At 67.2% G+C, this 54931-nt stretch carries 62 protein-coding genes, 2 tRNA genes and 1 other RNA gene (2 of these 65 only partly in view); 32 read left to right on the forward strand and 33 right to left on the reverse strand.

The window, feature by feature from the left end; translation table 11 throughout:
• The 8 genes from ACFVJ5_RS16405 to ACFVJ5_RS16440 all read right to left on the reverse strand — a co-directional run.
• Nucleotides 1–482: the 5' portion of a hypothetical protein gene (locus ACFVJ5_RS16405; protein ID WP_379220909.1), read on the reverse strand. It extends 79 nt beyond the left edge of the window; only the first 482 of its 561 coding nucleotides appear in the window; the start codon lies at nt 480–482; the stop codon falls past the left edge of the window.
• Between the two features lie 66 nt (nt 483–548).
• Nucleotides 549–2207 carry an acyl-CoA synthetase gene (locus ACFVJ5_RS16410; RefSeq protein ID WP_379220911.1) on the reverse strand — a complete coding sequence of 553 codons (1659 nt, stop codon included), beginning with the start codon at nt 2205–2207 and terminating at the stop codon, nt 549–551.
• A 126-nt stretch (nt 2208–2333) separates the two neighbouring features.
• On the reverse strand, nt 2334–3962 hold the full coding sequence (locus tag ACFVJ5_RS16415; RefSeq protein WP_379220912.1) for an acyl-CoA synthetase: 1629 nt from the start codon (nt 3960–3962) through the stop codon (nt 2334–2336).
• 101 nt (nt 3963–4063) lie between these two features.
• Nucleotides 4064–4558, reverse strand: coding sequence for an ArsR/SmtB family transcription factor (locus ACFVJ5_RS16420; RefSeq protein ID WP_379220914.1), 495 nt, complete (start codon nt 4556–4558; stop codon nt 4064–4066).
• A gap of 98 nt (nt 4559–4656) precedes the next feature.
• The gene (locus ACFVJ5_RS16425; RefSeq protein ID WP_379220916.1) at nt 4657–5289 is read right to left on the reverse strand and encodes a hypothetical protein; all 633 of its coding nucleotides are present in this window, start codon (nt 5287–5289) and stop codon (nt 4657–4659) included.
• A gap of 165 nt (nt 5290–5454) precedes the next feature.
• Nucleotides 5455–5832, reverse strand: a complete 378-nt coding sequence (locus ACFVJ5_RS16430) for a hypothetical protein (protein WP_378632914.1) — start codon at nt 5830–5832, stop codon at nt 5455–5457.
• Nucleotides 5829–6335 carry a type II toxin-antitoxin system Phd/YefM family antitoxin gene (locus ACFVJ5_RS16435; RefSeq protein ID WP_379220918.1) on the reverse strand — a complete coding sequence of 169 codons (507 nt, stop codon included), beginning with the start codon at nt 6333–6335 and terminating at the stop codon, nt 5829–5831. The genes ACFVJ5_RS16430 and ACFVJ5_RS16435 overlap by 4 nt, the downstream gene beginning before the upstream one ends.
• Before the next feature lie 17 nt (nt 6336–6352).
• Nucleotides 6353–7336: a diiron oxygenase gene (locus ACFVJ5_RS16440; protein WP_378632917.1), complete on the reverse strand. Its 984-nt coding sequence runs from the start codon at nt 7334–7336 to the stop codon at nt 6353–6355.
• Between the two features lie 223 nt (nt 7337–7559).
• On the opposite strand from ACFVJ5_RS16440, the gene ACFVJ5_RS16445 reads away from it, so the two are divergent.
• On the forward strand, nt 7560–8522 hold the full coding sequence (locus tag ACFVJ5_RS16445; RefSeq protein ID WP_379220920.1) for a DUF5996 family protein: 963 nt from the start codon (nt 7560–7562) through the stop codon (nt 8520–8522).
• 22 nt (nt 8523–8544) lie between these two features.
• On the opposite strand, the gene ACFVJ5_RS16450 is transcribed toward ACFVJ5_RS16445, so the two are convergent.
• From ACFVJ5_RS16450 to ACFVJ5_RS16465, 4 genes are all read right to left on the reverse strand, one after another.
• Nucleotides 8545–9558 carry a TIGR03617 family F420-dependent LLM class oxidoreductase gene (locus tag ACFVJ5_RS16450; protein WP_379220922.1) on the reverse strand — a complete coding sequence of 338 codons (1014 nt, stop codon included), beginning with the start codon at nt 9556–9558 and terminating at the stop codon, nt 8545–8547.
• A 158-nt stretch (nt 9559–9716) separates the two neighbouring features.
• Nucleotides 9717–10574, reverse strand: coding sequence for a tyrosine-protein phosphatase (locus ACFVJ5_RS16455; protein ID WP_379220923.1), 858 nt, complete (start codon nt 10572–10574; stop codon nt 9717–9719).
• A 203-nt stretch (nt 10575–10777) separates the two neighbouring features.
• Complete coding sequence (locus ACFVJ5_RS16460) at nt 10778–11992, reverse strand: acyl-CoA dehydrogenase family protein (protein WP_379220925.1); 1215 nt, start codon at nt 11990–11992, stop codon at nt 10778–10780.
• Between the two features lie 30 nt (nt 11993–12022).
• On the reverse strand, nt 12023–13420 hold the full coding sequence (locus tag ACFVJ5_RS16465) for an acyl-CoA dehydrogenase family protein (RefSeq protein WP_379220927.1): 1398 nt from the start codon (nt 13418–13420) through the stop codon (nt 12023–12025).
• A gap of 126 nt (nt 13421–13546) precedes the next feature.
• Here ACFVJ5_RS16465 and ACFVJ5_RS16470 point away from each other — a divergent pair, with 126 nt between their 5' ends.
• Nucleotides 13547–14959, forward strand: a complete 1413-nt coding sequence (locus ACFVJ5_RS16470; RefSeq protein ID WP_379220929.1) for a glycosyltransferase family 39 protein — start codon at nt 13547–13549, stop codon at nt 14957–14959.
• A gap of 26 nt (nt 14960–14985) precedes the next feature.
• Here the strand turns inward: ACFVJ5_RS16470 and ACFVJ5_RS16475 are convergent, their stop codons facing one another.
• On the reverse strand, nt 14986–15747 hold the full coding sequence (locus tag ACFVJ5_RS16475; RefSeq protein WP_379220931.1) for an alpha/beta fold hydrolase: 762 nt from the start codon (nt 15745–15747) through the stop codon (nt 14986–14988).
• A 60-nt stretch (nt 15748–15807) separates the two neighbouring features.
• Between ACFVJ5_RS16475 and ACFVJ5_RS16480 the strand changes: the two genes are divergently transcribed.
• Nucleotides 15808–16188 (forward strand): MerR family transcriptional regulator, encoded by a 381-nt coding sequence (locus ACFVJ5_RS16480; protein ID WP_379220932.1) that lies wholly within the window; start codon nt 15808–15810, stop codon nt 16186–16188.
• 68 nt (nt 16189–16256) lie between these two features.
• Here the strand turns inward: ACFVJ5_RS16480 and ftsX are convergent, their stop codons facing one another.
• The 6 genes from ftsX to ACFVJ5_RS16510 all read right to left on the reverse strand — a co-directional run bounded on the left by ftsX (nt 16257) and on the right by ACFVJ5_RS16510 (nt 21051).
• Nucleotides 16257–17159 (reverse strand): permease-like cell division protein FtsX, encoded by a 903-nt coding sequence (gene ftsX / locus ACFVJ5_RS16485; protein ID WP_379220934.1) that lies wholly within the window; start codon nt 17157–17159, stop codon nt 16257–16259.
• Nucleotides 17159–17848 (reverse strand): cell division ATP-binding protein FtsE, encoded by a 690-nt coding sequence (gene ftsE / locus ACFVJ5_RS16490; protein WP_101466171.1) that lies wholly within the window; start codon nt 17846–17848, stop codon nt 17159–17161. Before ftsE ends, ftsX begins: the two co-directional genes overlap by 1 nt.
• A 54-nt stretch (nt 17849–17902) precedes the next feature.
• Entirely contained in the window at nt 17903–18058 is a 156-nt protein-coding gene (locus tag ACFVJ5_RS16495) for a hypothetical protein (RefSeq protein ID WP_378632946.1), read from the reverse strand.
• Nucleotides 18045–18902: a mechanosensitive ion channel family protein gene (locus tag ACFVJ5_RS16500; RefSeq protein WP_378632949.1), complete on the reverse strand. Its 858-nt coding sequence runs from the start codon at nt 18900–18902 to the stop codon at nt 18045–18047. The genes ACFVJ5_RS16495 and ACFVJ5_RS16500 overlap by 14 nt, the downstream gene beginning before the upstream one ends.
• A gap of 128 nt (nt 18903–19030) precedes the next feature.
• Nucleotides 19031–20149 (reverse strand): peptide chain release factor 2, encoded by a 1119-nt coding sequence (prfB, locus tag ACFVJ5_RS16505; RefSeq protein WP_056812604.1) that lies wholly within the window; start codon nt 20147–20149, stop codon nt 19031–19033.
• A 44-nt stretch (nt 20150–20193) separates the two neighbouring features.
• Complete coding sequence (locus ACFVJ5_RS16510; RefSeq protein WP_379220937.1) at nt 20194–21051, reverse strand: helix-turn-helix transcriptional regulator; 858 nt, start codon at nt 21049–21051, stop codon at nt 20194–20196.
• A 141-nt stretch (nt 21052–21192) separates the two neighbouring features.
• On the opposite strand from ACFVJ5_RS16510, the gene ACFVJ5_RS16515 reads away from it, so the two are divergent.
• The 8 genes from ACFVJ5_RS16515 (at nt 21193) to ACFVJ5_RS16550 (ending at nt 28476) form a co-directional block, all read left to right on the forward strand.
• The gene (locus ACFVJ5_RS16515) at nt 21193–21774 is read left to right on the forward strand and encodes an NADPH-dependent FMN reductase (protein ID WP_379220939.1); all 582 of its coding nucleotides are present in this window, start codon (nt 21193–21195) and stop codon (nt 21772–21774) included.
• Between the two features lie 121 nt (nt 21775–21895).
• Nucleotides 21896–22681, forward strand: coding sequence for a histidinol-phosphatase (hisN, locus tag ACFVJ5_RS16520; RefSeq protein ID WP_379220941.1), 786 nt, complete (start codon nt 21896–21898; stop codon nt 22679–22681).
• Nucleotides 22682–22776: 95 nt separating this feature from the next.
• A complete protein-coding gene (gene recQ, locus ACFVJ5_RS16525; RefSeq protein WP_379220943.1) occupies nt 22777–24768 on the forward strand; it encodes a DNA helicase RecQ in 1992 nt (663 codons plus the stop codon).
• A 99-nt stretch (nt 24769–24867) separates the two neighbouring features.
• Nucleotides 24868–25101: a hypothetical protein gene (locus ACFVJ5_RS16530; protein WP_379220945.1), complete on the forward strand. Its 234-nt coding sequence runs from the start codon at nt 24868–24870 to the stop codon at nt 25099–25101.
• A 348-nt stretch (nt 25102–25449) separates the two neighbouring features.
• Nucleotides 25450–26097, forward strand: a complete 648-nt coding sequence (locus ACFVJ5_RS16535) for a YdcF family protein (RefSeq protein WP_379220947.1) — start codon at nt 25450–25452, stop codon at nt 26095–26097.
• 58 nt (nt 26098–26155) lie between these two features.
• Entirely contained in the window at nt 26156–27094 is a 939-nt protein-coding gene (locus tag ACFVJ5_RS16540) for an acyl-ACP desaturase (protein ID WP_378651804.1), read from the forward strand.
• A 48-nt stretch (nt 27095–27142) separates the two neighbouring features.
• Entirely contained in the window at nt 27143–27616 is a 474-nt protein-coding gene (gene smpB, locus ACFVJ5_RS16545) for an SsrA-binding protein SmpB (RefSeq protein ID WP_379220949.1), read from the forward strand.
• Nucleotides 27613–28476 (forward strand): EamA family transporter, encoded by an 864-nt coding sequence (locus ACFVJ5_RS16550; protein WP_378632976.1) that lies wholly within the window; start codon nt 27613–27615, stop codon nt 28474–28476. The genes smpB and ACFVJ5_RS16550 overlap by 4 nt, the downstream gene beginning before the upstream one ends.
• 4 nt (nt 28477–28480) lie before the next feature.
• Here ACFVJ5_RS16550 and ACFVJ5_RS16555 read toward each other — a convergent pair whose 3' ends face one another.
• A complete protein-coding gene (locus tag ACFVJ5_RS16555) occupies nt 28481–29779 on the reverse strand; it encodes an ABC transporter substrate-binding protein (RefSeq protein ID WP_379220951.1) in 1299 nt (432 codons plus the stop codon).
• 225 nt (nt 29780–30004) lie between these two features.
• Between ACFVJ5_RS16555 and ssrA the strand changes: the two genes are divergently transcribed.
• Nucleotides 30005–30377: a transfer-messenger RNA gene (gene ssrA / locus ACFVJ5_RS16560) on the forward strand.
• Nucleotides 30378–30735: 358 nt separating this feature from the next.
• Here the strand turns inward: ssrA and ACFVJ5_RS16565 are convergent.
• Complete coding sequence (locus tag ACFVJ5_RS16565; RefSeq protein ID WP_379220953.1) at nt 30736–31065, reverse strand: hypothetical protein; 330 nt, start codon at nt 31063–31065, stop codon at nt 30736–30738.
• Nucleotides 31066–31298: 233 nt separating this feature from the next.
• On the opposite strand from ACFVJ5_RS16565, the gene ACFVJ5_RS16570 reads away from it, so the two are divergent.
• The 4 genes from ACFVJ5_RS16570 to ACFVJ5_RS16585 all read left to right on the forward strand — a co-directional run bounded on the left by ACFVJ5_RS16570 (nt 31299) and on the right by ACFVJ5_RS16585 (nt 33121).
• The gene (locus ACFVJ5_RS16570; RefSeq protein WP_378632983.1) at nt 31299–31637 is read left to right on the forward strand and encodes a hypothetical protein; all 339 of its coding nucleotides are present in this window, start codon (nt 31299–31301) and stop codon (nt 31635–31637) included.
• Nucleotides 31609–32124, forward strand: coding sequence for a DUF6879 family protein (locus ACFVJ5_RS16575; protein WP_379220955.1), 516 nt, complete (start codon nt 31609–31611; stop codon nt 32122–32124). Before ACFVJ5_RS16570 ends, ACFVJ5_RS16575 begins: the two co-directional genes overlap by 29 nt.
• Nucleotides 32121–32951: a helix-turn-helix domain-containing protein gene (locus ACFVJ5_RS16580; protein ID WP_378632988.1), complete on the forward strand. Its 831-nt coding sequence runs from the start codon at nt 32121–32123 to the stop codon at nt 32949–32951. The genes ACFVJ5_RS16575 and ACFVJ5_RS16580 overlap by 4 nt, the downstream gene beginning before the upstream one ends.
• Before the next feature lie 93 nt (nt 32952–33044).
• A tRNA-OTHER gene (locus ACFVJ5_RS16585) sits at nt 33045–33121 on the forward strand.
• A 6-nt stretch (nt 33122–33127) separates the two neighbouring features.
• Here the strand turns inward: ACFVJ5_RS16585 and ACFVJ5_RS16590 are convergent.
• Nucleotides 33128–33337, reverse strand: coding sequence for a hypothetical protein (locus ACFVJ5_RS16590; RefSeq protein ID WP_379220957.1), 210 nt, complete (start codon nt 33335–33337; stop codon nt 33128–33130).
• A gap of 4 nt (nt 33338–33341) precedes the next feature.
• Nucleotides 33342–33485 carry a hypothetical protein gene (locus ACFVJ5_RS16595; RefSeq protein WP_379220958.1) on the reverse strand — a complete coding sequence of 48 codons (144 nt, stop codon included), beginning with the start codon at nt 33483–33485 and terminating at the stop codon, nt 33342–33344.
• A gap of 228 nt (nt 33486–33713) precedes the next feature.
• Between ACFVJ5_RS16595 and ACFVJ5_RS16600 the strand changes: the two genes are divergently transcribed.
• Genes ACFVJ5_RS16600 through ACFVJ5_RS16615 form a run of 4 tightly spaced genes read left to right on the forward strand, consistent with a single transcriptional unit; the run spans nt 33714 to nt 36464 of the window.
• Nucleotides 33714–34043 (forward strand): ArsR/SmtB family transcription factor, encoded by a 330-nt coding sequence (locus ACFVJ5_RS16600; protein ID WP_378704461.1) that lies wholly within the window; start codon nt 33714–33716, stop codon nt 34041–34043.
• Nucleotides 34044–34057: 14 nt separating this feature from the next.
• Nucleotides 34058–34738 (forward strand): cation transporter, encoded by a 681-nt coding sequence (locus ACFVJ5_RS16605; RefSeq protein ID WP_379220960.1) that lies wholly within the window; start codon nt 34058–34060, stop codon nt 34736–34738.
• Between the two features lie 2 nt (nt 34739–34740).
• Nucleotides 34741–35349 (forward strand): methyltransferase family protein, encoded by a 609-nt coding sequence (locus tag ACFVJ5_RS16610; protein WP_379221881.1) that lies wholly within the window; start codon nt 34741–34743, stop codon nt 35347–35349.
• A gap of 53 nt (nt 35350–35402) precedes the next feature.
• Nucleotides 35403–36464 carry a hypothetical protein gene (locus ACFVJ5_RS16615; protein WP_379220962.1) on the forward strand — a complete coding sequence of 354 codons (1062 nt, stop codon included), beginning with the start codon at nt 35403–35405 and terminating at the stop codon, nt 36462–36464.
• Between the two features lie 88 nt (nt 36465–36552).
• Here the strand turns inward: ACFVJ5_RS16615 and ACFVJ5_RS16620 are convergent, their stop codons facing one another.
• A complete protein-coding gene (locus ACFVJ5_RS16620; RefSeq protein WP_063816119.1) occupies nt 36553–36762 on the reverse strand; it encodes a DUF5302 domain-containing protein in 210 nt (69 codons plus the stop codon).
• 111 nt (nt 36763–36873) lie between these two features.
• Between ACFVJ5_RS16620 and ACFVJ5_RS16625 the strand changes: the two genes are divergently transcribed.
• Complete coding sequence (locus tag ACFVJ5_RS16625) at nt 36874–37761, forward strand: hypothetical protein (protein WP_379220964.1); 888 nt, start codon at nt 36874–36876, stop codon at nt 37759–37761.
• Here the strand turns inward: ACFVJ5_RS16625 and ACFVJ5_RS16630 are convergent.
• A complete protein-coding gene (locus ACFVJ5_RS16630) occupies nt 37739–38563 on the reverse strand; it encodes a DUF1266 domain-containing protein (RefSeq protein WP_379220965.1) in 825 nt (274 codons plus the stop codon). The two genes, ACFVJ5_RS16625 and ACFVJ5_RS16630, sit on opposite strands and share 23 nt — an antisense overlap.
• Nucleotides 38564–38704: 141 nt before the next feature.
• Between ACFVJ5_RS16630 and ACFVJ5_RS16635 the strand changes: the two genes are divergently transcribed.
• Nucleotides 38705–39400, forward strand: a complete 696-nt coding sequence (locus tag ACFVJ5_RS16635) for a helix-turn-helix domain-containing protein (protein WP_379220967.1) — start codon at nt 38705–38707, stop codon at nt 39398–39400.
• Nucleotides 39401–39524: 124 nt separating this feature from the next.
• Nucleotides 39525–40013 (forward strand): NUDIX domain-containing protein, encoded by a 489-nt coding sequence (locus ACFVJ5_RS16640; protein WP_379220968.1) that lies wholly within the window; start codon nt 39525–39527, stop codon nt 40011–40013.
• Here the strand turns inward: ACFVJ5_RS16640 and ACFVJ5_RS16645 are convergent.
• From ACFVJ5_RS16645 to ACFVJ5_RS16660, 4 genes are all read right to left on the reverse strand, one after another.
• Nucleotides 39989–40387 carry a VOC family protein gene (locus ACFVJ5_RS16645; RefSeq protein WP_379220970.1) on the reverse strand — a complete coding sequence of 133 codons (399 nt, stop codon included), beginning with the start codon at nt 40385–40387 and terminating at the stop codon, nt 39989–39991. The two genes, ACFVJ5_RS16640 and ACFVJ5_RS16645, sit on opposite strands and share 25 nt — an antisense overlap.
• Before the next feature lie 52 nt (nt 40388–40439).
• A complete protein-coding gene (locus ACFVJ5_RS16650; protein WP_379220972.1) occupies nt 40440–40853 on the reverse strand; it encodes a heat-shock protein HtpX in 414 nt (137 codons plus the stop codon).
• A 141-nt stretch (nt 40854–40994) separates the two neighbouring features.
• Nucleotides 40995–42296 (reverse strand): D-arabinono-1,4-lactone oxidase, encoded by a 1302-nt coding sequence (locus tag ACFVJ5_RS16655; protein WP_379220974.1) that lies wholly within the window; start codon nt 42294–42296, stop codon nt 40995–40997.
• A 57-nt stretch (nt 42297–42353) separates the two neighbouring features.
• Nucleotides 42354–43031 carry a TetR/AcrR family transcriptional regulator gene (locus ACFVJ5_RS16660; protein WP_358070330.1) on the reverse strand — a complete coding sequence of 226 codons (678 nt, stop codon included), beginning with the start codon at nt 43029–43031 and terminating at the stop codon, nt 42354–42356.
• Between the two features lie 129 nt (nt 43032–43160).
• Here ACFVJ5_RS16660 and ACFVJ5_RS16665 point away from each other — a divergent pair, with 129 nt between their 5' ends.
• From ACFVJ5_RS16665 to ACFVJ5_RS16695, 7 genes are all read left to right on the forward strand, one after another.
• Complete coding sequence (locus tag ACFVJ5_RS16665; RefSeq protein WP_379220976.1) at nt 43161–44654, forward strand: MFS transporter; 1494 nt, start codon at nt 43161–43163, stop codon at nt 44652–44654.
• Between the two features lie 174 nt (nt 44655–44828).
• Nucleotides 44829–45245: a fluoride efflux transporter CrcB gene (gene crcB / locus ACFVJ5_RS16670; protein ID WP_379220978.1), complete on the forward strand. Its 417-nt coding sequence runs from the start codon at nt 44829–44831 to the stop codon at nt 45243–45245.
• Between the two features lie 64 nt (nt 45246–45309).
• Nucleotides 45310–45672, forward strand: coding sequence for a fluoride efflux transporter CrcB (crcB, locus tag ACFVJ5_RS16675; RefSeq protein WP_379220980.1), 363 nt, complete (start codon nt 45310–45312; stop codon nt 45670–45672).
• Between the two features lie 47 nt (nt 45673–45719).
• The gene (pgm, locus tag ACFVJ5_RS16680) at nt 45720–47357 is read left to right on the forward strand and encodes a phosphoglucomutase (alpha-D-glucose-1,6-bisphosphate-dependent) (protein ID WP_379220982.1); all 1638 of its coding nucleotides are present in this window, start codon (nt 45720–45722) and stop codon (nt 47355–47357) included.
• The gene (locus ACFVJ5_RS16685) at nt 47354–48685 is read left to right on the forward strand and encodes an MFS transporter (RefSeq protein WP_379220984.1); all 1332 of its coding nucleotides are present in this window, start codon (nt 47354–47356) and stop codon (nt 48683–48685) included. Before pgm ends, ACFVJ5_RS16685 begins: the two co-directional genes overlap by 4 nt.
• A gap of 65 nt (nt 48686–48750) precedes the next feature.
• A complete protein-coding gene (locus ACFVJ5_RS16690) occupies nt 48751–49491 on the forward strand; it encodes a DsbA family protein (protein WP_379220986.1) in 741 nt (246 codons plus the stop codon).
• A gap of 181 nt (nt 49492–49672) precedes the next feature.
• Nucleotides 49673–49745, forward strand: a tRNA-Ala gene (locus tag ACFVJ5_RS16695).
• Between the two features lie 234 nt (nt 49746–49979).
• Here ACFVJ5_RS16695 and ACFVJ5_RS16700 read toward each other — a convergent pair.
• The 4 genes from ACFVJ5_RS16700 to ACFVJ5_RS16715 all read right to left on the reverse strand — a co-directional run bounded on the left by ACFVJ5_RS16700 (nt 49980) and on the right by ACFVJ5_RS16715 (nt 51725).
• Nucleotides 49980–50402 carry a type II toxin-antitoxin system VapC family toxin gene (locus ACFVJ5_RS16700; RefSeq protein WP_379220988.1) on the reverse strand — a complete coding sequence of 141 codons (423 nt, stop codon included), beginning with the start codon at nt 50400–50402 and terminating at the stop codon, nt 49980–49982.
• Entirely contained in the window at nt 50399–50698 is a 300-nt protein-coding gene (locus ACFVJ5_RS16705) for a type II toxin-antitoxin system Phd/YefM family antitoxin (protein ID WP_379220990.1), read from the reverse strand. The genes ACFVJ5_RS16700 and ACFVJ5_RS16705 overlap by 4 nt, the downstream gene beginning before the upstream one ends.
• Nucleotides 50695–51180: a nuclear transport factor 2 family protein gene (locus ACFVJ5_RS16710; RefSeq protein ID WP_379220992.1), complete on the reverse strand. Its 486-nt coding sequence runs from the start codon at nt 51178–51180 to the stop codon at nt 50695–50697. Before ACFVJ5_RS16710 ends, ACFVJ5_RS16705 begins: the two co-directional genes overlap by 4 nt.
• A 149-nt stretch (nt 51181–51329) precedes the next feature.
• Nucleotides 51330–51725 carry a Zn-ribbon domain-containing OB-fold protein gene (locus tag ACFVJ5_RS16715; protein WP_379220994.1) on the reverse strand — a complete coding sequence of 132 codons (396 nt, stop codon included), beginning with the start codon at nt 51723–51725 and terminating at the stop codon, nt 51330–51332.
• 274 nt (nt 51726–51999) lie between these two features.
• Here ACFVJ5_RS16715 and ACFVJ5_RS16720 point away from each other — a divergent pair, with 274 nt between their 5' ends.
• The gene (locus ACFVJ5_RS16720) at nt 52000–54315 is read left to right on the forward strand and encodes an ATP-binding protein (protein ID WP_379220995.1); all 2316 of its coding nucleotides are present in this window, start codon (nt 52000–52002) and stop codon (nt 54313–54315) included.
• Nucleotides 54316–54533: 218 nt separating this feature from the next.
• On the forward strand, nt 54534–54931 hold the 5' portion of the coding sequence (locus ACFVJ5_RS16725) for a fatty acid desaturase family protein (protein ID WP_379220997.1). Its footprint extends 619 nt past the window's final position; only the first 398 of its 1017 coding nucleotides appear in the window; its start codon is at nt 54534–54536; its stop codon lies beyond the right edge, outside the window.

Genomic DNA, 54931 nt, shown 5'->3' on the forward strand with positions numbered 1-54931 from the left:
TGGACCAGGCGCAGCGGCGCCGGGTCGGGGATGCGGGGAGTGCGGTAGCGCACCGGCAGGATGCGCGCCAGCACAGCGCCGCCGATCCGGTACGCGGCCTCGGCGCCCACGATGACGACGGCCGCGAGCAGCGCGGCGACGGTGTGGGCGGTGAGCATGCCGAGTCCGAGGGAATCGTCAGCCGAGTGCGAGTGCCCCGACCAGCTCATCGTGGTGTGGCCGATCAACTGACCACCCAGCAGCACTGCCGCCAAACCCAGCGCACCGTGGCGCAGTGGTCCGATCCCGGCGACCAGAGCGCCGACAACCGCCGAGGCCGCCGCCAGCAACACGATCGCCGTGCTGCCCGGCAGCGCCCCACCGGCGGCCATCCCGTGCGCGGCCAACGACAGCGCGCCCGACATCGAGCCCGCGCAGGCACCACGCAGCCGCGCGCCGACAGCACGCGACGGCGCGGACGCCTGCTCGAACCCGATGATCACGCGCTGATGATAGTCGACCGACGAGGCCCGCTCGGCGGCAATAGAGCGGGCTACGTCCAGCTGTTCTCAGTCCGTCTCGACCGGCATCTCGATCAGCGGCTTGCGCAGCAGCTTGCCCGTCGCGTTGCGCGGCAGCTCGTCGACGAAGATCACCTCGCGCGGCACCTTGTAGCGGGCCAGGTTCTCGCGGACGTATTCCTTGATCTCCTTGGCGTCGCGCTTGGACTCCGGGCCGGGCACCACGATCGCGCGCAGCCGTTTGCCGTAGTCGTGGTCGTCGACGCCGACCACCGCGGCCTCGAACACATCGGCGCGGCCCGCGATGAGGTTCTCCACCTCCAGCGGGAAGACGTTCTCACCGCCGGAGACGATCATGTCGTCGTCGCGGCCGTCGATGTAGAGCAGACCGTCGGCATCGAAATGGCCGACGTCGCCGCTGGACATCATGCCGTCGACCATTTCCTTGGTCCGGCCGTCGGTGTACCCGGTGAACGCGAACCCGTTGTCCACGAAGATCGTTCCGGTGACATTCGGCGCGGTGATCGGCTTGCGGTTCTCGTCGAGCAGCACGATCCGGATGCCGACCGGCGCCTTGCCCGCCGTGGTCGGCGCCTTGCGCAGATCCTCCGGGGTGGCCACGGTCATCACCGCGCATTCGGTGGAGCCGTAGAGGTTGTAGAGCGAATCACCGAAGTAGTCGAGGGTGCGGGTCACCACGTCGGGCGCGATCGCCGAGCCCGCCGCGAAGATGACCTTCATCGTCGACGGGTCGTACTTCGCCAGCACCTGCTCGTCCAGATCGAGGATGCGCTGCAGCATCGTCGGCACCACGACCAGCGAATCCGCCTTGTACTTCACCACATTGGCGAGCGTCTGCTCCGGGTCGAACCGGCGCTGCTGGAAGATGACCCGGTTTCCGAGGGCGAGCCCGAGGGTGAACTGCGACAGGCCGGTGCCGTGGAAGATCGGCGCCGCCATGATCATGGTGCCGTTGTTGGGCAGCGGCACCCGATCCACGAACTGCGCCGACGCGAACGGGCTCACCTTGTCGCGCGGGGCGCCCTTGGGGGTGCCGGTGGTGCCGCTGGTCAGGATCACCATGCCGCCGGGCTTGCTCGGCGCGGTGATCGCGGCGGTCGAACGATCCGCCGACAGCGACGCCACGGTCGGGATCGACGGGTCGGCGCCGTGCGCTTCGTCGACCCAGGTGAGTACGCGCGGGATCTCGGTGGGGATGGCGCTCATCAGGTCGAGGAACTCGCTGTCGTGCAGCACCGCCTTGACCTTCTCGCGGGCGGCCACGTCGGCGAACTGCGGTTTGGCGAACCCGGTGTTCATCAGCACCGCGCGCACACCGAGCTTGCCCGCCGCGAGCAGGCTCAACACCATGCCGCGATGGTCGCGGGCCAGCACGGCGATCACGTCGCCCTCGCTGATGCCGCTGGCGCGCAGGCCGCGGGCGAAGGCGTTGGACTGTGCGTCGAGTTCGCCGAAGGTGATCTCGCCCAGTTCGTCGACGATCGCGCCCGCCTGCGGCCTGCTCTGAGCGGCGTGCATGACGACGCCGGCGAACGGGCCGAACTTCGAGACATTGCGGAACGAACGGGCAGCGTGGTCGAGGCGCAGCGGGTTGAACAGCTTGCGATCCACCATGACCTTGACGCCGAGCGCGAAATCACCGGCACGTCGGGCGGTAGTACCTAGCGCGGGCAGAGACAGAGACATCGAACAGCCTTCCGGCAGACCGAGCCCACGCAGAACCGCAGGCCGGACCGCGTCTTCGAGATCCAGTGCTGTTGCTAACACTAGCAAGCGATCCGGCCACGCTGTCTACTCCGTAGTAGCCGAGGCCTATCCCTGTGAGACCTCATAGTCGATGAGGGTCCGGCGCACGATCTTGCCGGTGGCGTTGCGGGGCAGTTCGTCGAGGAAGATCACTTCGCGCGGCACCTTGAACCTGGCCAGATTCGCCTTGACGTGCGCCTGGAGTTCGGCGGCGTCGAGGGTGTGACCTTCTTCGAGGACGACGAAGGCGCGCAGGCGTTTTCCGAACTCCGGATCGTCGACGCCGATCACCGCCACGTCGAAGATCTCCGGCCGCTCGACCAGCAGGTTCTCGACTTCCTGCGGGTACACGTTCTCGCCGCCGGAGACGATCATGTCGTCATCGCGGCCGTCGACCATGAGCAGCCCGGTGTCGGTGAAATGGCCCATGTCGCCGCTGGACATGAAGCCGTCGATGATCTGCTTGTGCCTGCCGTCGGTGTAGCCCTCGAACGGCGCGCCACTGCGCACGAAGATCCGGCCACGCGCGCCCGGCGTCTCGACCCGCTGGTCCTGGTCGTCGTAGAGGCGGACCTCGCAGGTGATCGGCGAACGGCCGACCGTGCCCGGCGCTTCCGCCAGTTCGGCCGGGTTCGCGATGGTCGCGATGGCCACCTCGGTCGACCCGTAGAGGTTGTAGAGCACCGGTCCGAAGGCCTCGGTGGCCTTGACGCACAGCTCCGGGGTGAGCGCGGAGCCGGCGAACAGGATGACCTTCAGCGAGGACAGGTCGTATTTCGCGCGGACATCGGCGGGCAGCTCGGTCATCCGGTGCAGCATCGTCGGCACACACACGAGCATCTCGACTTTGTGCTCGGCGATCGCGGCGAGGGTGGCCTCGGCATCGAATCGACGGCGCATGACGATCTTGTTCGACAGGATCGTGTTGACCAGCCAGGTACCGAGGCCCGTGCTGTGGAAGATCGGCGACACGATCATCGCCGTACCCCGCTTCGGGAACGGCACGCGGTCGACGAACTGCGCGGTCGCCATCGGCGTGACCTTGGTGCGCGGTGCGCCCTTGGGCAGGCCGGTGGTGCCGCTGGTGAGGATGATGAAACCGCCCGGCTTACTCGGCGCGGGCAGATCCTCGGTGGAGTTGTTCGCGACGAGGTCGTCGAATGTCGTCGCGCCGGCGGGGAGTTCGGTGCCTTCGTCGACCCAGGTGAGGTAGCGCGGCAGGTCGGCGGGCAGTGCGTCGAGCAGGCCGAGGAACTCGCTGTCGTGCAGCACCGCGCGCACGTTCTCGCGTGCGCAGACCTCCGCGAACTGCGGTTTGGCGAAGCCGGTGTTCATCAGCGCGATGCGCGCGCCGAGCTTGCCCGCCGCGATCATCGACATGATCAAGCCGCGGTGATCGCGGGCCAGCACGGCGATGACGGTGCCCTCGCTGATGCCCGCTTCGCGTAACCCGCGGGCGATGGCGGTGGATTGTTCGTCGAGCTCGCGATAGGTCAGCTCACCGCGCTCGTCCACGAGGGCCACCTGGTCGGGGGCGACGCGGGCCGAATGGCGCACGAGGGTGGCCTGCGGGCCGTAGATCTTGGACTCCTTCATCGTCCGCAGGGTCTCGAGCGGTGTTTTGGGATCGGAGACTCCGCGTGCGCGCAGTACACCGATCGCCTTCACGCTTTCGAGCAGATGTGACAGGTTCACTGGACTACCTCCGCAGCATTGTTCACTCGACGCTCACCGTAGCAGTCGATGTGCGTTGCATCACAGTAGTCTAACCGGGCAATTGGGACATCTCCACAAGATCAGCGTTGGGCCGCCGCCAGCACCGCGAGGAGTGGGACAAGCCTGCTCTCCGGCACCTCGAAACGGCCCAATCCCGCGGTCTGCAACCAGCCGACGGCGGCCAGCTGGCGCAAGTGCTGGTAGATCTCGGGTGAGGTGCCCAGTTCCGCGATGGCGGCGAGATCGGCGGCGGTTCGTCGCCCGTAGACGATTTCCTGAAGTAGCCGCAGCCGAACCGGATCAGCCAGCGCGGCAAGGCAATTGGCCGCCTCGATGGTCCAGACATCACCGACGATGGCATCGGTGGGGTACTGAGCCTGCCAATCGAAGCGCTCACCGGTGGGCAGTTGCAACGCGCCCGCCAGCAGCACACCGCCGGTGCGTTTCCCGGCATCGGCGAATTCCTGCCGCAGGCGTGCCACCGCCCACGGCAGCTGCGCGTGCTCGGGTTGCGCGCTCTCCAGCGCGGCAACGCGGCGTTCCAGTTCTTCGAGTCGGTCGACCAGATCCTCCACGCCGGTCAACCTACGCCACACCGAAGCTGTTGCGCTGCTTCATCGAAACGACAACGCACCCCGGATCGCTCGGACCCGGGGTGCGCGGTGGACGAACGTCAGCGCGTGACAGCACCGAACGAGGGCTGCTGGACGGTGCCGAGCTGGTAGGCGAACCCGTCCGGGTGCGCCTCGTCGACCGGCACGGGCCAGCGGTGCCACAGGTTGCCGTAGACCGCCGCCACGACCAGTCCGGCGCCGGTGTTCAGCGGCGCCGTGCGGATGGTGGTGTCGACCGGCACGTCCTGGTGTTCGGTCAGGATCGCGGTGCCGCTCTGTCCGCTGGACAGGTTCAGCCACATGACCTCGAGCTTGGCGCCGCCCTGGTTGGGTGAGATGGTGCCGGGCCCGCCGAAGAAACCGAGGCGGAAGCCGTCGATATCGAGGGCGATGCCGGAGCCGTACACCCCTGGCCCGCCGCCGTTCTGGCCGATATCGGAGGTCGCCGGGATCTGGAACGGTTGCGCGGGCAGCGCGACGTCGACCGTGCCCTTGGCGGTGAGCTTGTCGAGGGCGGCGAGGGCGCCCGGATTGTTCGCCACCGACGTGCGCAGCTGCGAGACGGCCGCGGCCACATCGACAGTCTGTGTCGTCGGTTCCGCGACCGCGGGGCCCGCGAAGACGATGGCGGCGGCGGCCGAGGTGACGGCTACCGCGGTGGTGAAGCGACGCATGAAACTCAGATGATGCATAACCAGCTCTCCTCGAGTGTTCCTGGTACTGCTTTCCCTGGTGATTCGTCCGCTGTGTGGGTCGGTCGGGCTATCAGCCGCCGACCACCTGTGCACGGTACCGACAGCCGATGTGGGATCTGTCACTACCCCGGGGAAAGTCGAGTTCAGGACCACGAGGGTCGGTTACGGCATGTTCGCGATCTCTACTTTGTAGCCGCGATAGAGCTCGGGTTTGGCGGTGAGGACCGGCATGTCCAGATTCTGCGCGGTGAACACCACAGGCGCGATCAGCGGCCAGTCGAGATGGTCGTCGACGATCGGCACGGTGGTGCCGATGCGGATCGCGGTGGGGGCGTCGAGTTCGGCCCAGCGCACGGCGACGCGGTTGTCGAGCAGGCGCCCGAGTTCGTCGATGTTGTCGACGGCGCGCATCGCGGCCATCAGACTCACGGTGGGCACCACCAGGATTCGGCGCTGCTGGGTGAACTGGCGCATGATCACCTGCCCGAACAGCGGCGACAAGGCCAGCGAGGTGAGCGCGGTGTGATCGGCGACGCTCACTGGCGACTGTCCAGCGCGCCCATCAGCTTGCTCAATTTGGCTTCCGCCTCCGCGATGTCTTCCGCGGAATGCTGGGTGATCCTGGCATCGAGCTTGCCCAGGATCTGCTCACGCAGATCGTCGTTGAAGTACGCGGGGGGCAACGCCCCGTGCCGCAACACCTCAGCGGGTACTACCGCGACCAACTCTTTCCCCTCCCGCGTCACGATCACGGGCCGTCCGCTCGCGGACACCCCGTCGAAAACACTACCCAGCTGACCACGTAACTCGGTCAGCGGCACACTGTCGTAATCGGCCATAGTCAACTGTACATCGCTGTGTACAGTTCCGAGTGCGTTGATGTTGAGCTCGTCGTCGCTGCGCATGCCGATCACCTCTGCCGGCCGCAGGCCTTCGACCGTGGCCAGGTCGGCATCGCTGAGCGTCAGGGCATGCGGGCCGAGCTCATCGAGTAGCCCGGTAGAACGCCGACGTCCCGCCGGAACGGTACTCCGGCGGGACATCGTGCTCACCTGATCGCTCAGGCGACCTTGCGGGCCGGTTCGCTGCGGTAGCGGGTCACCGGGCCGTCGATGCCGAGTAGGCGCCAGGTCAGCTTGGCGACCGGGTTCATCAGGCCGCTGTTGGTGGCGAGGGCGCGCACGTCACCGAAGATGTTGCGCATCGTGGTCTGCGATTCCTCGCTGCTCCAGTAGGCGTCGCGCATGACCTCCGCCGGAATGTCGAACTTCTCGACGAATTCCTTGGGCGGCGTCATGATCATGTCGAGCATCACCCGCATGGCGATCGGGAAGGCCACGGACAGCACCGATTTCGTGATCGGGTTCATGCCGGGCACGTTCCGGCGCAGGTATTCGTGGGCGAAGGAGATGTGCCGGGCTTCCTCGGCCACGTGGATCTGCATCACCCGCTGCACCATCGGGTGCAGATCGACGCCGGCCCGCAGCAGCGACTTCTGCAGGTGGTCGATCGGCTCCTCGCCGCCGAGGATCATCGTGAAGAACAGCTCGGGGAAGTACTTCACCGCGGGCCAGATGGCCATCGTCAGCTTGCGATCGATGGTGCCCATGCCGATCACATCGCGATAGCCGATGCGGTTGATCATCTCCTGGAACATCATCGTGTGGTTGCACTCTTCGGCAGCCTCGTGCGTGATGTACCGGAATTCCGGGTCGCCGTTGGGGACCGACACCAGGTACTGCATCAGCCCGCGGATCAGCAGCTGCTCGAAATCCAGGCCCACCTTGGCGATACCGGCCTGGCGCCACATGCCGATGGCGATCTGCTTCTCGATCGGCTGAGCCTTGTACCAGGGGTGACGGCCCAGCGGGTCCTCTTCGGGCATGATCCAGCGCGGATCGTCGCTGTGCACGGCGAACTCGGGGGATTCCCAGTCGATGTCGACGTAGGGGTCGAAGTGTCGGTTGACCGAACCTTCGGACAGGTTGCGCAGGATCTCGTGGTACTCGGGATCAGTGGCGGTGTTCTTGATTGTCGACAGCATCAGCGGTGTCTCCTTCGGTATGGCGCGAGACCTACGTTATATGAGACTCGGAGTCCCACACAACCCCTCCGGGGTCGCGATTCGTCCTTGCGGCGCGATCTACCAGCACCGACGTACGATGAAGCGTCGCAGGACACGCCGAACGGTTGACCAGTCAGCCAGCGCACCTGGCTGTGAACGGGCGCGACCCACGGGGTCGCGCACCGAGAAAGCGAGGAATCCGATGGCACGTTCGACTCCCGCCAAGGCCGTCTGGCCCGCTCTGCGCGTCGATGACTGGTCCGAGACCCGCGACACCCTGCACATGTGGTCGCAGATCATCGGCAAGCTGACGATGGCGGGCACACCGCTGGTGAACCACTGGTGGAATGTCACGTTCGCGGTCAGCGCGCGCGGGATGGCGACCGGTGCGATTCCCGTCGACGGCCGCCTGCTCGACATCGAATTCGACTTCGTCGATCACGAACTCGTCCTGCGCAGCAGCGACGGCCGCCACGCCACGATCGCCCTGCGGCCGCGCACGGTCGCCGATTTCTACGCCGAACTCGGCCATGTGCTCGGTCGACTCGACATCGTGGTCGACATCGAGGCCTCACCCAACGAGGTCGACCCGGCCATCCCCTTCGCCGAGGACACCACCCACCACTCCTACGACGCCGACGCCGTCCACCTGTTCTGGCAACAGCTGGTCCAGATCGAGCGAGTATTCCAGCTCTGGCGCGCCGGTTTCGCCGGGAAATCCAGTCCGGTGCAATTCTTCTGGGGTTCGTTCGACCTGGCCTGCACCCGCTTCTCCGGCCGCCCCGCGCCCCTGCACCCCGGCGGCGCCCCCAACTGCGCCGATTGGGTGATGGAGGAGGCCTACTCCCGCGAATGCGCGAGCGCGGGCTTCTGGCCGGGCGGCACCGAAGGCACCTTCTACGCCTACTCCTACCCGGCTCCGGACGGTTACTCCGCTCGCCCCGCAGGTCCCGACGGCGCCCAGTGGGACAGCACCCTCGGCGAATTCGTCCTGCCGTACGACGTGGTCCGCAAATCCCCCGACCCCGACGCCACCCTCCTGCACTTCCTCGACACCACCTACGCCTCCGCGGCCGACCTGGCCCACTGGGACCGCCCGCTCCTCGAAGTCGATCCGCACCGCCTCGATCGTCGACTCCACGTCGACGACACGACTGCGCTCTGACCCATCGGCACCCAGCGCGAGATCACATCTCCCGCAACAGTTCTGTCAGCAGCGCCGGGTCGACCCGATAGGGCGTGTTGAACCCGAGCCGCTCGACGATTCCGTCGTAGCGCTCGTGCAGTTGCGCCGCCGCGCGGGCGGGGTCGGTGGCGGTGATCGCGACGGCGTCGAGGAAATCGTCGTCGACGAGGTCGGCCATGTGATCCCATTCCCCGTTCTTGGACATCGCTTTCAGCCGGGGTCCGAGTTCGGCCCGATCGTGCAGCTGCAGAATCGGCCAGTAGGCCGGTGTCGATCCGTAGAACGCCAGCTGCTTTCGGATGGCCTGCCTGGCGGTGGCGAGCTCACTCGCGGATCTGCCTGTCGCGATCATCGCCGAATGGTGGATCACGATGTCGTCCACGGGTTTCCGTGCGCGCGCCGCGCCTTGCGCCAGGGCGGGCACGGTCACCTCGCGCAGAAATCTCGGAGTGCAGAACGGGTGCGACATGAAGCCGTCGGCGACCTCGCCTGCCACCGCGGTCATCCCCGGCCCCACGCCCGCGAGATAGATCGGCGGCGGACCGAACCCGGCCACCTCGTCGGCCGCGGGGCGGAACAGCGGCGGCATCAGGGTGTGGTGATAGAACTCGCCCTGGTAGTCGAGCCGCCCGCCCTGCTCCCAGCTCGCCCAGATGGCGCGCACCGCCAGCACCATGTCGCGCATCCGATCGGCCGGTCGGCTCCACGGCATGGAGTAGCGCCGGGTGATGTGCGCGCGGATCTGGCTCCCGAGGCCGAGTACGAACCGACCACGGGAGAAGGCCTGCAGATCCCAGGCGATGGTGGCGAGCAACAGCGGATTGCGGGCGAACGCCACCGCGATCGAGGTTCCGAGCTCGACCCGCTCGGTGTGCTCGGCGGCCAGCAGCAGCGGCAGAAACGGGTCGTGCGCTCCTTCGAACGTCCAGATGCCGGCGTACCCCGCGCTCTCGGCGGCCGCGGCGTCCCCGGCCATCGTGGCGAGCCCGCCGGTCAATGTCGTGTCGATCTTCAACGCGCGAATCCCATCACTGTCTGCTGGTCGTCCGGCGGTGTTCGTGACAGCGCGGAACAGTTCGACCTCACCGTATAGCCGCACGAAGCCGATTCGTGCTGATCGGGTGAACCCGACGTCGCGCCGGAGGATCGCTGCGGCGTCGGCGTTCTCCCCGGCTACTCGACGAGCTTGGCCCGCAGTGCGTCGACGACCTCAGCGCGCAGACCGAGACCATCGCGCAGGTACTTGTCGACGGTGCCGTAATCCGAGTTCAGCTGGGTGATACCCGCCTCCAGATAGGTGCGGTCCACCACGAGAAACGGGCGGTAGACGGCCGCCGCCTGAGGTCCGCGGGCCGCCGTGATCTGAGCGATCGTGGCCTCGATCGAGGCCGCCGAGTACTCGTTGGTGAGCAGGTAGTCGTTCATGCTCGTGTCCGCGTCGACGCCGACCAGGCTCTGCAGCAGGTACGCCGTCCAGCCGGTGCGGTCCTTGCCCGCGGTGCAATGGATCACGACCGGACCGGGCTGCTCAGCGATACGAGTCAGGGTCTGCGCCAAGCCTTCTCGGGCCGCGGCGTCGGTGACGAACATCCGGTTGGCGGTGCGAAGCAACTCCGCTGCCTGCTCGGGGCTGGTGATGCCGCCCGGGATCTGGCTGACGTCGCCGGCCAGGATCGGGATGTTGACATACGACGCGCCCGCCGGGACCCGGTCGGGAGCCTTGGCGATCTCCGAGGCATTGCGCATGTCGATCACGTCGGCGATGCCGAGCCCCTGGACCGCCGCCAGGTCGGCGTCGTCGAACGTCAACGCGTTGGACCGGTAGATCGCGCCCTTGCGCACGCGGTGACCGCCCTGCGCCGTATAGCCCGCACCAATGCCCGCTATGTCGCGGAAGTTGTCGGCGCCGGCCAGGCGCGGCGCGTCGGCGGCGACCGGCTGTTGCGGGTCCGCGGCGGTGCAGGAAATCGCGGCGAGCACGCCGCAGCACAGCGCGAGAGCCACGATGGCCCGGCGAATAGTTCTGAACATCTGGGGCTCCTCATCGAGAACCGATCAAGCGATTGGTCATACGAGGGAACCACTCAGTAGACAGAGAGTCCAGCGAAGCGGTGAGTAACGTTCGGTAAACGGAGAAGCCGCCGGAACGACTGGCCGTGCCGATCGGCCTGTCGGAAACAGAAATCCGGTGCGAGTCGGCAATCGACTCGCACCGGATTTCGTTGTCTACCAGGTCACTTCAACTCGGAGCTGGTCTTTCCGAGCACGCGGCGAGCCACGATCAGCTGCTGGATCTGCTGGGTGCCTTCGAAGATGTCGAGGATCTTCGAGTCGCGGGCCCACTTCTCGAGCAGGGTGCGCTGGGAGTAGCCGATGGAGCCGGCCAGCTCCACTGCCTTGAGGGTGACGTCGGTGCCGGTGCGACCCGCCTTGGCCTTGGACATCGAGGCCTCGAGGGAGTTCGGCTTCTTGTTGTCGGCCATCCAGGCGGCGCGCAGGGAGAGCAGGTAGGCCGATTCGTAGTCGGCTTCCATGCGCAGGAACTCGGCGGCCGCCGCGGACTGGTTCATCGCGGGGGTGTCGTAGGAGATCTCGACGCCCGCCTCGGTGAGGACGGTGCGCAGTTCCTCGAGCGCTGCGCGGGTGACGCCGACGGCCATGGCCGCCACGAGGGGACGGGTGTTGTCGAAGGTCTGCATGACCCCGGCAAAGCCCTTCTCCACGTTCACTTCCGGCGAACCGAGGATGTTGTCGGCGGGGATGCGGCAGTCCTGCAGCAGCAGCACCGCGGTGTCGGAGGCCTTGATGCCGAGCTTGTGCTCGAGCCGCGCCACCGACAGACCCGGAGCGTCGCGCGGGACGACGAAGGACTTGATCGCGGCGCGACCGAGGCTCTTGTCGACCGAAGCCCACACCACGATGTGGGTGGCGCGCTCACCGCAGGTGACGAAGATCTTCTCGCCGTTGAGGACCCACTCGTCGCCGTCGAGGGTGGCGGTGGTGGTGACGGCGGCGGAGTCGGAACCGAAGGACGGCTCGGTGATCGCCATCGCGGCCCACACCTTGCCGAAACGCGACAGCTGCTCGTCGGTCGCGACGGCGGCGATCGCGGCGTTGCCCAGTCCCTGGTAGGGGATGGTGAGCATCAGGCCGACATCGCCCCACGAGGTCTCGAGGGCGTTGAGCAGCGCGGACATGTTGCCGCCGTTGGCATTCGCGGTCAGGTCCGCGGCGGCCTCGTCGTTACGGCCGCCTGCGGCGCCACCGATCTTCTGGGTGCCGGAATCGGCGAGCCCTTCGATCATGGCGGCCATCGTGTCGAGCTCGACCGGGTACTCGTGCTCGGCGAGGTCGTACTTGCGGGAAATGGGACGGAAGATCTGCGAGGCGACCTGGTGGGCCTGGTTGGCGCTCGCCTTCAGCTTCTTGGGGAGTTCGAGATTGATCATGAGGGGGCTCCTGGAAGGTGAGAAACGGGCCTAGACCAGCACGATGCCTTCGGCGACACCGACGGAACGAAGGTCGCGGTACCACCGCTCGACCGGGTGTTCCTTGGTGAAGCCGTGGCCGCCGAGCAGCTGCACGCCGTCCAGACCGATCTGCATGCCCTTGTCGGTGGCCAGCTTGCGCGCCAGCGCCGCCTCACGGGCGAACGACAGACCCTGCTCGGCACGCGAAGCGCCACGCAGGGTGACCAGGCGCAGGCCGTCGAGCTCGATCGCCATGTTGGCGACCATGAAGGCCACCGCCTGACGGTGCGAGATCGGCTCGCCGAACGCCTCACGCTCGTTCACGTACGGGATCACGTAGTCGAGCACGGCCTGGCCGGTGCCGATGGCCAGCGAGGCCCAACCCAGCCGGGCGAGCTGCACCGCGTCGCCGTACTCGGCGGCACGGGTCTTGGCGTCACTGTCGCCGAGGACGGCGTCGGCGCCGACGGCCACGTTGTCCAGGATCAGCCGGCCCAGGCCCGCGGCGCGCAGACCCATGCTCGGGTCGGCTTCCACGGACAGCCCGGCGGTGTCGGACTCGACGATGAACAGCGCGGGGCGCCCGTCGAGCTCGGCGGCCACGATGAACAGTTCCGCGTCGGCCGCGGCCGGGACCAGGCTCTTCATGCCGTTGAGCTTGTAGCCGCTGGGGGAGCGAACGGCCTTGGTCTGCAGCGCGAACGGGTCGAACAGGGCGCGTGGCTCGTTGATCACCACGGACGCCTGCGGCACACTCTCGCCGGTGAAGGCGGGCAGGTAGGTCTGCTGCTGGGCGTCGGTGCCCCACTGGGACAGGGCGACGGTGACACCGCTCGGCGCCAGAATCGGCAGCGCCAGACCCATGTCGCCGTGCGCGAGCGCCTCGGCGACCAGGGAGTTGGTGACGGCGCCGCGCTCGGAAGCCGCGCCTTCCAGCTCCTCGGGCACGTTGATCAGGGTGATGCCGAGTTCGGCGGCGCGCTCGAGCAGGTCGCGCGGGGCCTTGGCGGCATTGTCGGCGTCGTAGGCCGCGGGCCGCAGGATCTCGCCCGCGAAATCACGCACCGTCTCGACGATCATCTGCTGCTCGTCGGACGGGGTGAGATCGAAGTAGTCCTTGGTCTTGGACTCGTTGTCGACCAGACGCTTGGGCTCACCGCCGCCCGCTACCTTGGCGAACGTACGAGTGGCCGCGCCCAGGGTGCGGAACCCGGTCTTGGTGCCCTCGTAGGTGACTCGCTCGATCGGCTTGCGCAGGTTGTACTTGCCCGCGAGCTCCGACCCGGTAATGGTCGTCAAAGCGCGCATAGCGGCGCCCATCCAGTCCCGTTTGGGCTGGCTGAGGCCGACCGCGGACGTGTCGTTCGGACGTCGCTTCGTCGCGCTGTCTCGAGTGCTCATCATCACCTGATTTCCTCGGCTGTCGGGGTGCCTTCGACCCCACCATCTTACTCTGCGGTAAGTCTATCTTACTCCAGAGTAAGAAGTGTGCTGACCCGTCGTCGAATCGCCGGTTTCTGTCACGCTGGTCGGGTGCCCGTCATCGCGTCGGTTTTCGCGCTCGTTCTGCTGGTGACCTCGGGGCGCTACGGCTACCACCGCGACGAGCTGTACTTCCTGGCCGCGGGTCGGCGGCTGGACTGGTCTTACCCCGATCAGCCGCCGTTGTCGCCGTTTCTGGCCAGACTCATGGCTGCGGTCGATCCCGATTCGTTATGTGTCATGAGATTGCCCGCCATCGCCGCGGCGACCTTCGTCGTGGTGTGTGCCGGGTTGATGGCGGGGGAGTTGGGCGGTGGGCGTGGTGCGCGAGCGCTGGCGGCCGGTGCGGTCGCGAGTTCCGCGCTGATGATGGGCGTGGGGCATCTGCTGGGGACGACGGTGTTCGATCTGGCGGCCTGGTCGCTGATCTGTCTGCTCGTGCTCAAGCTCGGGCGGGATCCGCGCTGGTGGCTGGTGATCGGACCGGCAGTCGGGATAGGTCTCCAGAACAAGGTACTGCTGATCGTGCCGGTCGGGGTGCTGGCCGCGGCACTGGCATTGTCTGGACAACGAAAGCTGTTCGCGACCAGGTGCTTCGGGTTCGCTGTCGGCTTCGCGCTGGTGTTGTGGTTGCCGTATCTGTGGTGGCAGGCCGACAACGGGTGGCCGCAGTGGGAGCTGAGCAGAGCCATCGCCGGCGGTTCGTCGGGTACCTCGGATACGCCGATCATGTTCGTGCTCTTGCAGTTCGGGCTGTTCGGGCCACTGCTGGTTCCGCTGTGGGGGTACGGATTGTGGCGGTTGTGGCATTCGCGGTGGCGGGCGTTTCCGCTGACCTACGCGGTGCTGTTCGTGATGTTTCTCGTGACCGGCGGCAAGGCCTATTACCTCGGCGGGATGTACCCGGTGTTGCTCGCGGCGGGTGCCGTCGGGCTGTGCCGGTGGCTGGGTACGGACCGAAAGCGCTGGGCGGCAGTCGCTTCGGTAGCCATGGTCAACGCGGTGATGTCGGCGGTGTTGTTTCTGCCGGTGCTGCCCATCGCGTGGCTGCGCGACTCTCCGGTCCTCGCGATCAACTACGACGCGGGCGAGACCATCGCCTGGCCCCGCTACGTCGAACAGATCGCCGCCGCCCGCCCGCCCGGCGCACCCATCCTCACCGCCAACTACGGCGAAGCGGGCGCGATCGAGCGCTTCGGCCCTGAATATGGCCTGCCCACACCACATTCCGGCCACAACGCCTACTGGTGGTGGGGCCCTCCACCCGACACCGCGACGGAGGTCCTCACCGTCGGCATCGACCATGCACGACTCACCGAGCTGTGTTCGACCGTCGAACCCGCGGGTGTGCTCGACAACAGCCTCGGCATCGACAACGACGAACAGGGCGAGCCGATGTTCGTCTGCCGTAACCCGATCCGGCCGTGGTCGCAGCTGTGGTCGCAGTTGCGCACGCTCGGGTGACGGATCGCGAAGCCGCTACCCGGTTTCTAGACCCCGTGGCGGTCGAGGAATTCGGTCAGCAGCTTCTGCCACTCGTCGGGGCGCTCGACCATGACGACATGGCCTGCCTCGATCTCGGCGTACTCGGCGCCGGGAATCGCCGCGGCCAGTGCCCGCGAGTTCGCGGGATCGACCAGCAGGTCGGCAGTGGTCGCCACGACGAGAGTGGGCACCGCGACGGCGGCCAGGTCGGCCGTGGTGTCGACCGACTCGACCAGCGCCGCCTGTTGCCGGGTACCGCCGGGAATCGAGGCGGCGGTCTGGCCGACGATGTCATCGATCGCGGCCACGGGCAGCGCGTTGACGAACCCGGTGGAGAAGCCGGTGAGCACGACGAGACGGGCGAAGGATTCGTGGTCGCCTCGATCCAGGAGGTCCTGCCAGGACCGCACGACGAGCTGGGCGCGATTGTCGGGGGCGGTCAGGCCCGCGGTGAGCAGGAGGCCGGTGACCCGGTCGGGGTGACGGACGGCGGCGCGCACGGCCACCGCGGTGCCGAGGGAGAATCCGATGATGGTGAAGGTCTCGACGCCCGCGTCGACGGCGGCCGACACCAGGGCGTCGGCGAGGTCGTCGAGGTCCAGCGGGGTGTCGTCGCCCGGGTAGTCCGAGGCGACCACGGTGTGTGCGTCGGCGAGCGCCGGAATCACGGTGCCGAAGTTGCTCTCGATCCCGCCGCCCGCGCCGTGCGCGAGGACGATTCCGGGGCCGGAGCCATGGACGGTGGTGTGCAGGGGAATCGTGGTCATGGCGGCGACGTTAGGGATTGACATGGGTGTGAAGGTCAAGCCGAAGGTGCCGGTGCTCACATGCTGATCGGCGAATTGGCACGACGCACCGGGGTCGCCACCCGGCTGCTGCGCTACTACGAGGAACAGGGTCTGTTGCATCCGCACCGGGACAGCAACGGTTATCGAAGCTATCCGGCATCGGCGGTGGCCACGGTCGCCCGGATCAGGGAACTGCTGGCCGCGGGCCTGAACACCGATGACATCGCCCTGCTCATGCCGTGCGCGCAGGACGCGGGACCGGTCCAGGCCTGCGAGATGTCGGTGCGAGTCATGGCCGACAGAACCGCCGAGCTGGAACGGCGCATCGCCGACCTCGACCGCCGGCGATCCCAGCTCGCCGCGCAACTCGGCGCGAGCCTCGCCAACGCCGGGGGACTCCCGGTGACGGGTCTGAAGTAGCACCACGCTCGGTGCTTCCGTCGGCGACGCGGCGGGACCGACCGAGCCGGGCCCGCCGCGCACAATCGCTATTCGCGGACGTAGTAGCGCAGGGTGAGATAGGCGGTAACGGCGGCGAAGACGATGCCGACGGGCGCGATCGTCAGGGCCACCACCGCGATGTCGTCGCCGGTGATGCGCGGGAAGACATTGCTGTCGAACAGGGGGCCGAGCGCCCGGTCGATCACCAGCGGACGCGCGATGACCAGGCCGAGAACCGCGAGCGCCGAACCGACGAAGGCCGCCGCGACCGCCTCGAGCAGGAACGGCAGCTGGGTATACCAGCGGGTCGCGCCCACCAGGCGCATGATGCCGACTTCCGTGCGCCGCGTGAACGCGGCGATCTGCACCATGTTCAACACCAGCAGCATCGCGGCCAATGCCATCACCAGGGCCAAGCCGAACGCGGCGTTGCGTAGCCCGTCGAACAGGCTGGTCAGCCGGTCGACGAACTCCTTGTCATTGGCCACGATCCGCACGCCCGGCCGCGTCGCGAAGCTGTCGTAGATGTGCTGATACTGGTCGGCGTCGGTCATCTTGACCCGCAACGAAGCGGGCAAGGGCGAGTCGGCGATGTACTGCACCATCTCCGGCTGATCCGCGAACAGCTTCTTCGCCTCCTCGAGCGCGTCGGCACGGTTGAGGAACTGCACGCTCTCAACACCCGAGGTCTGCTTGAGGTCGGCGAGCAGCGCCTTGCACGGGTCGACGGCGCAGTCGGGATCGGTGTCGGAGACCGCGTCGTCGAGGTAGAAACGCACCTCGAGGCGGCCGATGAAGAAGTTCTCGGTCTTGTCGGCCATCCGCACCGACAGCATGCCGCCGCCGAGCATCATCAGCGACACGGCCGTGGTCAGGATCATCGCGATGGTCATCGTGAGATTGCGGCGCAGGCCGTCGACGACCTCGGTGAACAGGAAACTCAGTCGCATTATCGACCCACCCCGTAGACGCCGGTCGCTTCGTCGCGCACGAGTCTGCCGTGGTCGAGTTCCACCACCCGCCTTCGCATGGCGTCGACGATGTGATTGTCGTGGGTGGCCATCAGCACCGTGGTGCCGACGCGATTGATCCGTTCCAGCAGCGCCATGATGTCGGCGCTGGTGTCGGGGTCGAGGTTGCCGGTCGGCTCGTCGGCGAGCAGGACCAGCGGCCGGTTGACGAACGCGCGCGCGATCGCGACCCGCTGCTGCTCACCACCGGACAGCTCCGACGGCAACCGCTGTCCTTTACCGCCGAGCCCGACCATGTCGAGCACCTCGGGCACCGTCCGCTCGATGAACTGGCGCCGCTTGCCGATCACCTCCAGCGCGAACGCGACGTTCTGTTCCACGGTCTTCTGCTGCAACAGCCGGAAGTCCTGGAACACGCAGCCGATCCGCTGCCGCAACTTGGGCACCTTCCGGCCCGGCAACCGGTCGACGCGGAAATCCGCGACCCGGATCTCGCCCGATGTCGGCGCCTCTTCCTTGAGCAGGAGTCGCATGAAGGTCGACTTGCCCGAACCGGACGGGCCGATGATGAAGACGAACTCGCCTTTTTCCACATCGACGGAAACGTTGTCCAGCGCCGGTCGCGTCGAGGTCTCGTACGACTTGGTCACGTTGCGCATGGTGATCACGGGGAGCCAGTGTAACCAGCGAACGAGCCGTCTCAGCGGGACGCGGCGCGCCGATCAGGGTTGGGGGTCGGCATTCACCCAGGTCGGTACCGCATTGAGGAACGTCGTCGGGCCTTCGGCGGCGGTATCGGTGGGTTTGACGAACAGGTACACGACAAACGTCGACAGCCACGCCGCCATCAGGATCGCTGTGGACTTACGTGGTTTCACTGATTCCCTCCTTACGCAGGGCCGCGGCGACGCGCACGCGCAGTTCGCGACCCACTTCGAATTGTTTGCCTGGCAATGTGCGGGCAACCATCCGGATGTTCATCACGTCGAGCGAGAGATCCTCGACACCCATCACCGACGGCTCGTCGAGCAGCAGCGGTTTGAGGCGGCGATCCTCGTAGGCCTTGGTGCACACCGCGTGCAGGATCTCGTTGATCTTGGTGATATCGGCCTGCGCCGACACCGGGACGTCGATCGCGGCCCGCGCCCAATCCTTGGACAGATTGGTGACTTTCACGATCTGCCCGTTGGGGACGATGATCACCTCGCCGTCGGAGTTACGCAGCGTGGTGATGCGCAGCGTCACGTCCTCGACGGTGCCCTCGGCCGGGTCGGCGGAGCCGGTGACCGAGATCTGCACCACGTCACCGAAGCCGTATTGGCGCTCGGTGATCAGGAAGAACCCGGCCAGAATGTCCTGGACGATGCGCTGCGCGCCGAAACCGAGCGCGGCACCGAGCACCGCCGCCGGCGCGACCAGACCCGTCACCGCGAAGCCCAGCCTGCGCAACACCTCCATGCCGACCAGCACGTACACGATGGTCAGCACCACCCACGTGACCACCTGTGCCAGCGCGTGACGGTGCTTGGCCGCTTCGGTGCGAACCAGGGCGTCGCTGGTCTGGAAACCCGAGTCGATCTTGGTGGTCACCCGGTCGCGCAGGAACGCGGCGAACCGGCCGAACAACATCGCGCCGACGATCAGCAGGACGATTTCCAGCCCACTGGAACGCATCCAGTCGCTGATCTCGGGTCCGCTGCTGGCCGCGAGGACGTCGGTCATCGCGTCTCCTTCATGGACCTGCACAGGCACAGTTTCGGTTCGGTCGAACGCACACCAGAAAGGTTACAGGTCGGTCACGGCGTGCGGTCAAACGTGCTGAAGCGCACGGTTTGTGAGCGAACAGCTGGCTACGCGTCGTCCTGATCGCGCATGCGCCAACGGATTCCGGACTCGATGAAGCCGTCGATGTCGCCGTCGAGGACCGCGGTCGGATTGTTGACTTCGTGGTTGGTGCGCAGGTCCTTGACCATCTGGTACGGGTGCAGCACGTAGGAACGCATCTGGTTGCCCCACGACGCGCCCTCGTTGGTCTTGAGCGCGTCCATCGTGGCACGCTCCTCCTGGCGCTTGCGCTCGAGCAGCTTGGCCTGCAGCACGCGCATGGCCGAGATCTTGTTCTGCAGCTGCGACTTCTCGTTCTGGCAGGTCACGACGATGCCGGTGGGAATGTGGGTCAGGCGTACCGCGGAGTCGGTGGTGTTGACCGACTGGCCGCCGGGGCCCGACGAGCGGTACACGTCGACCCGGATCTCACCCTCGGGGATCTCGATGTGGTCGGTCGTCTCCACCACGGGCAGGACCTCGACCTCGGCGAAGGAGGTCTGGCGACGGCCCTGGTTGTCGAACGGGCTGATCCGGACCAGGCGGTGCGTGCCCATCTCCACCGACAACGTGCCGTAGGCGTAGGGCGCCTTCACCGCGAAGGTGGCGCTCTTGAGGCCCGCTTCTTCGGCGTAGGAGGTGTCGTAGACCTCGACGGGGAACTTGTGCCGCTCGGCCCAGCGGATGTACATGCGCATCAGCATCATCGCCCAGTCGGCGGCGTCGACGCCGCCGGCGCCGGAACGGATGTTGACCAGCGCGTCACGCTTGTCGTACTCGCCCGAGAGCAGGGTGCGCACTTCCATCGCCTCGACGTCCACGCGCAGTGCGGCGCGCTCGGCGTCGGCGTCGGCGGTGGCTTCGGCGGCGGCCGCGTCCTCTTCGGCCTCGGCCAGTTCGTAGAGCACCGGCAGGTCCTCGAGCCGCTGGCGCAGATCCTCGACACGGCGCAATTCGCTCTGCGCGTGCGAGAGCTCACTGGTCACCTGCTGGGCGTGCTCCTGGTTGTTCCACAGCTCGGGATCGGCGGCCTGGTGCTCGAGTTCATCGATGCGGCGGCGTAGCTCCTCGACATCGAGGACCGACTCGACCGTCTTGAGCGTGGTGTCGAGTTCTGCGAGGTCGGCGATAACGTCAGGATGCACGATGTCCTAGGCTACCGGTCCCGTCCGACACCGTGCCTATTCGGTCAGCTTGCGATGGACCGCAGGCCTCCTGGGCGGCGTCCGACCAGCTGGTCGAGGGCGTTCGCGCTGGCCTCGTCGGCGGGGAGCAGGACATAGAGCGACTGGTCGTCGTCGATGGAGAGATCCAGCGACTCGTAGGCCAGTCGCAGCGTGCCAGCCTCGGGGTGACCGATGCGGTCGATACCGCCCGACGACGGCAGTCCGGGCAGCGTCGCGAGGCGATCGGTGAAGGCGCTGCCCGCCGTGACGGTGAGTTCGTCGACCAGGGCGGCGACCATCGGATCGGCGCGGAACGGGCCCTGTTTGAGCGAAGCGACCAGCTTGTCGGCGGCCGCGTCCCACTCCGGGTACAGCTCGCGGGCGCCGGGGTGGGTGAACACGAATCGGGCGACGTTGGCGGGCTCGCCCTGCTCGAACAACCCCGCGGGCGCCATCAGCTTCCGGTAGCCCTCGGTGCAGGCGAGGATCTCGGTGAAGCGGTTGGTGATCGCGGCGGGCGCCGGTTCCAGCTGGGCGAGGATCGCCAGGATCGTCGGACGCACCGTGCGGTTGGGACCGTTCTCGGCAGCGCCACAACTGAACCCGGACACGCCCTTGCTGAGTTGGTGCAGATGGACGCGCTCACGGGGACTCAGCCGCAGTGTCTCGGCCAACGCGGACAACACCTGAGCGGAGGGATGGCTGTCGCGACCTTGCTCCAGCCGGATCAGATACTCGACACTGACGCCCGCCAGCATCGCGACCTCGGCGCGACGCAGACCCGGCGTGCGCCTGCGTTGTCCGGCGGGCAGCCCGACCTCGGCGGGGGAGACCGCTTCGCGGCGGGTCCGCAGGAACAGCCCGAGTTCGTTGTCGCTCACCTCTTCGACGGTACCCAGCGCGGCGTCACGCAGAGTGGCCGTGCCACTACCACTCTCAGCGTGGTCTCCCTGCGACGCTCGCGGTCCGCGAGATTTGGTCGTACCGGCTGATCGGGCCGGTACGACGTAGAGGAGAACATCGTGTCCACGCTGAAGCTCGCGATCATTATCGGCAGTGTCCGTGACGGCCGATTCGGCCCCGTCGTCGCGAACTGGTTCGCACAGCAGGTCGACGACCGCTTCGAAGTCGACATCATCGACCTCGCCGACACCACCCTGCCCGCCCTGCCCGCCGTGCCGCCCGCCCTCGACCCCGACCCGGTCCGCCCCGCCGACATGCGCGACCTCACCGACCGCCTGGCCGCCGCCGACGCCTACGTCATCGTCACCCCCGACTACAACCGCAGCTACCCCGCCGCCCTCAAAGCCGCCATCGACTGGCACTTCACCCAGTGGGACGCCAAGGCGATCGGCTTCGTCGGCTACAGCGGCGGCTCCGGCGGACTCCTGGCCATCGAACACCTGCGCCAGGTCTTCAACGAACTCAACGCCCACACCGTGCGCCACTACGTCTCGTTCCCGCGCTACTACATGCTCTTCGACGAGACCGGCCAACTGCACGACCCGCAGGAACCCGAAGCTGCCGCCACGGCCCTGCTCGACCAGCTGCACTGGTGGACAAGTGCTCTGGTCGCAGCGAAAACAGCCCAGGTCGTGGCCTGACCAGGCGCTTCGCCACGTTGTCGCGCACCCGGCCGGAGCCGCTGAGCTGGGGCAGGCAACGGCAACGGTGTTCACCGCGCCGCGAACTCGAGCGGGTCGGCTCGGCGAATACACTCCCACCGTGGCTGCCTACTCCGCTGACCTGGACCTTGCCCTGCGACTGGCCGACCAGGCCGACGCCATCTCGCAGGAGCGCTTCGGCGCCGTCGACCTCAGAGTCGACTCGAAACCGGACCTCACCCCGGTCTCGGATGCCGATCTCGCGGTGGAACAGGTGATCCGCCGCGTACTCGCCGACGAACGCCCGGGCGACGCCGTCCTGGGCGAGGAATTCGGCGGCGACGCCGAGTTCAGCGGCAGACAGTGGGTGGTCGACCCGATCGACGGCACCAAGAACTTCGTCCGCGGCGTGCCGGTGTGGGCCAGCCTGATCTCTCTGTTGGAGGACGGTGTTCCGGTGGTCGGCGTGGTGAGCGCGCCCGCACTGGGCAGGCGCTGGTGGGCCGCCGCCGGTTCGGGTGCGTGGGTACAGGTCCACCCCGGAGCGCCCAAGCCGATCTCGGTATCCGCGGTCGCCGACCTCGACGCCGCGAGCCTGGCCTTCTCCAGTCTGTCCGGCTGGCACGAGCGCGGCCTGCGCGAGAAGTTCATCGACCTCACCGACGCCGTCTGGCGAGTGCGCGGCTACGGCGATTTCTTCAACTACTGCCTGGTCGCGGAGGGTGCGGTCGATATCGCCGCCGAGCCGGAGGTCTCGCTGTGGGACCTGGCCGCCCTCGACATCCTGGTTCGCGAGGCGGGTGGCGCGTTCACCTCCCTGGACGGACGCTCCGGCCCGCACGGCGGCGACGCCGTGGCTTCCAACGGCCTGCTCCACGACGAGGTCCTCGGCCGTTTGCGCGGGTGAATCGGAGTTATCCACAGGTGCGCAACTTCGGCATCCGCCGCCGTCGGCTCCGGTCGACGGGCTGCGCGACCGGCGCTCGCTCGTAGGATGGCCCGGTGAGCAATTCCGGCGCCACAGCCCCCGATGTCGACGACTTCCCGCCCGAGGACTTCCCACCCGACGACGCGTACCCGTCCGGCGGCGGGTACGTCTCCGAGCACGACTTCGCCGACACCGGCGACTTCCACTTCGACGACCTCGCCCCGGCCACACCGGGCCGGGTCGCGGCTCCCGACTGCGCCGAGACCGCCGACGAGGTCCTACGCCGCGTCTTCGGCTACGACAGTTTCCGCGGCGACCAAGCGGCCATCGTCGAACAGGTCGTCGGCGGCGGCGACGCGCTGGTGCTGATGCCGACCGGTGGCGGCAAATCCCTCTGCTACCAGGTCCCCTCACTGGTCCGCGATGGCGTCGGCGTCGTCGTCTCACCGCTGATCGCCCTCATGCAGGACCAGGTCGACGCGCTGAGCGCCCTCGGTGTGCGGGCCGGATTCCTCAACTCCACCCAGTCGCCGGATCAGCGGCGGACGGTGGAGGCGCAGTTCGTCTCGGGCGATCTGGACCTGCTCTATCTGGCGCCGGAACGCCTACGACTGGAAGCCACGCTGCGGCTGCTCGACCGCGGCAAGATCGCGCTGTTCGCGATCGACGAGGCGCACTGCGTGTCGCAGTGGGGCCACGACTTCCGGCCCGACTACCTGGCCCTGTCCCTGGTGCACGAGCGCTGGCCCGATGTCCCGCGCATCGCGCTCACCGCGACCGCCACCGAGAAGACCGCCGCCGAGATCGTCGAACGGCTGGATCTCGGCGCCGCGAAACAGTTCATCTCCAGCTTCGACCGGCCCAACATCCAGTACCGGATCGAATCGAAGAACCGCGCCGACCGTCAGCTGCTGGACTTCATCCGCGCCGAGCACCCCGGCGACGCGGGCATCGTCTACTGCCTCTCGCGTAATTCGGTGGAGAAGACCGCGGCCATGCTCAACGAGAACGGCATTCGCGCGGTGCCCTATCACGCGGGCCTGGATTTCCGGACCCGTGCCGAGAACCAGTCCAGATTCCTGCGCGAGGACGGCCTGATCGTGGTCGCCACCATCGCCTTCGGCATGGGCATCGACAAACCCGACGTGCGCTTCGTGGCTCACCTCGACCTGCCGAAATCGGTCGAGGGGTACTACCAGGAGACCGGCCGCGCGGGCCGCGACGGTCTGCCGTCGACAGCCTGGATGGTCTACGGCCTCAATGACGTTGTGCAGCAACGCAAGATGATCGACTCCAGCGAGGGCGACGCGGCCCATCGCAGGCAGCTGCAACTGCACCTCGACGCCATGCTCGCCCTGTGCGAGACCGTCGGCTGCCGTCGCGCGCGGCTGCTCAACTACTTCGGTCAGACCGGCGGCGCCTGCGGCAACTGCGATGTGTGCCTGAACCCGCCCGAGACCTGGGACGGCACGGTGCCCGCGCAGAAGTTGCTGTCCACGGTGCTGCGGCTCAAACGCGAACGCGGACAATCGTTCGGCGCGGGCCATCTCGTCGACATCCTGCTCGGCAAGACCAACCAGAAGATCACCCAGCATCGGCACAACGAGCTCTCGGTGTTCGGTATCGGCACCGATCTGCGCGATACCGAATGGCGCGGAGTGGTGCGGCAGCTGCTCGCGGGCGGTCTGCTCGCGGTGCAGGGCGAATACGGTGTCCTCGCACTGACCGACGAGAGCAACGAGGTGCTGTTCGAGGGCAGGAAGGTGCCGATGCGGCGCGAGCCCGAACGCGCCGCCCGGCCCGCGCGTAGCGCGAGATCGGCCAAGGCGACCGCGGATCTGCCCGCCGCCGACGTCGGAGTGTTCGAGCGCCTGCGGGCCTGGCGTGCCGCAACGGCGAAAGAGCAGGGCGTGCCCGCCTACGTGGTGTTCCACGACGCCACCCTGCGCGAGATCGCCGCGCGCAAACCCGCCGACCTCGCCGCCCTCGGCACCGTCGCCGGCGTCGGCGAGAACAAATTGGCCCGCTACGGCGAGGGGGTGCTGACCACGCTGGCCGAGGAATAGCGGTCCACTTTCGCCTGGGTGCCCGCACCCAGCAGGGCGTACACGCGCGGCGGAGAGCAACCCGCACCGAATCGGACGACGCCGAGTTACTGTCGAGTCATGGCGAACGGTGAAGGCTCGGACGACGATACGTCGGGCGGCAGCCCGAGTGCGGGAGCCGATACCCCGACACCCCCGATGCCGCACCGTCACATCGACCCGGTCGTCGCGCCCACTCTCCTCGGCGTCCACCACGGCGTGATCCACCGCGGTAGGCCACGCTGGTCGACCCTCGCGCTGATCGCCATCTTCACCGCCGCCTTGGTCCTCTACCTCGTACTGAGCCCAGGCTGACGTTCCGCCCCCGCAGTCCCATCGTCGGGGTTCGATAGTCGCAACAGCGTGCGCAAACGGTGCTGCGCGGTCCCATACACCGCTGTCGGATCCAGTGCTGTGTCACTGACGGTCGTGTTCCCGGGTCGCCCTGGGTGCCGCCGTTCGATCGTGCGCTCGCCAAGGCCTCGTAGTCCTCGACGTCCGATTCCGGAAATTTTGCGATGCCACGCACCAGCGGTGGCTCACATGCGCATGTGAGTTGTCGTAACCGCAGGTCGAAGGGATGTCGGTGGTAGTCGACCCGGCGCACCGTTGCCGAGCGGGACCGATCACGGAGATCGGCCCGAGCTCGAGGAGGCGACGGCAATGGTGCGGTGGACTTGGGGCAAGCGTGTGGTGTGCGCGGCGATAGCGGTCACGGGATTGGCCTGCGTGCCGGTACCCGCCGGTGCCGACTTTCCGGCCCCACCCGGTCTCGACTTCGCGCGGGCGCTCGGCACGCCGGCCCTGCCCGGCGTCTACGGCCCCGACACCGCCGTCGTGGTCCTGGGCTACGGCCTGACACCGGAGGGCACGATGCGCGAGGAACTCGTGCGACGACTGCGCGCGGGCCTGGCCCAGGCCGTCTTCGCACCGTGGTCGCCGATCATCGTCACCGGCGGCAACCCGCAAGCCGGTCTGTCCGAAGCCGACGCCATGGCCGGCTGGCTGGTCGGCGCCGGCATCGACGAGAGCCGGATCCTGCGCGAATCCGAGGCCGACTCGACGGTGGCCAATGCTCGCAACACCGCTGCGATACTCGCCGACCGGGGCTTGCGCTCGGTCGTTCTCGTCACCTCCGAGGACCACATCGCCCGAGCCAGAGGCGCATTCGCCGACGCGGGCGTGCTGGTGGTCGGCGACCTCACGCCCGACCGCGCCCAGTGGGATTCGGTGCCACTGCACGTCGGCAGCTTCGGGCCCCCGCACCGCTGTGACCGATCATCGCCGCACGTCGACAGTTGTGATGAGTAGTCGCGGAAATCTCGGCAATAACCCCGAGAACCCACCGTTCGCCTCGTAGCGTCGACCCATGACGCTCCACCTGTCCGACAGCGACATCCTCGCCGAGCTCGAGCCGACGGCCGAAGCCAACCTCAACGACCACCTGTCCAAGGCCAAGATGTGGCACCCCCACGACTACGTGCCGTGGGACGAGGGCCGCAACTTCGCGGCCATGGGCGGCGACGACTGGGACCCCGAGCAGTCGCGACTGAGCGAGGTCGCCAAGGCGGCGATGATCACCAACCTGCTCACCGAGGACAACCTGCCCTCCTACCACCGCGAACTCGCCGACACCTTCGGCTTCGACAACGCCTGGGGCACCTGGGTCGGCCGGTGGACCGCCGAGGAGAACCGCCACGGCATCGTCCTGCGCGACTACCTCGTCGTGACCCGCGCCGTCGACCCGGTCGCGCTCGAAGAGGCCAGGATGTCGCACATGACCGCGGGCATCGCCAAGCCGGAGAAGGGTTCGCAGTTCCTCAAGGGCGTCGCCTACGTCACGTTGCAGGAGCTCGCGACCAGAATCAGCCACCGCAACACCGGCGCCCTGTGCGACGACCCGGTCGCCGATCGCATGCTGGCCCGGATCGCCGCCGACGAGAACCTGCACATGATCTTCTACCGCAAGCTGTGTGCCGCCGCCCTCGACCTCACCCCCGACGAGGCCATGCGCGCCATCACCGACGTGATCCTGCGTTTCCAGATGCCCGGCCTCAACCAGCCCAACTTCCGCCGCAACGCGGTGCTGCTCGCCAAGCACGGCGTCTACGACCTGCGCCAGCACCTCGACGTCGTCCTTCGCCCGACCCTGCGGATCTGGCGAATCTTCGAGCGCACCGATTTCGGCCCCGAAGGCGAAATCGCCCGCGACGAGCTGCACACCTACCTGCTCGACCTCGAGGTCAAGGCGGCCCGTTTCGAGGAGCAGCGCGACCGCGCACTGGCCAGGGCGGCCGCCAGGGTCTGAGTCAGCCATGGAATAAAGCGCTGGCGCCGTCACTTACAGTTGACCGTTATGAAGGAAAAGGGGCGCAAGGTCATCGCGACCAACCGCCGGGCGCGGCACAACTACACGATCCTCGACGTCTATGAGGCGGGGATCGCGCTGGTCGGCACCGAGGTGAAGAGCCTGCGTGAGGGCAAGGCCTCGCTGGTCGACGCCTTCGCGACCGTCGACCACGGTGAGGTCTGGTTGCGCGGGCTGCACATCCCGGAGTTCAGCCACGGCACCTGGACCAACCATTCGCCGCGCCGCACCCGCAAGCTGCTGCTGCACAAGCGTGAGATCGAGCACCTGGTCGGCAAGTCGCGCGAGGGCAACCAGACGCTGGTGCCGCTGTCGATGTACTTCTCCGACGGCAAGGTGAAGGTGGAGCTCGCGCTCGCCAAGGGCAAGCAGGACTACGACAAGCGTCAGGATCTGGCCCGCAAGCAGGCCGAGCGCGAGGTCACCCGTGAAGTAGGTCGGCGGGTCAAAGGCATGCGTTGATCTCCGTAGTGCTCGCCCTCGTCGCGGCGGCGGGCTACGGAGTCAGCGACTTCTTCGGCGGGATCGCCGCGCGCAGGGTCACGGCGCTGCGCGTGGTCGTGGTGTCGTACCCGTTTTCCGTACTGCTGGTCTTGCTGATCGCGCCGCTGGTGGGCGGACATGCCGACACCGCGTCGGTGCTGTGGGGACTGGCCGCCGGTGTGGCCAGCGGCTTGGCGGTGTGGTGGTTCTACGCCGCGCTCGCCGACGGTCCCATGTCGGTGGTGTCGCCGCTGACCGCGGTGCTGGTCGCGGGGATCCCGGTCATCGCGGGGTTCTTTCTCGGCGAACGGCCGGGCTCGATCGCGATCGCGGGCATCGCCGTGGCCCTGGTCGCGGTGGTGCTCGTCAGCCGGGAGGCACCCGACGAAACCACCGAGGAGATCACCGGCGGCAGGCAACTGCGTTTCACCCGCCGGGTCGCGCTCCTCACGATCGGGTCGGGCGCCGCTTTCGGTTTCGCGTTCTACTTCCTGCACGAAACCAGTGCGAGCGCGGGACTGTGGCCCCTGCTCGCCCAGCGTGTGGCGGCAACCGCGGTGGTGTGGACATCGGCGCTGGCGGCAGGTGAATTCCGTGGCCTGCACGGTGAACCGCTGCGCTTGGCCTTGGCGGTCGGCGTGCTCGATGTGATCGCCAACGCCGCGCTGCTCTACGCCTTCCATGGCGCGATGCTGTCGGTGGTGAGCGTGATCGGCTCGCTGTATCCGGCGGCGACCGTGCTGCTGGCGATGGTCCTGCTCGGCGAACGCATCAGCGCCACCCAGAAGGTCGGCATGGTGCTCGCGCTCACGGCGGTCGCCATGATCGCCGCGAGCTGATCTCCTACAAGCGGGTGCAGGGCTCGTGCAGGTTCAGCCGACCCAGTGTCTTGCCCTGGTAGCCGATACTCACCGCTCTGGCGCCCATCGGCGCCTCCCGGTCCGGTTCGAACACCGCTGACCACTCCGTCTCCAGATCCGGTTCGGCCGCACCCGCCGGGTGGATCACGACCATGCCCTCACCGTCGGGTTTCATCGCGCCGACGCTGCGGCGCAGGCCGGCGCGGGTGAGTTCGCCGTTCGCCGCCGCTGCGGTGAGCAGGGCTTTGAGCGGATAGGTGATCGCCCAGCCCAGCGAATAGCCGAAGTTGGCCGGTTCGCCGGTGATCGCGTCGCGGGCGTGCTTGGCGCCCACGCTGTCGCCTGCCCAGCTGTCGACCGGGGTCGTGTAGTTGTAGAGCGCGGTCAGCGCGGGCGCCGCCGCCGATTGCAGCAGTGCCGCGTTCCAGGTGGGCAGCGAGCCGAGGAACCGGCCGGTGAAGCCCGATTTCACGAGCTTGCCCACGATCTCCGCGGTCTCGGCGGGTCCGGTGGCCAGCATCACCAGGTCCGGCGCCGCCGCCATGATCTCCGCCACGGGGCCGTCCTGGTTGCCGACCTCGGCATTGGGTCCGGTGTCGATGCGATCGGCGATGGTGGCGTCGTTGGCCAGCGCCCACTTCAGGGCGCCGCTGGCGTAGTCGCCGCCGTAGTTGCCGCGATAGGCGACGACGGCGATATTGTGCGGCGTGTAGTGGGTTTCGGCGAACCAGTCGAGCCCGGTCACCGCTTCGGTGCAGTAGGAGTAGCCCGCGCTGAGCACCAGATTGCGGTCGGCGCTGCGATAGTTCCAGCCCGACCACTGGGTGGCCGCGGTGCTCACCATGTCGTCGGCGTCCATCTGGTTCAGCATCGCGACGGTCTGCGCGGTCCCGAAACTCATCGACAACGCGAGCACGTTCGGCTCGATCTCCTCATACGCGCTGCGATGGGTGCGCGGATCGTAGGAGGTGTTGCGGGTGTAGGTGCTGATGTCGATGTCGTAGCCACCGATGCCGCCCGCCGCGTTCACCTGCTTCCAGAACGCCACCTGACCGTCGTTCATCGAGGCGCCGAGCGGGGTGAACGGCCCGTTCGCCAGATCCGAGAGCACCCCGAGATAGATGCAGCCGCGATCGGTGTTCGGCGAACCGGGACAGGGCGTGCTGGTGACGCCCGGCGCGGCGGCTGTCTCGCCCGACGAGCAGGCCGCGGCCAGCACGAGACTCGCAACAGCCGGGATCGCCGCGAATCGGCGCAGTCCACGCTGACTGGTGAATGCCATGAGATAACTCCTTGCTCCAGTCGCCCAGGACATTTCACAGTTCCGGGGCGGCCGAACGAGAACAGTACCCGTCACCACCGGCGGTCCGACCCGGATTCGCCGAGGCCATCTGGCGGGGTTCGCTACAAGATCACTTCGGCGACACCGCGAGCTGGCAGAAATAATGGGAAGATCTCACCCCGCGCCGGTGTTAATATGACTAGCCCGCACGGTGCGGGCACGTACGGGGCTGAACGGTTTCGACTGCGTACGTTGATTCAGGGGAAGCGTGTCGGTGCAGGCAAGAGACCACCGTAAGCGTCGCTGCAACCAATTAAGCGCCGATTCCAATCAGCGCGAGTACGCCCTCGCTGCCTAAGTAGCCAGGTCGTCTCTGTCAGTCCGGGTTCGTCCCTCGACCCGGGTACTGGCATCAGCTAGAGGGAATTACCGTTCGGCTCGGTCGCGGAGTCGGAGGGGACATCTAACAGCGACTGGGATCGTCATCCAGGCTTGTTCGCGAGACTTGGAGATCCAAGCAGAGACACAGCGAACTGCACACGGAGAAGCCCTGAAGACACGGCGGAGGACCCGGGTTCGATTCCCGGCAGCTCCACCAAGAGTCTCTGGCCTGTTAACGCAGGTCAGGGACTTTTTTTATGCGCTGAGTACGGGCAGATTCAGCCTGCTGCCCACACTTTGCCCACATCCTGCGGCAGCAAGTCTCCCCAGCACCACGGTGAATCACGCACTCGGCTGTCTGGCTCAGCTCATCGAAGTAGAACGTAAGGATCGATAGGACGACGGCTGTTATCCACGGTGACGATCACTCCCCTGATACTGAGTGCTCAGGGTATCGGCGCACACACGCTTCGGGTGGCCGAACAAGACCCTTGTTCACTGGTCGCGCTTTGGCCACACGGCTGCGACGAACACGATGGCTGGTAGGCCGATCACGATCACCCACCCGATCACGATCACGTGTCCGCCTGGCATCCGGCCGGGAAGTACTGCCGGGGGCGGCGGTCGTAGGTTTCTGCGGCGCTCAACCATGCGGCGATGGCGTCCACGTCACCCACAACAACCACCCTCCAAGCCGAGGCGAGTTGCCAGCCTTCCGGGGTGGATGTGATGGTCATCGACCGGCGTGCGGCGCGTTCGGTCAGGTCGGCAAGCTGGGCCTTCGTCTGGCTGGTCATGAGGGCTGCTTGTTCGTCGGCCACGCCTCGAGCGCTGCGAGCAGTCGCCTGATCACGCTCGGTGGCGCAACGTTGATCGGGTGCGGGCGTTCGGTTCTGGGTGTCCACTGCGGGAGCATCGCGGCCTCCTGGTGCTCTTCGGGTTTCACTCCCGGCGGGGACTCCTAGTTCAAACCCGCCGGGAGCGTTGGAGCTGACGGTATGGGTTTGTACAACCGCCTGGACAGGAACTTTCTTGAACTTGCTCCAACTGGTCTGAACAGGCGACAACCTGTGTGACACGGTGGGACGATGTGGGAGTACGGGAAAGCTCGCGCAAGTTCTCACCAGGGGGTAGCGATATGCGCCTAACGTTCCTCGGCAACGGCGGCAGCGACTCGGGCGGCTGCCCGACACTGTTCGCCACCGACAGCGGCACCTACGCGGTGCAGGGATGGCAGACGGACTCACCGGAAACCGTCGAAATCCCGCACTTGCTCCTAGGTTTCGCCCAACCAGATACCTACGTCGGGGTACCGATGGCCGACAGCGGTAGGGGCACGTTCACCCTGACCGGCCGACCGATTACCGACCCGGAAACGCTCGCACAGATGAACCTCGCCGCCGACGAGTCGGCTATCGAGGTCCCCAAGCTCGAAAGGACCTTTTACGGTGCGCTATCGGCCCAACGCCGAGCCTGACCTGTGGCCCGGGCTGTTCCGGGAAACCAAGCGGTCAGCGTTCCATTTCGAGTGCCGAGACACCTATTTCGTCGCCGACGAGGACGAACGTCTGCGTGCGTTCCTCGCTGGCGAGCCAGCGCCCTACACCGCGACACCGTGGCAGGCGCTCATGCGGGAAACGACCGAACGCGGCGTGAGCGTGAGCCGTGTCCGGGTGGTCACCATACCGCTGTCGGACTATCAGCGATGGTTGCTGTCGGTCACCGGCCACAACGTCGAAGCGGGCGAAAACATCCGGTACGTGCCACGTCACGACGCCGGAGAGATCCCGCCGGATGATGCGTGGCTGTTCGATGACGAGCGGGTCGTCTACAACCTGACCGACGAACGCGGAGCCCCGGCAGGCTTGGCGGTCACCACCGACTCGGCCGTAGTCGATCATTTCGTCGCGACTCGTGACCGGCTGTGGAACGTGGCTGTTCCGTTCGGAGAGTTCGCCGGGTGACCAATCCGGCAGACGCGCGGGAAGCTCTCGGGGCCAGGCTCCGGGAGCTTCGCCGTACAGCAGGCATTACCGGCCGCGCCCTGGCTGACCTCGCCGGTTGGGGCGAGGCGAAGGTCTCGAAGATCGAGAACGGCCGACAGACACCGTCATCCGACGACCTACGCGCCTATTGCGCCCACACCGGCACCCTCGACCAGCTCGCCGATCTGCTGGCGACCCTGCACAACCTCGAAACGGCCTACACCGAGTGGCGCAAGGTCCTGGGCACCGGCACACACCGGCAGCAGAAGGCGAACATCCGCCTAGCCGAGTCAGCCGAGATGATCCGGATCTACCAACCGCAGATCATCCCCGGCATTTTGCAAACAGCGGACTACGCGACTGCCGTTCTTCGCCGTTACGTCGAGTTCTATCGGACGCCCGACGACGTAGACCAGGGCGTCGCCGCGCGCATCGAACGTCAACAGCTCTTGTACTCGGGTCGGCGGAAGTTCCACATTCTCATCGCCGAACAGGCGCTACACACCACGGTCGGCGACGACGCGGTCATGGTCGGCCAACTGGATCGCCTGCTTGCCGTGGCGGGCTTGTCCAGGGTGCTGCTGGGCATCATCCCCGCGAAAGCCGAGATGCCGATACAGGCGACGAACTTCGTCCTGTTCGATCAGCGGCTCGCCACGGTCGAAGCGATCACGGCGGAACTGCGGGTGACCCAACCCCGCGAGATCCTGATCTATCTCCGTGCGTTCGACGCGCTCGCCCGCCAGGCCGCCACTGGGGACCCTGCCCGGCTGCTCATCCGCCGGGCGATGGAAACGCGGCTGTGAAGCCAGCCCAGAGAGCCAGAATCGGCTCGGACTCGGGGCCCACATTTCGCCCACACCGGGAGCGGAAGCAGGGCACTGGAGGCCGGACCGATTGGAATGCAACCGCAGGTCAGCAAGCTGCCGAATCTGCGACGCGGCGGAGGACCCGGGTTCGCTTCCCGGCAGCTCCAGGCGTGTCAGCCGCGGTAGGTCCAGCCCTCCGGGCGCCAGCCGGCGGGCATGTTCTGATGTGCGTATTCGACCATGATCCTGATCAGCTCGGATCGGTTCGGCTCGCCCTGCTTGGTGAGCAGCTCCTCGGCGATGGCCTGGTCGTCCAGGGCGACGATCTGGTCATCGGACATGCGCAGCGCGAGCACGGGTCGACGTGGTCCGGGTCTGGGCACGGGTCTACCTCCGGGCGAACTTGATCAGGATGAATGCGACGGCGAGCCACGCTACCGCGTAGACCCCGGCGCGTACGGGGTTCCAGTTGTCGGCGAGCAGGAGAGTACCGAGGACGGCGAGCCCGGCCAACAGGGCGAGGATTCTCATGGGTGGTGCCTTTCGGTGCGTGGTGCAGGTCGACCTGAACGCTGGCTCACTATTCTTGAATTCAGTTCTGGGCAAGGCAGATTCACGGGTTGTCGGCCACAAGTTCCCGTCAGGGCAGCGAGATCAATGCCTACATGCTGTCCAGCAAACGCATCGCAGGCGCGGGCTGTCAGCGGCACTATCAGTACATCCTGTTCTGAATACAGATTCTGATGTACCGTATGAGGTATGGAATCCACGGTGCAGACCGACGCGCTGTCCCGGTTCGGCTACGCCCTCTCGGACTCGACCAGAACCAAGATCCTGCTGAGTCTGCGGAAGGAACCCGGCTATCCGTCGGAGCTGGCCGAAGCGATCGGTGTCTCGCGGCAGATTCTGTCCAACCATCTGGCCTGTCTGCGTGGATGCGGTTTGGTCGTCGCGGTTCCCGAGGGTCGTCGTAGCCGGTATGAGCTGGCGGATCCGCGGATCGGGCGGGCCTTGGACGACCTGGTCGGGCTGGTGCTCGCCGTCGATCCGGCCTGCTGCCCGGCGGCGGAATCGGACGGCTGCTGCTGATGGAGTCGATCGGGATGCCCGTGCTGATCGCGCCGAGTCCGGTGCGCAAGGCGGTGTTGACGACGCGGATTCGGTGGTTGGTCGCGGCGACGATCAGCTACAACGTGGTCGAGGCGGTCGTCGCGCTGAGCGAAGGCGCGCGGGTGTCCTCGTCCGCGCTGATCGGGTTCGGGCTGGACTCGGTGATCGAGGTGTCCTCGGCGGCCGCGGTGGCGTGGCAGTTCGCCGGGCGCGATCCGCAGGCGCGGGAGAAGGTGGCGCTGCGGGTCATCGCGTTCTCGTTCTTCGCGCTGGCCGGCTATGTCGCTGTCGACGCCGTCCGCTCGCTGCTCGGGGTCGGCGAGACACGGCATTCGACGGTCGGGATCGGGCTGGCGGCCGCGAGTCTGCTGATCATGCCGGTGTTGTCCGCCGCGCAACGGAGAGCAGGGCGCGAGCTCGGGTCCGCCTCCGCTGTGGCCGATTCCAAGCAAACCCTGCTGTGTACCTACCTTTCGGCCGTGTTGCTGGTCGGCCTGCTGCTCAACAGCCTGTTCGGCTGGTCGTGGGCCGATCCGCTCGCGGCGCTGGTGATCGCGGTGATCGCGGTGAAAGAAGGAATCAACGCCTGGAAGGGCGAAACCTGCTGCACGACAACGTCTACCGATGTCGGTCCCCGTGGCTGCTGTGACAACGACGATCGAGGAAACACCTGATGATGGCGATCTGCGCATTCGTTCTGTACCTGGTTTTCGGCCTGCTCGGCTTCGGCTGGCGTAGTTGGCGCCAGTATCAAGCCACAGGGTCGACCGGTTTCCACGGCATCAGCGGACGACCCGGCTCGCTCGAATGGCTCGCCGGCGTCGGTTTCGTCGCCGCGATCGTGGTCGGCACGGCGTCGTCGGTGCTGCAGCTGGCCGGCGTCGTAGCCCCGATCGGGGCGCTGTCCGCGATGCCGATTCAGGCCGCCGGATTCGTGCTCGCCGTCGCGGGTATCGCGGCAACGCTGTACGCGCAGCTCGAGATGGGCGAATCGTGGCGCATCGGGGTCGATCCCAGCGAGACGACGACGTTGGTCGACACCGGGGTGTTCGGTCTGGTTCGCAACCCGATCTTCACCGCGATGCTCGTCTTCGCGGGCGGTGTCACGCTGATCATCCCGAACGCTGTCGCGATCGTCGCGTTCGCGCTGTTGCTGGTGACTATCGAGCTGCAGGTACGGGCCGTCGAAGAGCCCTATCTGACGCGGGTCCACGGCGCGAACTACCGCGCCTACCTCGCGGCGACGGGGCGGTTCGTCCCCGGCGTCGGACGGGCTCCGCTCTGATCCGGTAGACCCTGGTGAAGGGCGGTGCGGGTGGGCCACGTAGAACTGAGCGAATGACGCGGTATGCATACGACTCGGGGGCGGGAACGCTGGTCGCCACCTGGGGGACCGGTCGCGGTGATGTCGCCGAGACGATCGCCGAGGTGCCGGGCGCCGAACACGGCGTGGAGCTGGCGGCGGCCTTGGCGAGTCTGGCGCGGTTCCAGTGGCGGACCTACACCCATCCGGCGACCGCCGCCGGGGATCCCGATGTCGTGAACGGGGAAGCGTGGCGGCGGGCGGAGGAGCGTAATCGCTTCGCGAAGGTCGAAGCCGCGCTGCGCACCCCCAATCTGCCCGACGACGACGGGTGCATGCTGGTGTTCTACAGCCCCATCGAGGAATCCGCGCACCATGTGGGCCGCGTGCTGCATGCGATCGGTGACGCGAGCCTGGTGGATCGGGTCGTGAACGAGGTGCTCACCGAGCAGGCGGCGATCACGGCCGCGGAACTGGGCGATCTGGCAGGTCGAGCCAGGCAGGCCGTCGAACTCACCCGCCCGGAGATCTCCCCGGTGCAGGTGCACGCGGCGGACACCCTGCTCCGGGCCAATCCTCTCGGCACGATCGACCTGTTCACCGAACTGGATCCCGCCGCCGCCTCGGTCGCCGCCGCGCACTGGCTGCGAGCCGCGGCGACGGTGGCGGGCGAGGTCACGGGCCTGGAGCCGGTGGACGTGGTCGCCGAGGCAGACGATATCGAAGCCCTCCAGGTCGAGACGCCGACCGTGGTCCTGGAGCGGCTCGGCGCGGGGGAGACGCCCACCCAGGTGGTGGTCGACCTGATCGCCGATGCCATCGCGGTCTCCGAGGGCAAGGTTCGCGACCTGGACGGCATCATCGAAGCCGCGCAGGAAATCGAGGAACGCGACGACGAGGACGACGATCTCGACGACTGGACCGACGGCTACCGCATCTGCCGCCTCGACCCCACTCGCCCCGCGATCGATCTGCTCGAAGACCTGCTCGGCGCCATCCGGGGATGCTGGCTGGTCTTCAGCGAAGCCGACAGCGGCGCCACCTTCGAGGACGCCGTCCGAACCGAAGCGGACGCCGATACCTCCCGCTTGCAGTAGCTCCCGCTCCATCGAAAAGCCCTGCGCCGCACGGTGATCACCGCGGCGCAGGGCTGCTCATGGAAGGGGTCACCCGCCCGGCGCGGGGCTATCCGCCGGCGCGACGGCGGAAGGTGCGCTTCCCGCCTGCCTGCGCGTGCGTCCCCCGCACTTTGGCGGAATTCTGGGCGGCCCCACCCGCGGAGGAGTGGCCGTTCTTCCGCTCGAGCGCCTCACGGAACCGCCGCTTCGTCGCCTCCTCCGGAGTTTCGATCGCGTCCGCGGACTGTTCGGCGGAGACTTCCTGTTCATCGGGCATGCGTACAGCCTGCCACCTCGGCGCACCGTCGAACACCATCGGCAGGACCATCGCCCCGCCCGCGATGGCCCCTCGGTAGGATCCACCGATGCGGGGCAGGCCAGGAGGGACGTGGCTTTGATCGAAGTATGGGGTGCGCGAGTCGCGGTCCGGTACGCGGACGGGCGGTTGGTGACGACGCCGCTGCGCGCCGACAACGAGATCGCGCTCGACGTCGGGGTGGCCGAGCTGGGCAGGATCGCGCTCGCGAACACCGAGGACGGGCAGATGGCGTTGCTGCTGTTCTTCCGGTCGGCGCAGTTCGTGGTGAACGGTGCGCCGACGGATCGTCATCCGGTGCCGGTGTTCCTCGAAACCGGCCTACGCGAACAGGCGCAGGCGCTGATCAGGGCGGTCGAACGCGACCTGATCAGCCTACGCAGGGTGTTCCCGCCCCGCCCGAATCTCGTTCCGCCGCACACGGTGCCGGGTTCGAACGGCCCGCAACGCCCCGATGTCACGGCGGCCGCACGCCGAATGCGGCACGCGGGCAACTCCTTACGCGAGATCGACATCCTGCACCGCTGTGCCCGGCCCGACGAGTACGTCCTCGAACTGGCCCAGGCGGGCCACGAGGGCGCTCCGGGACTGGTCGCGATCACGACCCTGCGCCTGCTGTTCGTCTCCGCGTGGGCGGTCTACGAATTCCCGGTCTCGGTTCTCACCGGCGCCGACGTGCTCACGGCCCCCGGACAGGTCGCGACCCTGCGGATCTCGGGTGCGGGCACCGACCTCGATTTCGTCGACTGGGAACCCGCCGACTTCACCCGCATCACCGAGGCCGTCCGCCTGGCCTGCGAGATCGAGCACGTCGACGGATCCATCACCCAGTCGATGCCCTGCTCGGCCGACCTCTTCGGCGAATGGCAACTGCTGGTGGAACGCCGCAAACTGGGCATGGTCGACGACGATCCGTTCCGCCGTCAAGCCGTCGGCATCATGCTGACGATGCCGGGCTGAACACCGGCGCACCCGGATGCAGCGACACCCGCCGCCACGGACTCGACGGTCGGAGGTGCAGCCCCGCGATCATCCGCCTACGTTCGGCCACTTGGCTTTTCGCGGCTGACAGATCTTGTGTGGCCGCCCAGAAGATCGCACCGGTGAGGAACCCGTCACCGAACTGGCGCCAGTTGCGATAGTGCTGACGCGCCCGGTCCAGCCCGGTCAGCATGTGTTCCCACGCCTCGTCTTCGGTCAGGTATCCCGCCGTGCACGCGGCGCGGGCGATGAACACCAGCCGTGCCAGATCCCATGCGGTGGCGTCGATCTGGAGCGGTGTCGGCAGGCTGTCGGTGATGCCGAGTTTGATGGCCTGTAACCAGGCGTCGTAGTCGCGATCGATCCCGGCGGGCCCGCGATACCCGCGGAAACCCGAGAGGGTGTGCAGGAATTCGCGGTGTTCGTCGGCCAACCCCGACCGATCGACCCGGCCGGTGTCGGTCGCGGCCATCACGGCGAGCGGATGGACGAGTTCGAACAGCGGCGCGTGCATCCCGGCCAGCAACCGCCGTACGGTGTCGTGCGCGTCGTCGGCGTTGTCGACGCCCCACGACTCGTGCAGTCCTTCGATCGCGGTCTCCCGCCGCGTCGACGCGCTGTCGGGCTCCTCCGGGAGGAACGCGACACCGTCGCATTGCGCACCCCAGCTGCGGCCGTAGTACGCACCGACAGCCAACGCCCTGATCCGGTCGTCGTCGACAGACGCACCCGACCACACGTCCGGCTCGATATCTATATCCGCACCGGGAAATCCCGCCACCCGCGGCCGTCCACCCCGCACTGATGCTGTCGGTTGCATTGGCACCCCTCTGCCGAGCCGAACGTCGTGCCGTCAGATCTTACGTACCGGGTGATCACGGTGCGGCAGCTACCTGTCGGTGGGCGGGACTACCGTCGAAGTGTGGCGGAATACCGGGAACGTGAATCGCGGCTGGACCGAGCGGTGCTCTGGTCGCGCACCATGCCCGCCGCCACCGGCCCCGTCACGGTCTTCCCCGACGGTTGCATGGATCTGATCTGGACCGAGGGCACGCTGATGGTGGCGGGTCCGGACAGTCGCGCGTTCCTCGCGCCTGCCGCGCGGGCCAGGGAATTCGTCGGCATCAGGTTCGCGCCGGGCACCGCTCCCACGTTGCTCGGGGTTCCGGCGGTGGAACTGCTGAACCAGCGGGTCGACCTGGCCGAGATCGCACCGTCGCGCACCACCCGCGAACTCGTCGACCGCATCGACAACGCGCCCGACCGCGTTGCGGCCCTGGAAGCGATCGCATTACGATTCGCCGCCGACACCGGCCCTGCCGATCCGGCGCTCACCGCCGTCGTCGATGCCCTCTCGGCGGGCGCGACGGTCGCCGAAACCGCCGATCGGACGAGCATGTCGGCCCGGATGCTGCACCGGCGCTCCCTGTTCGCCTTCGGCTACGGCCCCAAGATGTTGGCCCGTGTTCTTCGATTTCAACGTGCGCTCGCGGCGCTTCGCACCGGAATTCCGGCCGCGCACATCGCCGCCGTGACCGGCTTCGCCGACCAGGCGCACCTGTCCCGCGAGGTCCGTGACCTGGCGGGATGCTCGGTGCGCACCCTGCAAACCGGCTGACCGGGCGTCTCACCGCCCGGAAAGTCTCATTCGGCACAGCGTGACGGAAGGTTTAGGCTCACTAGTGCACGCCCCGTCGCAAGTGCTCAGTCCAGTCCGAACACCGACGAGAGGATGTGACCTGATGATCGACGAATCCGTGTACTCCACGCTCCGTATCGAGGCAGAACGAGACGAAATCCGTCGGCTTGTTGTCGGCGCGGTCGTCGTCCGCCATCATCGAGTGCTCATCCTGCGCCGCCGACGATCGGATTTCCTGGGTGGCCGGTGGGAGTTGCCCAGCGGCGTCGTCGAGCCGGGTGAGGCACTCGACGAAGCGCTGGCCCGCGAAGTCGCGGAGGAAACCGGGCTCGAGGTCACCGGAGTCGCCGACTACCTCGGTGATTTCGACTACCTGACCGGTGCGGGCGCCCGCACCAGGCAGTTCACCTTCGTCGTCGACGTGGCGGCGACGGGACCGGTGACGCTCACCGAGCACGACGCGCACCTGTGGACCAGGCTCACCGGAGAACCCCCGGTCAGCGACGAGGTCCGCGAGATGCTCGGCCGCTATCAGCAGCGTCAGCGCGACCCCCACGACTGGTCGTCCTATTCGGCGGGCAACGGCGCGTAGAGGTCGATTCCGTGCCCGTCGGGGTCGGTGAGCGAGGCGTAGCGCTGACCCCAGAAGGCATCCCACGGTGGGAGTTCGCCGTGATGGCCGGCGTCGACGAGTTCGGCGTAGAGCTTGTCGACCTCGGCCGGATCGGCGCATCGGAAGGCGAGACTGCTGCGGCCGGGACCGGTCGGCGGCTGCCAATCGGGCGCGAAGGAGGCGATCGTCGCCTCGGTGTCCAGCGCCAGCCGAAGGCCGCCGCCGATCACGGCCTCGGCATGCCCCTCGGCTTCGGCGCCGTCCGGGAAGACCAGTCCCAGCCTGCGGTAGAAGGCCACCGAAGCGGCCATATCGGAAACAACAACGGACACGACATCAAGCTGTGGAGTCATATTCGCAGCGTAAACACTCGATCGCGGGTGCGTCTTGAACGAATCGGACGTGTCAGCGGGCGGGTACCGGCAGCAGTTCGGCGATCAGATTGCCGATCAGGATCTGCAGGTGGTCGCGAATGCCGCGCACTACCTCGATGGGCTGCCCGGCCGGATCCGACAGCACCCAGTCGCGATAGCTGATCCCGGGAAAGTACGGGCACACCTCGGCGCACCCCATCGTGACCACCACATCCGAGAGCCCCACGACATCGTCGGTGAGCGGGGTCGGCCGTTCGCCCGCGATATCGATCGCGATCTCGGCCATGGCCGCCACCGCGGCGGGGTTCAGCGCGGCAGCCGGTTCACTGCCCGCGGTGCGCACCTCGATCCGGTCACCGGCCATGGCGCGCAGGAGACCCGCCGCCATCTGTGATCGGCCCGCATTGTGGACGCAGACGAACAACACGCGGGGAGTGTGGGCCATGGTCGCCCTTTCGGCGCAGGGGCGAAGTGCTTGTGGCGCTTCGGATATCACCCCCATCATTCCATCAGCGCGCTGCGGCGGGGGCTGGTGTGGACGAACCGGCGACCCGGTTGTCCGAGGAGTGTCCGCGCGGCCGGGACGTCAGTCGAGTAAGCCGAGTACCCGGTGCACGTAGTCGTTGGCGAATACCCCGGTGGGGTCGAAGCGGCGTCGGACCGCGGTGAAGCGGTCCCAGTCGGGGTAGCGCGAGCGCAGTGTCTCGGCGGTCTGGAAGTGGCGTTTGCCCCAGTGCGGCCTGCCGTCGTAGGCGTCGAAGACCGCCTCGCACGCGCGGAAGTACGGTTCCCACACCATGCCCTGATACTGGTGCACCGCGATGTAGCAGGTGTCGCGTCCGCCCGCGGGGGACAGGAAGGCGTCGTCGGGTGCGACCCAGCGCACCTCGATCGGCATCGGTGTGCCGAATTGCCTTCCCAGCGCCAGGATCTCGCGAATGGCCTCGGCCGCGTGCGCGCGCGGGATCGCGTATTCCATCTCGTTGAACTTCACCAGTCGCGGGGTGGAGAACACGCGGTAGGAACGGTCGACCTGCCGGTTGTTGCTACCGGCGAGCGTGGCCGCGCGGTGAATCATGGGGATGGCGGCGGGAATTCGCCGACCGAGCTTGCACATGCCGTCGTAGACATGGTTGGCGATCAGGATGTCGTTGATCCACTCGCTCATCGTGCCGCGCGGCTGCTCCGGCGCCTGCGTGCGATCGATGGCCTTGGTCATCGCCGTGGCGCTGTGCGGGAACGCGAAGAATTCGAAATGGTCACTGCCGTCGGCGAATTCGTCGATGTCGGCGAGCACCTCGTCCAGCGGCACCGGCCGCTCGACGCACTCCAGCACGAACGACGGTTCGAGTTGCAGGGTGGCCGCGGTGACGACGCCGAGCGCGCCGACGCTGACCCGCGCCGCCTTCCAGCCGTCGGCGTCGGTCTGCTCGTTGAGCTCCACCCGGGTGCCGTCCGCGCGCAGCACCTCCACCGAGTGCAGTGCCGCGGAGATATTGCGCAGCCGGGCGCCGGTGCCGTGGGTGGCGGTGGCGGTGGCGCCCGCGAGGCTCTGCGTATCGATGTCACCGAGATTGGGGAAGGCCAGGCCGTGTCCGTGCAGCAGCGGGCTCGCCGCGTGCAGCGAGATCCCGGCCTCCACCCGCACGCGTCCGGTGGCGGAGTCGACGTCGAGAACCTTGTCCAGACCGCTGAGGTCGATCAGCGTGCCGTCGGTGAGCACGGCGTCGGTGAACGAATGTCCCGACCCGGCGACGCGCACGGTCCGCCCGGCGGCGGCCGATTCGGTGACTATCGCGGCCAGTTCCTCGACGTCACGCGGCGCGGCGACGACGGCGGGTGTGCAGCTCTGCTGGCCTGCCCAGTTCACCCAGGTGCTCTTGGTCATGTGTCCAACAGTAGAGGATGCACTGTGACGCGCGCTACTGGTTGGACAGGTTTCGGCTCAGCGACGGCGTCCGAGGCAGCCGGCGGCCTTGGCCTGCTCGACTTCCTCGTTGGTCATCGGCGCGACCAGCAGTGGCCTGCGCGGCACCGCGTCGGTGCGCACGCCGTTGAGTGCGATGGCCATATACCGTTGCCACACTTCGGAATTGATCGGCCCAGCGAACTCCGCGAGGGAATTGACCATGTGGATCAGCGCGAAGAAGTCGGTGGTCGCGATGTCGGGGTCCACCGCGCCCGCCGCGCGAGCGCGATCGATGATGCCCGCGACCGCCGGTTGGATCCGGTCGCGCAACTCGGCGAAACGGGCCGGATCTTCCTCGAGTTCGAGCATGACCTCGCCGAAACCGCGGTTGGTCGCCAGGTGTTTGCACGCACTCTCGAAGAACTCGACGAGCGCGAGCCAGGCGTCCGGGTTGCTCATGGCCGCGTCAGCCGCGTCGGCGAAGTCCTTCACGTGCTGGTCGAAGACCTCGGCGATCAGTTCCTTCTTGTTCGCGAAGCGCCGATACACCGTGCCGACGCCGACTCCGGCGCGCTCGGCGACGTCGTCGAGGGTGATCTCGAGGCCATGATCGGCGAATAGCTCACGGGCGGCCGCGACGATGCGTTGCTGATTGCGCGCGGCGTCGGCGCGCAGTCTGCGGGGTGGTGTGGCAGTCGTCGTGGCGTGATTCACAAGTACATCCTATCAATCCGGGGATTAAGTGGAGGTCGTTTCTCCGTTACTCTGGTAGCTTCGAATGAAGCGGAGGCGGTATCTCCGATTATGCCACCTGAAACCACCCGCAGACCAACTAGGGGAGTTATGACCACCACACTCGACACCGGGCTGGAGAGCCCCGCGGATACCGGTCGCCGCGGCTCGCACGCCCTGCGCTGGTGGGTGCTTGCCGTACTCGGCATCGCCCAGCTGATGGTCGTGCTCGATGCGACGATCGTCAATATCGCGCTGCCCGCGGCCCAGGCCGATCTCGGCTTCGGCGATGGTGACCGGCAGTGGGTCATCACCGGCTACGCCCTCGCCTTCGGTAGCCTCCTGCTGCTCGGCGGCAGGCTCAGCGACCTGTTCGGTCGCCGCAACACCTTCATCGTCGGGCTCGTCGGCTTCGCGGTGGCCTCGGCCATCGGCGGTGCGGCCACCAGCTTCGAGATGCTCGTCGCGGCCCGCGTCGGCCAGGGTGTGTTCGGTGCGCTGCTCGCGCCCGCCGCGCTCTCACTGCTCACGGTCACCTTCACCGAACCCGGTGAGCGGTCCAAGGCGTTCGGCATCTTCGGTGCCGTCGCCGGTGCCGGTGGTGCGATCGGCCTGCTGCTCGGTGGCGTGCTCACCGAATGGGCGTCGTGGCGCTGGGCGATGTACGTCAACCTGATCTTCGCCGCCGTCGCGCTCGTCGGTGCCGTGCTGTTGCTGGCCAAGCACACCTCGACCTCGCGTCCCAAGCTCGACTGGTACGGCACGATCACCGTCACCGCCGCGCTGTTCGGCATCGTCTACGGCTTCTCGCACGCCGAGTCCAACGGCTGGAGCGACCCGACCACGCTGGCCTTCCTGATCGGTGGCGCCGTGCTGCTCGCGGCCTTCGTGTGGATCGAGACCAAGGTCGCGCACCCGTTGCTGCCGTTGCGCATCGTCGCCGACCGCACCCGTGGCGCGTCGTACCTGACCGTGTTCGTCATGGGCATCGGCATGTTCGCGATCTTCTTGTTCCTCACCTTCTACATGCAGCTGACCCTGGCGTACACGCCGATCGTCACCGGTCTGGCCTTCCTGCCGATGGTGGCGGGCATGGTGGTCTCCTCGACCACCGCGCCGTCGCTGCTGCTGCCGAAGGTCGGTCCCAAGATCGTCATCAGCGGTGGATTCCTCATCGCCGCCGCGGGCATGCTGTGGCTCACCCGGATCGGTCTGGACTCGGGCTACGTCACCCATATCCTGCCCGCGCTGGTACTGCTCGGCCTCGGCCTCGGTGGTGCGATGTCGGTCGCGTTCCAGGGTGCGACGGCGGGCGTGCAGCACGAGGACGCCGGCGTCGCCTCGGCGATGGTCAACACCAGCCAGCAGGTCGGTGGGTCCATCGGTACCGCGCTGCTCAGCACCATCGCGGCCTCGGCGATGACCGACTACGTGTCCTCGCACCAACCGGGCCCGCTCACGATGGCGCAGGGCGCGATCGAGAGCTACACCACCAGCTTCTGGTGGGCGACGGCCACTTTCGTACTCGGCGCGATCGTGATCGCGGCGATCATGCCGAACACCGTGCCCGCCCCGGCCGAAGGCGAACCGGTGCTGGCGCACTGATCCAGGACAACTACCCGGCGATGGCCCGAACCGACAATCGGTTCGGGCCATCGCCGTTCGTCGGTGTGGGCTGCTGAAAGTTAGCCACGGGGCGCACCGCTCGCCCGGGTGTCGGTGGGTCTGGATACGATGAGCGACGACCACCACACGGATCGGCCGACGGGAGGGCAACGCATGGCATCGCGGCCCCCGGCGCTCGATCCGGCCGTCCTCGCGGCGATCTCGGTGGGTGGGGGGCTCGGCGCCACCGCCCGTTTCGGCGTCGGACACTGGTGGCCGGTACTGCCCGGCCGATTCCCGTGGTCGACGTTGACGGTGAATGTGCTCGGCTGCTTCGCGATCGGGGTGCTCATGGTCGTGGTCACCGAACTGTGGGAAGCACCGAAACTCGTGCGGCCGTTCCTGGGAATCGGTGTGCTGGGGGGCTTCACGACTTTCTCCACCTATAGCCTCGAGATTCGTAGACTCATCGGCACCGGTGCGACGGGCACGGCGGTCGCCTATCTCGGCCTGTCGGTGCTCGCGGCACTCGGTGCCGTGGCAGTCGCCATGCGCGCGACCCGCTGGGTCGCGCGGCGGGGGTTCGCATGAATTCGACGACGGAAGGGGGCCATCCGATGGTCGAGATGTGGGCTCCCACAGCGGGAGGCGCGGCATGACGGTGGCGCTGGTGATGGCCGGTGGCATGCTGGGGGCGCCCGCCCGGTACCTGATCGACCGGCAGATGTCGGCGCGGTTTCCGACTGGGCTGCCTTGGGGGACGCTAACCGTTAACATTGTCGGTTCGGCGTTGCTCGGGGGTCTGATCGGCGCGAGTGCGGGCAGTTCGCTGCTGGCATTCGCGGCAACCGGCTTCTGTGGTGCGCTGACCACGTTCAGCACGTTCGGCTACGAGACGGTCCGTCTGGTAACCGAGGGCGCCTACGTGTATGCCGTGGGCAATGTCGTGATCAGCGTCGCGGCGAGCCTGGCCGCGGTGTACGCCGCCGCGTCCCTGACCCAGTGGTTGTGCGCATGATTCTCATGACCAGCCGCGCGCAGCCGACACGGAAGGGAACACCCACCATGGCCCACGATCGCGCCGGACGGCCCGCCCGCCCGACCGACCTGGTGGACATCGCTCACCTGGTCACCGCGTACTACAGCCTCGTCCCCGATCCGGACGAGCCGAGCCAGCAGGTGGTGTTCGGCACCTCGGGTCACCGCGGGTCCAGCGAGGACAGCGCGTTCAACGAGGCCCACATCATGGCGATGACGCAGGCGATCGTCGAATACCGCGCCACCCGTGACATCACCGGGCCGGTCTACCTCGCGCGCGACACCCATGCCCTGTCCGAACCCGCGTGGACCACCGCGCTCGAGGTCCTGGCGGGCAACGACGTCACCGCGGTGATCGACGCTCGCGGCCGCTACACCCCCACGCCCGCGCTGAGCCACGCTGTCCTGAACCACAATCGCGGCGGTACCAAGCACCAGGCCGACGGCATCGTGGTCACCCCCTCGCACAACCCACCGCGCGACGGCGGCTTCAAATACAACCCACCGCACGGCGGCCCCGCCGACACCAAGGCCACCGACGCCATCGCCGCCCGCGCCAACGAACTGCTGCGTGGCGGCCTGGCCGGGGTCAAACGGGTTTCGCTCGATCAGGCGATGAACACCCACGTCCAGCGCTACGACTACCTCGACCAATACGTCTCCGACCTGCCGAACGCGTTGAACCTGGACGCGATTCGTGGCGCGGGCATCCGGATGGGCGCCGACCCGATGGGCGGCGCGAGCGTGGACTACTGGGAGGAGATCGGCCAGCGGTTCGATCTCGAGCTCGAAGTGGTCAACCCGTTCGTCGACCCCACCTGGCGTTTCATGACCCTCGACAGCGACGGCCAGATCCGGATGGATCCGTCCTCACGCCATGCCATGGCGGCACTGGTCGGTATCAAGGACGACTACGACATCTCCACCGGCAACGACGCCGACGCCGACCGGCACGGCATCGTCACCCCCGACGGTGGCCTGATGAACCCCAACCACTTCCTCGCCGTCGCGATCGAATACCTGGTCGCGAACCGGATGTGGTGGGATGCGCTCACCAAGATCGGCAAGACCGTCGTCACCTCGTCCATGGTCGACCGCGTGGTCGGCGTGCTCGGGCGGGACGTGTACGAGGTGCCGGTCGGGTTCAAGTGGTTCGTGCCCGGATTGTTCAGTGGCAGTCTGGCATTCGGTGGTGAGGAGAGCGCGGGCGCGTCGTTCCTGCGGATGGACGGCACCGTGTGGACCACCGACAAGGACGGCATCCTGCTCGCCCTGCTCGCCGCCGAGATCGCCGCCGTCACCGGTCAGACCCCGTCGGCCAGGTACGGCGAACTGGAACGCCAATACGGCAGCCCCGCCTACGCGCGGATCGATGCCGCCGCCACCAGCGAGCAGAAAGCCGAGCTCGCGCGCCTGACCCCCGAGGCCGTCACCGGCACCGAGATCGCGGGCGAGGAGATCACCGGCATCCTCACCACCGCGCGCGGCAACGGAGCGCCGCTGGGTGGGCTGAAGGTGACCACGGAGAACGCCTGGTTCGCCGCACGTCCCTCGGGCACCGAGGACAAATACAAGATCTACGCCGAGTCCTTCCTCGGCCCCGAGCATCTCACCCAGGTACAGGCCGCGGCCGAGGAGATGGTGAACCAGGCGCTGGGCGAGTGAGCGCTCCTGCCAAAGTCCGGCTACCCGCCGAGATCTGGGTACTGATCGCGGCCGCCTTCGTGATCGCGCTCGGGTTCGGTCTCGTCGCGCCCGTGTTGCCGCAATACGCCCGCGAATTCGGGGTGGGCATCGCGGCGGCGTCGGCGATCGTGAGCGCGTTCGCGTTGATGCGGTTGCTGTTCGCGCCCGCCAGCGGGCGGCTCGTGCAGAAGCTGGGCGAGCGGCGGGTGTATCTGGCGGGCATCGTGATCGTGGCGCTGTCGACCGGGGCGTGCGCGCTGGCGCAGACGTATTGGCAACTGCTGGTGCTGCGTTCGCTCGGTGGCATCGGGTCCACGATGTTCACGGTGTCGTCGATGGCGCTGATCATCCGGGTGTCACCGCCCGCCGCGCGCGGTCGGGTTTCGGGCGTCTACTCGACCAGTTTCCTGATCGGGTCGTTGTTCGGGCCGCTGGTCGGCAGCAGTCTGGCCGGTTTCGGGCTGCGTGCGCCGTTCGTGATCTACATGGTCGCGCTGCTCGTGGTGTGTGTGATCGTGTTCGCCGGGCTGCGCGAATCGCCGGTGCTCGCGCCCGAAAACGGCGCGAAGCCTGTCGAATTCACCTTCCGGCAAGGGTGGGCCGAGCCCGCCTATCGGGCGGTGCTGCTGTCTAGTTTCGCCGGTGGCATCGCGGTGTTCGGTGTGCGGATGGCATTCGTTCCGTTGCTCGTCGTGGAAACGCTGCATCAGGAAGTCGGCATGGCGGGTGTCGCGCTGACGGTGTTCGCCGCGGGCAACGCGGCCGTGTTGTTCTTGTCGGGCAGGCTCTCCGACCGGCTCGGCCGGAAACCGTTCCTGATCGCCGGGTCCGTCATCTGCGCGCTCGGCACCGGTGCGCTCGGTTTCGCGCCGACGCTGCCGTGGTTCTTCGCCGCGTCGTTCATCGCGGGCCTGGGGTCGGGGATGTTCAGTCCGGTGCAGCAAGCGGCGCTGGCCGATGTGATCGGGTCGCGGGCCCGCGGCGGTCCGGTGCTGGCCGCGTTCCAGATGTCGGCCGATCTGGGCACCGTGCTCGGCCCGATCGTCATCGGCTGGTTGGCCGAACGCACGTCGTTCGGGGTGGGCATGGCCGTGACCGGTGCGGTGCTGGCGGTGTCGGCCGCAGTGTGGGTGTTCACTCCCGAGCCGTCGCAGATCAAGCACCCCGAAGACCCGGAGCACCCCGATCACGCGGGCGACGGCATCGACCCGCAATGCGCCTGCGACGGCAGCCCCGACGGTAAGCCGGTGGTGCGTGACGGCATGGTTCCCGCCGGTCGACCCAGCGATTACCACAAGCCGCAGTAGCAGGTCAGCGCCATTTCGGCGTGCCCGCGCGGCGCGCCGCCGGCGACTCGAGGCAGAGTGGACGGGTGAGCACAGCCGGTTCTTCGCACAATCCGCGCCCCGTTTCCAGCAACACCACCTACGCGCTGGCCGCGGTGGCGGTCGTCCTCATCGGGTTGATCGTGTTCGCTGCCTACAAGTGGAGCGCGGAACCGCCGCCCGCCGTCCGCAACGAGGGCTACGGCCCCGTCCGCGAGGCCGCCGTGCAGGTCACCACCACCCCCGAGGGCGTCATCCGCCTCGGCCGCCCCGAGGCCCCCAAGACCATCGACATCTTCGAAGACCCCATCTGCCCCGCCTGCGGCGCGATGGAAACCGCCTACGGCCAGGAACTGGCCCAGAAGATCGACGAAGGCAAGCTCGCGGTGAACTACCACCTCGTCACTTTCCTCGACCCCCAGTCCAAGAGCAAGGACTACTCCACCCGCGCGACAGCCGCGAATCTCTGTGTCGCCCAAACGGGTTCAGGGCCCATCTACAGCAAGTTCCACGAAACCCTGTTCACGAAGAAGCAGCCCTCCGAAGGCGGCTCCGACCTGAGCAACCCCGCCCTGGCCACCATCGCCACCGAATCCGGCGCCCCCGAATCCGTCGCCGCCTGCATCAACAACGGCACCCAGTCCGATGCCGCCAAGACTGCCGCCGCGAAGAACCTCGCCGACCTCGACGCTCGCACCGGCAACAAGGCCGCCACCCCCTCGATCTACGACGGCACCACCAAGATCGACTGGCAAGACGAGAACTGGGTCGTGAACCTGGCCCCGTGAGCCCCCGCGTGAGGTTCGGCACATTCTACCCCTGACCAGCCGATCCTTCCCGTCCCACGAGCCACTGCACCCCCGCCCGTAACCCCGCATTTTCGCCGTCTACCAGCCGATTTGTTCTCTCTCAGACGCATGGTGTAACTTCATTCAGGCAGCAGCGAGAGCCGCTGAAACAACTGAACACGGGGCTATGGCGCAGCTGGTAGCGCACCACACTGGCAGTGTGGGGGTCAGGGGTTCGAGTCCCCTTAGCTCCACCCACAACAAAGGTCCGGCTTTACAGCCGGGCCTTTGTTCGTTTCGTGGGCCTGCAACCGACGGGTGTGCATTGGGGAGATGTACGGCGCCTATGTGTCTGAAGTTGGGGAAGGTGGGGTAGCGATCGGTTCGCCGGACTCACGGCGCACATCGATCTAAATCGATCTAATTCGGTTGCAGCGCAATCTTGATCCCGACTCCGATCACAAGGCGAAGCGGTGGGGACTGGCCCGTCAGGCGGGATTCCAAGGGTTGATGACAGGTATACCCATCGGCTCGAAGTCTTTGACGTTGCGAGTAACTACGGTCATACCGTGCTCGTCCGCCGTTGCCGCGATCATCGCATCGCGCTCGGGCCGTGGGTCCGGGACGTGTAACCGTGCTGCGCGTCGACTGACGGCGAGGTCGAGGGCCAGGATTCGGTTCGCGAACACGTACAACAGATCGTCTTCGAGCCAGGTGCGCAGCCGACTGCCCTGGGTTGAGTCACGCCGTTCGATCCGGCGGATACCGACCTCGACCTCCATGATCGTGATGACGCTCAGAAACAAGTCGGATGGCCGTCGTTGTGCCACCCACGAGCGCACCGCTGGGTTTGCTGACTGTGGCGACTTGCGCAACTCGCTGACGACGTTGGTGTCGAGGAGGAAAGTCACAGGTCGGCGACCCTCAGATCCACCTGCAGCGGCGCCGGTTCGAACTCGATCTCGTCGTCCATGCTCAGCCGGGAAACGAGGTCCTGGCTGTCGGCCTTCAGTCGCCGGTACTCGTCGATAGACAAGAGCACGAAAGCGTCCTCGCCCCGATCTGTGATCACGACAGGCCCTTCGGCCGCAGCCCGTTTCGCAGCGCTGACATCCTGGTTGAACTCCCGAGCGCTCATCGAGGACATCGCAACCCCTCCTAATGTAGGTATGTACCTACGATACGCCGATATCGGCTCGATCTTCAATCCAGCACCGTCGCCGGGTCGCCTCCGGTGATGGTTCGGTAGTCGTCGATCCGATGGCCGGTCCGCCAGGGGCGTGCCGCGCCCGATACCCACCAGCGCCGCCACAGTGACGGGTGTTTCAGAACGATGGGCAGCACCGGTAGGGGGTCGAAGTAGTTCATTCGCTGGATCGCCTTGTCGTCGCGAAGGATCATGCGATCGACGTTCGGCCATTCGATGCGGTGGCGTCCTACGTGCGCCAGCAACCGGAACTCGATGAAGACCACGTCGTCGTCGCCGCGCCATCGGTCGACGTGCGCCCGGAGGTCGGGGAGGAATCGCCAGATCTGTGCGAACTCTCGTTGCGCCGCGGCGATGCCGTGCATCGGTGGGGACAGCGGCTGGGTCAGCACCACGTCCGGATGCAGAATCTCGGGGATTCGATCGACGGACGGTCGATCCCAGAAGTCGATGAAGTTCGCGACGAACTGTTCAGCGGACATGCGGCTTCCTCTCGTCATCGTGACGGTAGCGAACTGACGCGATGCTCCGCGACCACCTGAGTCGGACCTGTATTTCCGGTGAATGCGTCACGTTCTTGTTCCGAGCCGTGGCCGCAGGTCAGTACACCGCGGTCCGGCCGTTCCTCCGCTCAGACACTGATACGGCAGGCCGCCGTGCGATGACCGTCGGACATCTGCCGACCGGCGCTCACGGCGAAGACCGGGAACCTGTCGTCCCACGAACACGACTGAAATTGCACACGCACCGGGCAGTTTTGCAGCGGCGGGAGCCCGCCTTCGATGGATGTGTAGACCCACGGCCCCTCGTCGAGCTCGACAATGGCGATCGTCAACGGTCTTACGCCGCGCATTCCGGTCGCGGCGCGATCCACGACCCGACAGGACACGATCGAACCGGCGCCCGCCGACGGCAGCCACTCGAGGCTGCCGGAGATGCAGGACGAGCAGCCGACAGTCACCGCCGCGAACAGCGTGTAGCAGCAGGTGCACCGGCGAATCATCAACGTGTCTTCCACGTGCTGCATGTCGCTTTCGCCGGCCGTATCGCTGTCGACTGGATCGGGTGGGTACATCGGGCCTCCGGGAGATGGTGCTGACCGTCACTTCAGCGTCCTCCGAACACGGCGTCACGGGGACGGTCGATATACCCGTTTTTCGGAAATCAGGCTACTTCTGAAGCCGGCGTCCGGGCGGTGGCGGTGCTGTGATGGTGCCGGGGATGGATCGGGTTCTGTGGTGGTCTACACGGCGTAACCTGACGTTCTGGACCATTCCGCCATCGAATGCGAGGCATGTCGGATGCCGCCAACCAGTCAGGGCGCGCTGGGAAATCTCCCCGCGGAATTGACTCAATTCGTCGGCCGAGGACGCGAGATCGTCGAGGTCAGACGGTTGTTGTCCGAGGCGCGGCTGGTGACGTTGACCGGTATCGGCGGGGTAGGCAAGACCCGGTTGGCGATCCGGGTGGCCGAGGAGGTGCGCCGAGCGTTCGACGACGGGGTCTGGCTGGTCGAGTTCGAAAAGGTTCGCGAGCCGGACCTGGTGGCAGGGGCCGCAGTGTCCGCACTGAAACTGGTGGGGCGGACGGCCCAGACGCCGCAGGAGTTGCTCGTCGATTTCGTCGCCACGCGCCATCTGCTCCTGGTGCTCGACAACTGCGAGCACCTGGTGGACACGATCGCCGCGCTGGCCGAATCGCTGCTGCGTGCCGCGCTGCGCTTGCATATCCTCGCGACCAGCCGGGAGCCGGTCGGCATCGGTGGGGAGGTGGTGGTCCCGGTGCCGCCGCTGTCGGTTCCCGGGGCGGAGGGGTCGCCGAGCTTGCGCGCGACGTTGCGGTGTGACGCGGTCGCACTGTTCGTCGACCGCGCGCGCTCGGCCGTCCCCGGATTCGAGCTGACCGAAGACAGCAAGATCACCGTCGCACGCATATGCCGACGACTCGAGGGCCTGCCACTGCCCATCGAGTTGACCGCGGCCCGGCTGCGGTCGATGTCACCGGAGCAGATCCTGCAACGGCTCACCGACCGATATCGACTGCTCACCGGTGGCGGTCGCGCGACGCCGACCCGTCAACAGACGCTGCGCCAGTGCGTCGATTGGAGCTACGACCTGCTGACCGACCGTGAGCGAGAGCTGTGGGCGCGGGTGACGGTGTTCGCGGGCGGCTTCGAATTGGATGCCGCAGAGGCGATCTGCGGTGCCGGACTCGATCCCGGCGATGTACTCGACCTGGTGGGCTCGCTGGTGGACAAGTCGGTCCTGATCCGTGAGACCCGCGGTGACGGCGGCGTCCGGTACCGGACGCTCGAAACGCTGCGCGAGTACGGCCGGGAACGGTTGCGCAGTAGCGGTGACGAGAAGGAATTGCAGCGCCGCCACCGGGACTGGTTCGAACGCCTGGCGTTGCGGGCGTACACCGAATGGGCCGGGCCGAAGCAGCTGGAATGGATCGAGCAGCTACACCGGGAACAGCCCAATCTGCGTGAGGCGATGGAGTTCTGCCTGGCCGAGCCCGACGAGGCGGAATCGGCCGAACGGATTGCCGTTGCCCTCTACGAGTTCTGGGTCGCGCGGCAGCGGGTCAGCGAGGCCCGATATTGGCTCGGTCGCGTGTTGGAGAGAACGAGCGGGGCAACGTTGGCGCACATCGCGGCACTGTGCGCGGACACAGTGCTGGCCGCGATGCAGACAGACATTCAGTCCGGGTCCGAGCGAATCGAACAGGCGCGTTCGTTGGCCGACGGCAGCGATGACGAGTTGTTGTGCGCGTATGTCGACGGCGCACATGGCTTGCTGTCGTTGTTCTCCGGCGATCTCACCGGTGCGAGGACACGGCTCGCGCGGGCGGTACCGGTGTTCGAGGCGTCCGGTGATGTTTTGCATCAGGTGTCGAGCTTGCTCGGCCTCGGCGTCGCGTGCGGTCTGCTGCAGGAAACGGACCTCGCCACGGCTTGCAACGAGCAAGCGCTGGCACTCACCACAGCGCACGGCGAGTCGGTCTACCGGTCCTACGCGGTCGCACAGCTCGCCTTTGCCACGGTCGAGCGCGGTGACCTAGAGCGCGGATCGGTGCTGGTCAAGGAGAGTCTTCGGGTTTCCCGGATGATCGAGGATTGGCCGGGTGTCGCGAGCTGTCTGGCAACCCTGGCCTTTGTCGCGGCTGTGCAGCGCCGGGCGCAGCGGGCTGCTGTGCTCGTCGGGGCAGCCATGGCGGTCGGAGAATCCGTGGGCAGTCAGGCGGTCAGTATTCTCGAGATGTTCGGCCACCACACCCAGGCACAGCAGGACGCCACTCGCGCGCTCGGCCCGCGCGCCTTCGAGGCGGCGATGCGCCAGGGCCACGATCTCGACATCGACTCGGCGCTCGCCTACGCCCTCGAGGAGGATCCGTCCGCGGCGGTGGAGGTTCCTGCCGCGGTGGGCGTACTCACCCGCCGCGAGAAGCAGATAGCCGAACTCATCGCGCAGGGCCTGACCAACCGGGCCATCGCGGAGAAACTCGTCATCTCCCAGCGCACTGCGGCGGGGCACGTCGAGCACATCCTGAGCAAACTGCACTGCGCGACTCGCGCGCAGGTCGCGGCGTGGGTGGTCGCTCACCGTCAAGAGTAGGCATGAATGGCGATCCGGTCGTATCGAGTGACGATCGCGGTAACGCGGATCTCGGGTGCGATGGCGCGAGGACCGGCGACATGGTCCGCCAGGTGATGGTGTCCGTGTAGCAGGACGACGACCGGATTCGGGTGGGCGGCGGTGCGGCGGCACGGCTAGTCGTCGCCGATCTGCAACCCGTTCACCCGGACGTGGCCTGCATGCGCCATGCTTGTGGCGTGGTTATCGCGTCTGATGTCGTCCCCGTGCGTGGCAGTGAGTACTCGGTCCTGTTGCGTCGCGTCCGGGCGGCGGACCTGCTCGACCGGCAAGTGGGGTATTACGGGTGGAAGAGCGCGCTGACCGCGGTGGCCTTCGTGGCTGGTTGGGCGGCGTTTTTCGCCATCGGTGACTCGTGGTGGACGCTGGCGGTGGGGGTGTTCCTGGCCGCGGTGTTCTCGCAGATCGCGTTCCTCGGCCACGATGCCGGGCACAAGCAGATCTTCGCCGGGCGTCGGGCCAACTACCTGTACGGGCTGATCGCGGGCAATCTCGCCATCGGGCTGAGCATCGGGTGGTGGACGAGTAACCACAACCGGCATCACGCCCACCCCAATACCGAGGGTATGGACCCGGA

The organism is Nocardia sp. NPDC127606 (assembly GCF_042671725.1).
Lineage (GTDB): Bacteria > Actinomycetota > Actinomycetes > Mycobacteriales > Mycobacteriaceae > Nocardia.

Coding starts and splice junctions, on each gene's coding strand:
- ACFVJ5_RS16410 (WP_379220911.1), bottom strand. CDS start 2,207: ATGTCTCTGTCTCTGCCCGCGCTAGGTACTACCGCCCGACGTGCCGGT.
- ACFVJ5_RS16425 (WP_379220916.1), bottom strand. CDS start 5,289: ATGCATCATCTGAGTTTCATGCGTCGCTTCACCACCGCGGTAGCCGTC.
- ACFVJ5_RS16435 (WP_379220918.1), bottom strand. CDS start 6,335: ATGTCCCGCCGGAGTACCGTTCCGGCGGGACGTCGGCGTTCTACCGGG.
- ACFVJ5_RS16440 (WP_378632917.1), bottom strand. CDS start 7,336: ATGCTGTCGACAATCAAGAACACCGCCACTGATCCCGAGTACCACGAG.
- ACFVJ5_RS16445 (WP_379220920.1), top strand. CDS start 7,560: ATGGCACGTTCGACTCCCGCCAAGGCCGTCTGGCCCGCTCTGCGCGTC.
- ACFVJ5_RS16455 (WP_379220923.1), bottom strand. CDS start 10,574: ATGTTCAGAACTATTCGCCGGGCCATCGTGGCTCTCGCGCTGTGCTGC.
- ACFVJ5_RS16460 (WP_379220925.1), bottom strand. CDS start 11,992: ATGATCAATCTCGAACTCCCCAAGAAGCTGAAGGCGAGCGCCAACCAG.
- ACFVJ5_RS16475 (WP_379220931.1), bottom strand. CDS start 15,747: ATGACCACGATTCCCCTGCACACCACCGTCCATGGCTCCGGCCCCGGA.
- ACFVJ5_RS16480 (WP_379220932.1), top strand. CDS start 15,808: ATGCTGATCGGCGAATTGGCACGACGCACCGGGGTCGCCACCCGGCTG.
- ftsX (WP_379220934.1), bottom strand. CDS start 17,159: ATGCGACTGAGTTTCCTGTTCACCGAGGTCGTCGACGGCCTGCGCCGC.
- ACFVJ5_RS16500 (WP_378632949.1), bottom strand. CDS start 18,902: ATGACCGACGTCCTCGCGGCCAGCAGCGGACCCGAGATCAGCGACTGG.
- ACFVJ5_RS16530 (WP_379220945.1), top strand. CDS start 24,868: ATGGCGAACGGTGAAGGCTCGGACGACGATACGTCGGGCGGCAGCCCG.
- ACFVJ5_RS16535 (WP_379220947.1), top strand. CDS start 25,450: ATGGTGCGGTGGACTTGGGGCAAGCGTGTGGTGTGCGCGGCGATAGCG.
- ACFVJ5_RS16540 (WP_378651804.1), top strand. CDS start 26,156: ATGACGCTCCACCTGTCCGACAGCGACATCCTCGCCGAGCTCGAGCCG.
- smpB (WP_379220949.1), top strand. CDS start 27,143: ATGAAGGAAAAGGGGCGCAAGGTCATCGCGACCAACCGCCGGGCGCGG.
- ACFVJ5_RS16555 (WP_379220951.1), bottom strand. CDS start 29,779: ATGGCATTCACCAGTCAGCGTGGACTGCGCCGATTCGCGGCGATCCCG.
- ACFVJ5_RS16570 (WP_378632983.1), top strand. CDS start 31,299: ATGCGCCTAACGTTCCTCGGCAACGGCGGCAGCGACTCGGGCGGCTGC.
- ACFVJ5_RS16595 (WP_379220958.1), bottom strand. CDS start 33,485: ATGAGAATCCTCGCCCTGTTGGCCGGGCTCGCCGTCCTCGGTACTCTC.
- ACFVJ5_RS16600 (WP_378704461.1), top strand. CDS start 33,714: ATGGAATCCACGGTGCAGACCGACGCGCTGTCCCGGTTCGGCTACGCC.
- ACFVJ5_RS16605 (WP_379220960.1), top strand. CDS start 34,058: ATGCCCGTGCTGATCGCGCCGAGTCCGGTGCGCAAGGCGGTGTTGACG.
- ACFVJ5_RS16610 (WP_379221881.1), top strand. CDS start 34,741: ATGGCGATCTGCGCATTCGTTCTGTACCTGGTTTTCGGCCTGCTCGGC.
- ACFVJ5_RS16615 (WP_379220962.1), top strand. CDS start 35,403: ATGACGCGGTATGCATACGACTCGGGGGCGGGAACGCTGGTCGCCACC.
- ACFVJ5_RS16620 (WP_063816119.1), bottom strand. CDS start 36,762: ATGCCCGATGAACAGGAAGTCTCCGCCGAACAGTCCGCGGACGCGATC.
- ACFVJ5_RS16640 (WP_379220968.1), top strand. CDS start 39,525: ATGATCGACGAATCCGTGTACTCCACGCTCCGTATCGAGGCAGAACGA.
- ACFVJ5_RS16645 (WP_379220970.1), bottom strand. CDS start 40,387: ATGACTCCACAGCTTGATGTCGTGTCCGTTGTTGTTTCCGATATGGCC.
- ACFVJ5_RS16650 (WP_379220972.1), bottom strand. CDS start 40,853: ATGGCCCACACTCCCCGCGTGTTGTTCGTCTGCGTCCACAATGCGGGC.
- ACFVJ5_RS16655 (WP_379220974.1), bottom strand. CDS start 42,296: ATGACCAAGAGCACCTGGGTGAACTGGGCAGGCCAGCAGAGCTGCACA.
- ACFVJ5_RS16665 (WP_379220976.1), top strand. CDS start 43,161: ATGACCACCACACTCGACACCGGGCTGGAGAGCCCCGCGGATACCGGT.
- crcB (WP_379220978.1), top strand. CDS start 44,829: ATGGCATCGCGGCCCCCGGCGCTCGATCCGGCCGTCCTCGCGGCGATC.
- crcB (WP_379220980.1), top strand. CDS start 45,310: ATGACGGTGGCGCTGGTGATGGCCGGTGGCATGCTGGGGGCGCCCGCC.
- pgm (WP_379220982.1), top strand. CDS start 45,720: ATGGCCCACGATCGCGCCGGACGGCCCGCCCGCCCGACCGACCTGGTG.
- ACFVJ5_RS16710 (WP_379220992.1), bottom strand. CDS start 51,180: ATGTCCGCTGAACAGTTCGTCGCGAACTTCATCGACTTCTGGGATCGA.
- ACFVJ5_RS16715 (WP_379220994.1), bottom strand. CDS start 51,725: ATGCAGCACGTGGAAGACACGTTGATGATTCGCCGGTGCACCTGCTGC.
- ACFVJ5_RS16720 (WP_379220995.1), top strand. CDS start 52,000: ATGCCGCCAACCAGTCAGGGCGCGCTGGGAAATCTCCCCGCGGAATTG.